The sequence below is a fragment of the Azospirillum sp. SYSU D00513 genome (genome assembly GCF_017356015.1).
GTDB lineage: Bacteria > Pseudomonadota > Alphaproteobacteria > Azospirillales > Azospirillaceae > Azospirillum.
Map to the genome: position 1 here is coordinate 56,918 of NZ_JAFIQV010000024.1, position 52,784 is coordinate 109,701.

Sequence of the window (52,784 nt, forward strand, 5' to 3'; positions counted from 1 at the left end):
CTGGGTTGCCGCCCGTCCTGGTGGGGAACCGGAATCGCCTCCGCCTTGCGGATGAGCCATTGGAAAAGCGCTAAACCGACGAACATGAGCACGTCCACGGCGAGCAGGACGGCGACGTCGATCAGGCTTCCCTTTCCTTCGGTCCGCACCTCGAAGACGAAGACCAGGCTCTCCAGGCTGAGGGCGATGATGATGGTCGTCAGGAACTTGTTCAGCGTGCGCCGCGCCTCGTCGGTCCGGTGGAGCTGCCGGTTCCGGATGACCGCCTCCTCGACCAGGTATTTCGCGATTTCGAGCGTCGCGATCCCAAGAACGATGAGGCCGATGGCCTTGAGCATTCCGCGTATGGCCGGCTGGCTCTCGAAGGACAGCAGGCCCGCCGCCGCGATATGGAGCGCCAGTCCCAGGAGGGTCACGGTCAGGACCATCAGGGCCAAGGCGGCGGCGACGTACAGAACCCTCGACAGCTTGGCAAAGAGATGGTCCATCGGGTCCTTTCCCGTCCGGGGCCGTGCCGGAGCCGTGAATGAAGCCTTCCGGCGCGTCAGGGACCGCGCCCGCGCCGCCGGCGTGCCCGGACATGCAGCGCGATGTCGATCACCCCGCCGACGAACAGCCCGGCGAGCGTGACCCACACCAGCGCGGCGACCGTTCTCCGGAGATCCGGCTCCACGGTGGCAAGCCCGATGACGGCAAGGACGCGCAGCAGACCCAGGGCGAAGCTGGCGATCCCGAGCGCCCGGGCGAAGTTCCATTTGATCGGTGCCGCGGAAGCCATGCGAGGGTCAGCCGCCCTCCGGCAGGGCGTAGGCGATGACGGCGTCTCCCGCCTTGGTGCCCAGCGAGCCGTGGCCGCCCGCCACGACCAGGAGGATCTGCCGCCCGCTCGGCGCGCGGTAGGTCATCGGGGTCGCCTGCCCGCCGGCGGGCAGGCGGCTCTCCCAGAGCTGCTCTCCGGTCGCCACGTCGTAGCCCCGCACGAAGTAATCCAGGGTGCCGCTGATGAAGGCCACGCCGCCGGCCGTCATGACGGGGCCGCCGAGATCCGGCACGCCCATCTTGAAGGGAAGGGGGACCGGCGCCTGGTCGCGCACGGTTCCGTTGCGGTGCTGCCAGACGACGTCCCCGGTCATCAGGTCCGCACCCGCCACATAGCCCCAGGGCGGCGCGGTGCAGGGCAGGCCGAGCGGCGACACGAAGGGGTGGAGGTCGACCGCGAAGGGCGCGCCGTAATTCTCGTTCAGGCCGGGCTCTCCGTTCGAGACGTAGTTCTTCGTCGCGTTCTCCCGGGGGATGAGCCTCGACACGAAGGGCAGGTAGGCCGGCGTCGCGAAGACCATCTGGCGGACCGGGTCGACGGCGACGCCGCCCCAGTTGAAGACGCCGAAATTGCCGGGATGCACGAGCGTCCCCTGTTCGGAAGGCGGGGTGTACATCCCCTCGTAGCGCAGAGACCGGAACCGGATCCGGCACACCAGCTGGTCGAACAGGGTCGCGCCCCACATGTCGCGCCCTTCCAGCGGACGCGGAGGCCGGAAGGTGAGGGAGGACACCGGCTGCGTCGGCGCGGCATGGTCGCCGGCCGCCGCCCCCTGCGGCGCCGGCTGTTCCCCGACGGGCAGGATGGGCTCTCCGGTGCGCCGGTCCAGCACATAGATGTCGCCCTGCTTGGTCGGCACCACGATGGCGGGCCTGGGGCCTTGCGGGGTGACGAGTTCCAGCAGGCTCGGCTGTGCCGGAACGTCCATGTCCCACAGGTCGTGGTGGACGGTCTGGAAGACCCAGCGGAGCTGTCCGGTGGCGAGGTCCAGCGCCACCACCGAGCTGGAGAAGCGTTCGGCCTGCGGCGAGCGGTTGCCGCCCCACTGGTCCGGCGGATGGTTGCCCATGGGCACATAGACCATTCCCAGCGCCTCGTCGACGCTGAGGATGGACCAGCTGTTCGGCGAGTTTTCCGTGTAGGTCCGGTTCGGCGCGATCGGCGCCGTTTCGTCCGGGTTGCCGGAATCCCAGTTCCAGACCAGGGCCCCGGTTTCCGCGTCGTAGGCGCGGATGACGCCGGAGGGTTCGTTGGTGGAGACGTTGTCGTTGACCGCGCCGCCGACGATGACGAGGCCGAGGCCGTCAGCGACCGCCGGCGGGGAGGTCGAATAGTAGAAGCCCTCCTTGTGGTGGGGCATGTTCCGCCACAGGTCGACGGTGCCCTCCTCCCCGAAGCCCGGGCAGGGCCGGCCGGTGCGGGCGTCGAGGGCGATCAGCCGCGCGTCGGCCGTCGGCATGAAGATCCGCCGCGGGCAGAGCGCGCCCTCGGCCGGGCTCGCGGACTCATGATAGGAGACACCGCGGCAGGTCAGATGCTGGCGGTTGGTTTCGTCCGGCACATGCGGGTCGAAGCGCCAGCGCTCCTCGCCGGTCTCGGCGTTCAGCGCGATCACGTGGTTGTGCGGCGTGCAGAGATACAGGGTGTCGTCGATCTTGAGCGGCGTGACCTCGTAGGTGGTCTCCAGCGGATCGTCCGGCCGTCTCACGTCGTCGGTGTGATAGGTCCAGATCGGTTCCAGCCGGTGGACGTTCTCCCTGTTGATCTGGTCGAGCGGCGAATAGCGGTCGCCGAAGGCGGAGCGCCCGTAGGCGCGCCAGTCGCCGGCCGGCTGGCCGCCGTAGCCGTCGGAAAGGGCCGCCGTGCGCTCGGGGATGCGGCCCTCGCGGTCGTGCGGGTCGGACATGACCGCCACCAGCGCCACCGCACCGGCGGCAAGGATCGCGACGGCCAGGGGCGCCGCTGCGGCCTTCCGGGACGCGGGCCAGGAGGCGGGCCTTCCTTGCGGACCGGCTTGTGTCAGCGGCCGCGTGACCCAGGGAAGTAGAAGCCACAGGCCGATTACGACGATCACGGCGCCGCGCGGGGCGAGCTGCCACCAGTCGAAGCCCACTTCCCACAGCGCCCAGACCATCGTGCCGAGAACGACGGCCGCATGGACCCAGAGCGACAGGCTGCGCCGTGCCGCCAGGAGCAGGCCTGTAGCCAGGAATCCCGCGGCGCAGAGCGCATAATACCAGCTTCCGCCAAGGACGATCAGCCAAACGCCGCCAACGCCGAGGGCAATTCCCAGAGCTGTGATGATGTATCCGGATATCACTGCCACCATCGCCGGCCTCCGCCTGTTCTTGTGCAAATGCGTGCTTTCCTCGGGCGCCGCCCGAAAGCCTTCCACCGCCCTCGTGAAGATCCTTCCTGAATCCCGGCCTGAATCCCGGCGACTCATCCAGGACTGCGCAGTTTCAGGGATATTCCCGCTGCGGCGGAATGGCCGCCGACATCTCCAAGGCACGGGCCCAACGGCACGGGCCCAATGCACGGGCTCAACGCACGGGAGACCGCTCCCGCCGCCGCACGCCCAACGCTCAGGCCCGGTGTTCACGGGGTCAGGGCTGTTCCTTCGCGGTGGCGCGGTCATGCTGGCGGACGGGACCGGCCACCCCGGCCGTCGCCTCATTGTCGGAGCTGGGCATGGACAGCCCCATGTTGGCGGGCTCGAGCGGGGTCACGCCGGACGCGATCCGCGTTCCGTCCTTCATATCGTAGCGCACCCTGACCTGCTTTCCCTTCAACAGGAGAAGCTGGTCGACCGCGACGCCTTTGCCGAGCGCGAAGCGGTCTCCCTTTTGGAAGGTCATGTAGCGCTCGGTGTGGTTCACATCCTCCACGACGCCCTCGGCCGTCTTGCCGTCCGGGGCTGTTTCCTGGGCGAAGGCAGGCGCGCTCGCGGCCCCGAGCAGCAGCACGGCCGCCGTGCCGAATCGTCTCAACATGGTCGTTTCCTTTCCAAATGCCGTCTATTGGCCGCCGCTTCCGGGATTGTCGGGCGTGCGGTCGTAGATTCCGCCGCCGACACCGCCGGGGCTGAGGGTCCGTCCCTCCACCCCGCCCTCGGTGCTTCCGACGGTGTCGGAGGCCTCCTCGCCGCAGCCGGCGAGGGCAAGGCAGAAGCCGAGAAAAAGGAAGGCGCGCATCGTCATGGATCGTCTCCCCGTTGCTGTTCAGTCTATCGCCGTTCGATTTGCCGCCGTTCGGTCGGGACGGGTCAACCGCCCGACTCATGGCCGGCGAGTTCCGAGGCGTTTTCGGAGCGTGTCGGCTCCGAAGGATTTTCGGGATTGCTCGCCCAGAGGTTCGGCCTCTCGACCGGATTGCCTTGCAGATCGGGCGGTGCCCGCCACACCCGCGTCAGGGCCTTCCACAGTTCGGACCGTGGGGCCGGCGCCCCGATCGGGTCCGGTGGACGGTTTCCCTGCGCCGTCGGAGCGCGCAGCTGGGAGGCGCGCACCTCCGGGCCGGTCAGGGCCTGTTCCGTCCCCTTCGACCCGCCGGGTGTTTCCCGGGGCTGGGCCGCCGCGGGCGTGGCGGCCAGAAGCAGGAGAGAGCATGCCAGGATGAGGGCGCGCCCCTTCATCGTCGTCTGCGCCATGGAACGTCTCCATCTGAAGGCCGGCCTTCGTGACCGGCTGCATCGCAGGCCATCATTGCGAAGGGCTGGGGTGCGAGGGCAGCGCGAGCGGCCGGCCCGCGGCCGTCTTCGGCGGGGCCGGGTTCCCGGCCGGGTCGAAGCCCGGAGGCGCGTCGGCGATGCCGCCCAGGAACGGCTGCTCCGGTTCGGGCGGGCGGCTTTCGCCGGCCTGTGCGGTGTCATCCGTCTCCGGCCGGCCCACTCCGGTTTTGGCGTTGGTCGCGCCGGTGCCCGTGTCGTTCAGTTGCCGCGTGCGCGGCTCGTCCACGACCCGATAATCCGGGGAGGCCGGCTGGCGTAGCCCGTCGGCGACGGCGCCGCCCCTGGTGCCGAGCATGCCGGGCTGCACATTCAGGCCGGCCCCGTCCGCGCCGTCCCGCCGGGCGACGGCGGCGGCGTTGTTGGGGGTGACGAGGGCATTGCCCGCCGGCGAACCGAACTGGCGGCCCTTGCCCATTTCACCGCGCTCCAGCTCCGCTCCCGGACCGCCGGTGGCCGTGGCGTCCGGCCGGTCTTGTCCGGCGGCTGGCGGGAGCGTCCGGGCGTCCTGCGCGGACGCCGATGTGACCGGCAGCGCCAGCAGCAGCGCCGCGGTCATGCTCATCATGACCTTCATCGATGTCTCCTTGAATTGATGCCGGCAGGGGCCGGATGGCGAAACAGCGGATCGGCGGCTCGCCCGCGCGACATCGGTTCCCTTCCCGGCCAACGACCGGCTCCGGCACCGGTTCCCTTCCCCGTGACGCCCGGCCCCGGTGCGGCGGGGCGGCCATTGGCATCCTCCAGGCATCGCCGCGACGGAGGGTGGGGCGCCTGAGTTGGATGCCCGGAGGACCACCGAAAAAAGGAGGAACACCGATGTGGAGCCCACTCAGACACGCCGGCCCCGGCCTGCTGCTCGGTCTCGCGCTGCTCAGTTTTCCGGCCCTGTCCCAGCAAATGCCAACCCAGCAAACGCCGCCCCAGCAAGCGAAGGGCACCGCCACGCAGAGCGTCGCGGTGCCCGCCCGGGAGGCGCCGGGCAAGGCGCCGAGCCGGGTTCTGCTGACGTCGGCGGCCGCCTTGTCCGGCTGTCCCGCGCTGAACCGTCTGGGCGAGGAGATGGGACAGCTGGAGTATGTGCTGATCGACGGGCGGAGCGGGGAGGTCCGTTACGCCCTCATCGGCTCCGGCGGGCTTCTCGATCTCGGCGAGGAGGTGACGCCCGTGGACTGGTCCAAGGTCACCGTCGTCCCGGGCGACTTGTATGGGGCGGTCATGCTCAACGCGCTCGCCGAGGAGCTGGAACAGGGACGGCGCGTCTCGCTGAAGGACATCCGGAGCATGGCGAGCCCGTCGTTGGTCACCCGCTTCCAGGAGTTCCTTGTGCCGGCCGGCGAAACGCAGGGTTCCGGCTCGTCCGGCAAGGAGGCCGCGAAGAGCGGAGCCGGCGGGCAGGATCGTCCGGAAAGCAAGGCGGCGGCATCCCCGGCCGTCCGGACCCAAACCGACGGCACCCGATCCGACGGCGCCCGATCCGATGGCGCTGGCGCACCGGAGTTCATCCTGGCCGGCCGCGAAACGGTGATGACCTTGGCCGCTCCGGAACTGATGACACCGGATGCCGTGCGGGGTGCGGCCGTCAGCACGAGCGACGGCGAGGACGTCGGCGACATCGAGCAGATCATGATCGACGTCGAACGCGGGCAGGTGCCTTACGTGCTGGTCGGACGGGGCGGTTTTCTCGGCGTCGGCGAGGAATGGATCCCGGTTCCGTTCCGCGCGCTCACCTGGTCCGCGACGCAGGCGGGCTTCGTCCTGAACGCCGACCGCGAAAAGCTCGGCAAGATGCCGGCGCTGGCGAAAGGCGACCTGCCGGACCGCGTGAAGGGCAGCGACCTGAAGACGCTGTATGACCGCTTCGGCGTGACGCCCTACTGGCAGGAGCGTCAGGGCTGAGGCGGAGCTCCCGACCCCAGGGGGTGCGGCGGGGAACCGCCGATGCGGGGTGAAGTTGGCCGGGAAGAGGGCGTCGCATCGCCCGCAATCTGAAAGGGAGACACGCAATGAAAAAGACATTCCTCCTGGCCGCGACCGCCGTGTCCGTGGCCCTCGCCGCACCGTCGGGGGCATACGCCCAGACCGAGACCCAGAACCAGCAGGGCCAGCAGAGTCAGAAGGCCCAAAACCAGCAGAGCCAGGGCCAGAAGGCGCAGGGCCAGAACGCGCAGGGACAGAACGCGTCGGGCGGCGGGCCGCTCGGCTCGGCCAGGACCGTGTCCCTGGAGCATTGGAACTACGATGATCTCTACCGCAACGGATGGGGCGCCGAGCAGCTGATCGACACGGAGGTGGTCGGCCAGAACGGAGAGGAGATCGGCGAGGTCGAGAACATCCTCGTCGGCCCGGACGGGAACATCCGCAGCGTCATCGTCGCGGCCGGCGGCTTCTTCGGCCTCGGCGACGCCCATTTCGCGGTCCCCTGGAACAAGGTTCAGGTCGGTTCGCGGATGGAACGGGTAACGGTCCCCATCACCCAGGCCAATCACGGCGACTACGACCTGTTCGGCGCGTCCGGTTTCGACGTCGAGGCGAAGTCCGGAAGCGGAGTCCGCCGTGTCGAGGAGGGGCAGGCCGGTGCCGGTCAACCGCGCGTCTGGCGGGCGACCGAACTGATCGGCGACATGGCCCGGCTGAAGGACCGGGCGGGATACGGCTATGTCGAGGATCTGGTTTTCGACCGCCAGGGCAAGCTGATGGCCGTGCTGGTCGAGCCGCGCGTCACGGGCGACCGCGATGCCCGGGGCTCCCGCGCCTTCCCCTTCTACGGGTTCGGCTATGGGTTCGATCCCGGCCAGGACAGCTACAGCCTGCCATACGGCACGGCCGATGTCGGCGGGCTTGACCGGTTCGACGATGGCCGCATGAACACTGCGGCCGAGGGGAGAGAGGAGAGCACGGCCGGGTCGAGCGGCAACGGCGGTCGTGCGGCCGGCACCGGAACCGGCAACGGAAACTGATGCGCGGGGAGGGGCATGGGGAAAGCCTCATGCCCCTCCGGCGATCATCCAAACACTGGCACCCGTGACAATGGCCCCCATGGCGATGGCGTCCGCGCCGCCGTCATGGGGGCCATTGTCACGGGTGCCATCGTCACGGGTGCCGTCCTCATCCCGCCGTTCCCAGCCCGTCCAGCCATCCATGCGCCGCGCCGTAGCGCACGATGTCGGCCCTGGTGCGCAGCCCCAGCTTTTCCGACGCGCGCGCCTTGTAGGTCTCGACCGTTTTCACGCTGACGTCGAGCCGCGCCGCGATCTCCTTGTTGCTGAAACCCTGCGACGTCAGGCGGAGCACCTCGCCCTCGCGCTGGCTCAGGGCTTCCTGGCCCTCGGGGGAGCCCGTCTGCACGGCGTCCGGCAGGGCCTTGTCGGCGATTTCGGGGTCGAGATAGACGCCACCCGACGCGATCGCCCGTATGGCGCGGACCATGTCCTCCGCGGCCGAGCGCTTCAGCAGATAGCCTTTGACGCCGATCTGCATGAGCTGCTGCACATAGGCCCTGTCCTCATGGAAGGTCAGGGCGAGCATCCGGACGCCGGGACAGGTTTCCGCCACGGTGCGGGCCAGCTCGATCCCGCTGATGTCCGGGAGGGAGATGTCCAGGACGGCCACGTCCGGCGCCGCCCGCCGGATCAGTTCCAGGGCGGCGCTGCCCGTCGTCGCTTCTCCGACGAGGGCGATCTCGGGCGCCGCCAGGAGAAGCGTCTTGATTCCCGCGAGAACGACGGGGTGGTCGTCCGCAAGCGCAACGCGGATCGTCGTCATGTCGCCGCTCTCCCTTCGCTTGGCCTGATGGGAACGCTGATGTAGAGGGTGGTGCCCGCACCCGGCGAGGATTCGATCATCAGCCTCCCGCCGACGAGCGAAAGCCGCTCCCGGATGCCGGAGAGCCCGAGGCGGGGCCGGCCCCCGTCCTCCCCACCCTCTTCCGCGTCCGCCCGTCCGTCCCGGGGGGATTCGCTGAAGCCCCGCCCATCGTCCTCGACGATCACCCGCAGGGCCTCGTCCTTCTGCTCCACCAGCACGCTGACGAAACCGGCCGAGGCATGCTTGAGCACGTTGGTCAGGGCTTCCTGCACGATCCGGTAGACGATGGTCTCGATCTCCACCGACAGCCTTTCCCTGTAACCCAGGAACTGGACATCGATGCTGATCCCGTACCGGGCGCTCCAGTCCTTGGCGTAGGTCTGCAAGGCCTTGGTCAGGCCGAGATCGTCGAGCGCGGTCGGCCGCAGGTCGGAGGCGGCCCGGTGCAGGTCCCGCCCGATGTCCTCCGTCAGGTCGCGCAGCCACCGGATGCGCTCGAGGATGGGGTCGCCGCCGCCGCTGCGGGCACGAACCGCATCCTCGAGGCCTTTCAGCCCCAATCCCAGCCCCGTCACCGTCTGCCCGACCTGGTCGTGGAGGTCGCGGGCGATGTGGCGGCGCTCGTCCTCCTGGGCCTGGGCCAGCCGCCGGAGCAGGAAGGTGTGCTCCGCCTCCGACCTCTTGCGGGGATCGATGTCGGCGATGACGCCGTGCAGGACTTTCGGCGGCTCCCGGCCCGGCTGCTCCTGCTCTCCATGCTGGAGGCGGCCGGTCACACGGACCCAGCGCAGCTTGCCGTCCGCCAGGACGGCCCGGAATTCCGTGTCGAGCAACCGCCCTTCCGTCAGGGACGCGCGGATGTTTGCGTCGAGCGATGCCCGGTCGTCCGGGTGAACCGCGCCGATAAGGTCGGAGTAGCGCCACGTGAACGCTCCGCCAGACGCTCCACTCGCCCCTCCATCTGCTGGAAAGGAGGATCGTCCGAACAGTTCGGCGGCGCGCCGGTCTCCCTCGATCACGTCCATGTCGATCATCCAGCGCCAGGTGCCCAGCTCCGCGGCATCCACGGCGATGGCCCGGTATTCCTCGCTGGCCCGCAGCATCATCTGCGCGCGTGCCTCCTCCTCCTGCCGGCGGCGCGCGACGTCCTTCGCCACCAGCGCCGCGAGGATCGAGGACAGGATGAGGCTCGCCGCCGCGCCGCCGATGGCGAAATACCGGGACCGGCGGATGGGCGTGTCCAGCTTCTCGGTCGCGATGCCGAAATGAACCGTCCAGCCTTCCGTGTGCGGAAGGGTCTGGAAGGCGAGGGTCGTCGGCACGCCTTCCAGCGTGACGCCTTCGTAGGCCCCTTCCCGTGCGCGGGTGATGGCCTCGCGCGCCGAAGCGGGGGCGGGGCGCCCCAATTCCATGGGCTCCGCCATGGTGCGCGCGACGTAGTTGCCGTTGGCGTCGAGAATGGCGCCGACCCAGCCTTCGGGCACGCCGGCATCCCTCAGGATCGAGCTGACGCCCTGCGGCGCCAGCGCCACCGAAAGCACATAGCGGAGGTCGTCGTCGCGGATGACGGGAACGCGCAACGACACCAGCTGGAGGCCGGAAATCGGTCCGATCGGTCCGATGTCGCTGACGACCGGCTTCAGGGTCCGGACCACCTTGTCGAAGCTCTTCCGGTCCGCCGTCGGTCCCAGGAATTCACCGAGCGGGCGCAGGAGATTGAGGATCTGGCGGCCGCTCGGGTCCGTAAGCTCGATCGTGTGCCAGAGGGGGTGCCGGGAGCGCAGGCGTAGCGCCTCCTTGTAGAAGGCTTCCAGATCCGGCCGGTCCAGGGCCGTGGAAACCGAAAGGCTCGCGATGGCCTCCAGATTCGCCTGCAGCTCCCCCGAAACCCGGTCCGTGACGTTCCGCACCCTTTCGGCGACCGTGCCCTGGGTTTCCGCGCGCTCCTTCTCGGCCGAAATGTAAGCGATCCAGATGCCGAACAGCAGCATCGGGATGCCCGCGGCCAAGACGAGCGGCGCCAGCAGGTTGAAGGTTCCGCCGACGTCGGGGGACGGCAGGCCTTTCCAGCGGAGCGTGGGCAAGTGCTGCATGGGGGTCGGACCTTCGACGATGCCTTCCATCCGGGGTTTCTTGGAAAACGTTCCAGGAAGCGGTTCGGGGCAAAATCCCCTTCTCAATCGCGGCGCGGTCCTGCCGGATGCCGGGGACGATCGGCCGGCGTCCGGATCGGTCCATACTGCCCCAACGGGGAAAGCTTTGAACGTAGGGAGATGCCCCAGCCCCCTGTCAGGCTTTTCCTGACAGATGCTTTCCATCCGCCTGACTGTTAACCAAGCCGGTCCAAGCACAGATTGCACGGAGCATTCGGTGATCAGCAATTCAGTTAAGGGTTTTGCGTTGTAAGACCATCGACGCGCCTCAAGGCGATTGGCAAGACAGTGATGCGTTCTCTTCTCGGGGGCTGCCACCTGGCTCGCCTTTCCTGATCAACGTGCTTCGTCTCTTTGTGCAGCAAGGAAGATCCACTGGCTCGGAATGATCAGGAGCCAACGCTCTCCTTTCATCGAGGGAGCGCTTTTTCGCAAACGACGAAGTCCTTCGGAGCCTGTCGGCTTCGGCCGAAACCACCGGAGCGTGCCATGACCTTCAATTTCGATCGTGAACTCGTCGCCTGCATGCCGGAGCTGGAGCGCTATGCCCGCCGGCTCGCGCGCAACGTCGCGCAGGCCGAGGATCTCGTGCAGAGCTGCGTCGAGAGGGCGCTGAGGAACCGCGACCGTTTCGAGCCAGGCAGCAACATGCCGGCCTGGCTTTGCACGATCCTCAAGAACCTGCATTTCACGAACTGCAAACGCGCACGGCGCATCAGCGAGACCGAGGTGACGGAAGGCATGATCGTGGCGGGGCCTGCCCAGGAGTGGCAGATCATGCTGCGCGAGACCGGCGAGGCGCTGGAACGGCTGAAGCCCTCGCAACGCCGGCTGATCCGGGCCGTGGCCGTCGACGGCGAATGCTACCAGGATGCGGCGGACGCGCTGAACGTGTCCATCGGAACCGTCCGCTCGAGGCTTTCGCGGGCAAGGGCCGAACTCCGGCTGGCCGGGGCCGGCGGAGCGCCGCGCGGGCGGGTTCGGGCATCGGCATCGGCCGGTGAAACCGCTTGCGCGGCCAGTTCTCCCACACCGCGGCGGTCTGCCGCGTCCCGCGCCGCCGCATCGACGGAAAGCTCCGGGACTGCCCACACGCGCCGCTCTTCCGCGCGTCCCGCGCCGCGCCGGCCGGGAAGCCGGAGGCCGGCCGATGCGCCGTCCGTTCCGCTCCTGCCGAAGCGGACGATGATCGGCCGCGTCGGTACGCGCGGTCTCGCCGGCCTGCTCGCGGCCACCGTCTCACTTTGCGTTGCCTGGAGCCCACCGCCCGCGGCGGCGTTGGATGAGAACCCGCCGGCGCGGTTCGGGATGGCCATGCATGGCTCCCCGAAATACCAGCCCGGCTTCGACCATTTCAGCTATGTGAATCCGCGGGCACCCGCCGGGGGGACGGTGACGCTCGCCGGGGTCGGCGGCTTCGACACCCTCAACCCCTTCACCATCCGGGGCGTGGCGGCATCGGGCCTGAGCAGTCTTTACGACACGCTCATGGCGCCGTCGCTCGACGAGCCCTTCAGCCAGTATCCCCTGGTGGCGGAGAGCGTGCGGGTCGCCGAGGATCTGTCCTGGGTGGAATACAGCCTGAATCCGGCCGCCCGCTTCCATGACGGCCATCCGGTCACGCCCGAGGATGTGATCTTCACCTTCCGCACCTTGCGCGACACCCACCCCTTCCACGCGGCCTATTACGCAGGGGTTTCGGAGGTCCGGAGCACCGGCGGGCGATCCGTGCGGTTCGACCTCAAGCCCGGAGACAACCGGGAGCTGCCGATGATCCTCGGCCAGCTTCCCGTCCTCCCGGCCCATTATTGGAAGAGCCGCGATTTCACGGCGACGACCCTGGAACCACCGCTCGGCGGCGGCCCCTACCGCATCCTGTCCGTCGATCCCGGCCGGTCGATCACCTATGGGCGCGTCGAGGACTACTGGGCGCGCGACCTGCCGGTGAACAGGGGCCGGCACAATTTCAGCGCCATCACCTACGACTATTATCTCGACCCCACCGTGGCGCTCACCGCCTTCAAGGGCGGGCTGATCGATTTCCGGATCGAATCCACGGCCAAGGACTGGGCGACCGCCTACAACACGGCGGACGCCAGATCGGGCCGGCTCCTGCGCGAGGAAATCCCCATCAGCCTGCCGGCCGGCATGCAAGGCTATGTTTTCAACACCCGGCGCGCCGTTTTCACGGACCCGCGGGTGCGTTACGCCATCGCCCACGCCTTCGATTTCCAATGGGCGAACCGGGTGCTCTTTCATGGCGCCTACAAGCGGACGGACAGCTATTTCGAGAATTCCGACCTCGCCGCCGAGGGACTGCCGGACAAGAGGGAACTGGCACTCCTGGCTCCGCTGAAGGGGCAAGTCCCGGAGGAGGTTTTCACCGACCCCTATCGGCCCCCTTCGGCCTCGACATCCCTGGAACTGAGGGAGAATCTGCTGAAGGCCGACCGCCTGCTGGAGCAGGCCGGCTGGGTGACGCGGAACGGCCGGCGGGTGGAGGCCGCGACCGGATTGCCGCTGACCTTCGAGATCCTGCTGAACAACCCGAGCTTCGAGCGCGTCACCCTGCCGCTGGTGGACAATCTGCGCCGTCTCGGAATCGAGGCGCGGGTCCGCACCGTCGACACCGCGCAGTACCAGAACCGCATCCAGAGCTTCGACTTCGACATGGCCGTCCATCAATGGGCGCAGTCGCTTTCCCCGGGGAACGAGCAGCGGAATTACTGGACCTCATCCGCGGCGGCCTCGCCCGGAAGCGAGAACCTGGCGGGCATCCGCGATCCGGCGGTCGACAGGCTGGTCGAACTGCTCATCCAGGCCAGGACGCGGGAGGAGTTGGAAGCCCGTGCGGCCGCTTTGGACCGCGTGCTGCTGTGGGGCCATTACGTGATCCCCCATTGGCATTCCGGCGTGGTGCGCGTGGCCTATTGGGACAAGCTCGAACATCCGGCGAATCTGCCTCCCTTCGGCATCGCCTTCGATGCCTGGTGGGTGGAACCGGCCGCAGAGGCGGTCGGCGAGGCCCGGTGATGTCCCCGTGCTCCAGGGAACCGGAAGGCCGAAAACAACAGCATCGGCGGACAGGCGGCTCATCCGCTTGGATCGAGCCTGTCCCCGCCATCACACCGAAGGAGAGTGCAATGAAACATGCAGCGATGATCGTGCTTGCGAGCGGACTGCTGGCGAGCTGCGCCGATATCTCCACCGGTGCCTACCAGACCGGTGAGGCAGGGCAGGAGGGATCGAGCTCCGGCATCCGGGACGAAGGCGGGATCTACCAGCCGGGCCTCTTCGACGGCGGTCTCGATGACCGGCGCGGCCCTCCGGCCGGCGGCGACAGCCGGATCGATGACGGTTTCCTATGATCCCCGTCGGTTTCGCCGCGGCACGGGCATGGGAGGCCGCGCGCTCCTGGCGATGCTCCCCGCGAAGGCAGGAGGACGGAATGGAAGGAGGGAACGAGGATGGGCGTGCCCGTCAAGAAGAGGCCCCGTCCAGGACCGCATCCGCCCCGTCGGTCGACCCCTTGCGCTTCGGTCATGGAACGTCGAGCCGCTTCCCAAGCGGCGGGCAAGGTCAATGTTGCCAGCTTCCCTACAGGTCCGAAGTCCAGGACTGGCATGGGCACACCGCCGATTATTCCTGGTGAGGATGATGTGAAATTGTATTCATGCCGCTTCAGGTGTGGTGATCAAACATTCTAAAAGCGTAAAAAACTCTACATTTCAAAACGCATGCAAAAAGAATTCTATATTCGATTTTCGATCCGTGCTGGATTTTCTTGAGAGAGATTGCTTTTTGTGAAGTTCTCTTCATGACAGGCCGCCGCGTCAATGGACGGTCTGCGCCACAAGCCAAATGGAGTTAGCAATGCGTGCACTACTCGTTTCGACGGTTGCGTTGGCAATGTCGCTTTCGGGCGCGGCTTTCGCCCAGAACCAGCAGGGCAGCAACCAGCAGGCTCAGCAGGATTCGACCCGCAGCTACAAGGACGTGGAGAACGCCTTGAAGCAGGCGGGCATTCAGGACGTCCGCACGCTCAACGCCGCTTATCTCGTGAGCGCGGTGACCAAGAGCGGAGAGCAGGTGACCCTCGTGGTCGACCCGCCGGCGTCCAGCGGTTCGTCCTCTTCGGCCAGCGGCAACCAGCAGAGCGGCAATCAGCAGAGCAGCGGCCAGCAGAGCAGCGGCCAGCAGAGCGGCTCCTCCGGGCAGCAGATGGCTCTCCAGAGCCAGCAGCAGGTCCGTGACAGCCTGACGAAGGCGGGCTTCTCGAACGTCCAGATCCTGGACGCGACCTATCTGGCGTCGGGTAAGACCAAGAACGGCGACCAGATCACCATGATGATCGATCCGACCGCGGCCACGGGATCGAGCGGTTCGACCAGCGGTTCGGCGAGCGGCTCGAAGGGGATGAGCGGCCAGTCCAAGAGCGGCCAGAGCGGCTCCTCCTCCCAGTAAGGAGACCGACATGACCATGGCGCGGCGGCAAGCCGCGCCATGGTTGGACCCACCGGATGGAGGAGGGAAATGCTGAAACCCGTGATCGCGGCCACGGCCGCCATGATGCTGGCTCTCGGCTCCACGGCCGCTCCGAGCCTGGCGGAAGGAATCATCGAGAACGGAAACGAGGGCCTGTTCGAAGAGGGCTCCGAACCGGGCTCGGGCCTGGGCGAACGGCGCGGTTTCGCCGGAAACGACTACGAGAACGAAGCCTTTCCGCAGGAAGACGGCGCTGGCCTTGAGGATGGCTCGATGGCCGCCGGCGAGGGCGAAGACCCTTTCGAGGACGATGAAGGCATCGCGTCCGGTGGACCGGGCGACGAGGAGTTCGGCGATACCGGCGGCTTCATCGAGGATGAAAACGAGGTGGAGGTCGATGAGTGACCCCGGCCGGCACGCCGTCGGCAAGCCCGGAGTTTTTTACCCTTTCCACAGGCGGGCGGCGGTGACCGGCCGAACGGCCCCGCCGCTTTGGCCCGGATGCTTTGGAGGAAGAACCATGAAATCGATGCATGTCGCAGCGCTCGCGCTGCTGTCCGCCGTCTCGTTCAGCGCGGTCTCTCTCGCCGACTCCTCGAAGGGCGGTGCCGAGAAATCCGGCAGCGCGCAAGGGGGCGTGGAAAGCCTCGCCGAGAAACGCGGCGGCGCCCTCGGAAAGAACCCGGAAGCCGTGACGCAGAAGGGCGGGCAGGGGCCGGAGGCCCAATCCGGTGATGCCGGGGTGGCCGCACTGCCGGAGGGCAGCCTGGCCGCGAAGCGCCAGGAGACGATCGGCACGCCGCCGGAACCGGTCTACCAGGGCGGCGGCGGGAATGCCGCGCAGAAGGAAAGGGCCGAGGAGCGGAAGCAGTCCGGCCAGAAATGACCGGCCGCGGCGTTCCGCAACACGTCCGGACGCCGCCGCACGCCATCGAGAATTCCAAATCCAACCCGCTTCAAGGAGGTTCCGCCATGAGCAACACATCGACAGTGTCGGTGCAGCGCCTGCTCGGCGGTGTCGCTGTGGTTGCCTGCCTCTTGGCCGGCCCGGTCACCACCGTGTCGGCCCAGACGAACGGACAGGGCAGCGCCGGGCAGAACAGCGCCAGTCAGGGCACCGGACCAGCCGCCAATCAGGCGCACCCTGCTCCCGCCAGCTTCGCCGATCTCGCGAAGGCCAAGCAGCCGGCCGTCGTGACGATCACCGCGACCAGCGCGCCGCCGGCCCGCCAGCAGACCGCGAACGAGGCGCCCGGACAATCGCCGTTCCCGTTCCCGCCCGGCACGCCGTTCCGTGATTTCCTGGAGGATCTCCTGCGTCGGCAAATGCCGGGCGGCGGCCAGTCGCCCCAGTCGCCCCAGTCGCCCATGCAGCCCATGCCGGAACGGCCCACCTCGGCGCTGGGCTCCGGCTTCGTGATCGATCCCTCGGGTTACATCGTGACGAACAACCATGTCGTCCAGAAGGCCGACAAGGTGCAGGTCACCCTGCAGGACCGGCGCCAACTGGACGCCAAGATCATCGGCACCGACCCTCAGACGGACCTCGCCTTGCTGAAGGCGTCCTCCGACAAGCCTCTGCCGACGGTGCAGTGGGGCGACAGCGAGGCGTTGCAAGTCGGTGACTGGGTGCTGGCGATCGGCAACCCCTTCGGCCTTGGCGGCACCGTCACCGCCGGCATCCTGTCGGCCCGCGGGCGCGACATCGGCGCCGGTCCCTACGACGACTTCCTCCAGACCGATGCCGCCATCAACAGCGGCAATTCCGGAGGACCGATGTTCGACATGGCCGGAAACGTCATCGGCGTGAACACGGCCATCTTCAGCCGAAGCGGCGGCAACATCGGGATCGGCTTCGCCATCCCCTCGGCGCTCGCAAAGCCGATCATCGCCGAACTGCGCGACAAGGGCCGCGTCACGCGCGGTTACCTGGGCGTTTCCATTCAGCCGCTCACCCCGGACATCGCCCAGGCGCTCGGCCTCCCGGACCGGTCCGGCGCGCTGGTGGCCGAGGTCGTCCCCGACAGCCCGGCATCGAAGGCCGGGATCGAGAGCGGGGACGTCGTCACCAAGTTCGGAGGCGAGACGATCGAGGACGCGCATGAGCTGAGCCGGGCCGCGGCCATGACGGCACCGGGCAGCACGGTTCCCGTGACGGTCTGGCGCAACGGGAAGAGCATCCCGCTGGAGGCGCGCGTCGCCGAGCTGCAGCCCCCGGCCCAGCAGGCCGAGGCCGAGCAGGTCAAACCGGCGGAGGGGCAGCTCGGCATGACGCTCGCCCCCATGACGCCGGAACTGCGGCAGCAGTTCGATCTGCCTCAGACCAGCCAGGGCGCCGTGGTGGTCCAGGTGGCTCCGGACAGCCCGGCCGCCCGGAACGGCTTCCAGCCGGGCGATGTCATCGCGAGGGCCGGCCAGCAGCCCGTGGACGAGCCGTCCGACGTGGCCGATGCCGTGAAGCAGGCGCGCGACGCCAAGAAGGACAGCGTGCTGCTGTTGCGCAAGCGCGGAGAGGGAAGTCTGTTCGTACCGCTTCCACTCGGTTGAGGCCGTGCCGGAATTCGTTGCGGCGAAGTGATTTTGGCCGTGGTGTCGGACCCGTCTTCCCACCTTGCCGGTTCAGCCGACGCTCGATCACTTCAACCCGCTGGCCTGCACCGCTTCCTATGCGGACCTGCCGGCGGCCGCCGGCAACGGCTGACAGAAGCGGCCGTCGGGGACAGGGAGGAGCCGGGATCGTCCTGCCCCATTCCAAAAAGCCCGGTCAAAAGTGCGGTATAAACTCCTGGCGCGGCGGGCATGGCTATGTTCGCCGCATTTCCTTTTGCGGCTCTGGGCTAGATCCGGCAGGGTCTGGCATGGCGATGCCCGCCGTTCTGCTGCAACGTTTCAGGCAGGACGGAGATCGCGTGGAACCTCGGCCGGTGCGGTGGCTGGGGGTGACTGCATCCATTTCGCCACCTTCATCGGCGGCGGTGTCGTGGTCGATGCCGGCTGTATCGCGGCGAGCAGGGCAATGCAGGCGCCATCGGCTCCATGCTAACAGGCGTGCCTGCCTTCGAACTTTGAAGCGGAGCCCCCGCGATAAGCGCTTGATCCGCGCGGCTGGCGTGCGTATGAAAATCACTCTCATTTGCTTCGTCCGCGCCCATCCCGCGCCGGAGAGAGGAACAAGAGTCATGGATTTCCGCCCCGTTCGACCGCGCCTCAATGGCCTCGTGAAGAGCGCCGCCCTGGCGCTGCTGCTGGCGCTGCCGGCCCAGGCCCTGCCGGCGGCAGCGCAGGAGACGCTGCCGGTGCAGCACGCGCAGGGCACCACGCCGGTGCCGCGCAACCCGCAGCGGGTCGTGGTGTACGACATGGCGGCGCTGGACACGCTGGACGCGCTGGGCGTCAAGGTGGCGGGCGTTCCGGGCGGGGTGCTGCCGGGCTACCTGTCCAAGTACGCCTCGGGCGACACCCCGAAGGTCGGCACGCTGTTCGAGCCGGACTTCGAGGCGGTGGCCGCGCTGGAGCCGGACCTGATCATCGTCGGCGGTCGGTCGGCGGCGAAGTACCGCGACCTGGCGAAGCTCGCCCCGACCATCGACCTGACGACCGACACGGCCGACTTCATGGCAAGCGTGACCCGCAACGTCGAGACGGTCGGCCGCATCTTCGGCAAGGAGGCGGAGGCCGCCCAGCGGCTCGCCACGCTGCGCCAGTCCATCGAGGCGGTGCGCGCCACCGCCGCCGGCGCCGGCAAGGGGCTGCTGGTGCTCACCACCGGCGGCAAGATGAGCGCCTATGGACCCGGCTCGCGCTTCGGCGTCCTGCACACGCTGTTCGGCGTCACGCCGGCCGTGCCGGACCTCCAGGTCTCCCTGCACGGCCAGTCGATCTCGCCGGAGTTCATCCTGAAGACCGATCCCGACTGGCTGTTCGTGATCGACCGCGACGCCGCCATCGGCCAGGGCGCGGCAGCGCCCGCCGTGCTGAACAACGAGCTGGTGGCCCGGACCAAGGCCTGGAAGGCCAAGCAGGTCGTCACGCTCGACTCCACGAGCTGGTACCTCTCCGGCGGCGGCCTCACCGCGACGAAGGCGATGATCGACCAGCTCGCCGCCGTCCTGAAGAGCGCCGGCTGACCGGGCTTCTTCCGAACCAGGGACAGTGCCGCACGACGGGGGCGCAGGCGATGCGCCCCCGGCCTTCTTTCCAGGAACGGGCCACGGCCCGGCCGACCGCCACCCCAGAGCACCGTGAAGACACTCGCCCTCGCTCTCGCCGCCGCCGCCGTCCTCCTGCTGGCGGGGGTCAGCCTGTTCGTGGGGGCGACCGACCTGTCGCCCGCCGCGCTGTTCGCGTCCGGGCCGGACGGCACCGCCCTCCAGCTCCTGCTCATCAGCCGCATCCCGCGCACGGTGGCGCTGATCCTGTCCGGCATGGCCATGGGGGTCTGCGGCATGATCATGCAGATGCTCGTGCGCAACCGCTTCGTGGAGCCCAGCACCGCCGGCACGGTGGAATCGGCGGGGCTCGGCATCCTCACGGTCACGCTGCTGGCACCAACCATGCCGCTGCTCGGCAAGATGACGGTGGCGGCACTCTTCGCGCTGGCGGGCACGGCGCTGTTCCTCGGCATCCTCAGCCGCATTCCCCTGCGCTCGGCGCTGATGGTGCCGCTGGTCGGGCTGATGCTGGGCGGGGTGATCGATTCCGTCACGACCTTCTTCGCCTACCGCTACGACCTGCTGCAGTCCCTGAACGCCTGGACCACCGGCGACTTCTCCGGCGTGCTGCGCGGGCGGTACGAGCTGCTGTGGATCGCCTTCGCCCTGACCATCCTGGCCTACGCGGCGGCCGACCGCTTCACGGTGGCCGGCATGGGGCGGGACTTCACCACGAATCTCGGGCTGAACTACCGGCGCATCATGGCGCTGGGGCTGGGCATCGTCGCGATGGTCACGGCGGCGGTCGTGGTCACGGTGGGGATCATCCCCTTCCTCGGGCTGATCGTGCCCAACCTCGTCAGCATGATGGTCGGCGACAACGTCCGGCGTGCCGTGCCCTGGGTCGCGGTCACGGGGGCCGGAGCCGTGCTGGCCTGCGACCTGATCGGGCGCGTCGTGCGCTACCCCTACGAGATCCCGGTCGGCACGGTCGTCGGGGTGCTGGGCAGCGCCGTCTTCCTCTACCTCCTGCTGCGCCGGGATTCCTCCCTTGCCTGACGCCCGGATCCTCACGCCCGGCCGGGTCCTGCTTCTGCTGGCCCTGGGGGCCGCCCTGGCGGTGGCGCTGTTCATGACGCTGGGCGCCCGGGGGCCGTGGAGCTTCGTGCTGCCCTTCCGGGGCACGAAGGTCGCGGTGATGCTGCTGGTCGCCTACGCCATCGGCGTTTCCACGGTGCTGTTCCAGACGGTGACGAACAACCGCATCCTGACGCCCGGCATCATGGGCTTCGACTGGCTCTACATGCTGATCCAGACCTGGACGGTCTTCGTGTTCGGCTCCGCCGCCGTCGCCGCCTTCGACCCGCGCCTACGCTTCGCGGGGGAGGTCGCGGTGATGGTGGCCTTCTCGGTCCTGCTGTTCCGGGCGCTCTTCTCCAGCGGGCGGCGCAGCCTGCACCAGCTGGTGCTGGCCGGGGTGGTGTTCGGCGTCTTCTTCCGCAGCCTGTCGGGCTTCCTCCAGCGGGTCATCGACCCCAGCGAGTTCGCCATCCTCCAGGACCGGCTGTTCGCCAGCTTCAACCGGATGGACACGGGCCTGCTGGCGGCCGCGGCGGTGGCGGTGGCGGGCGCCTCCCTGGTCGCCTGGCGCGTCGGCCACACATTCGACGTGCTGGCGCTGGGGCGGGAGCGGGCAATCAATCTGGGCGTCGACCACCGCCGCGCCGTCTCCCTCATCCTCGTGCTCGTGGCGGTGCTGGTCTCCGTCTCCACCGCGCTGGTCGGTCCGGTCACCTTCTTCGGGCTGATGGTGGCGAGCCTCGCCCATCTCCTGACCGGGTCGAGCCGCCACCGCGTCCTGCTGCCCGCCGCCGTCCTGCTCGGCGTCATCGGGCTGGTCGGCGGCCAGATGATCCTGGAACGGGTCTTCGCCTTCGACGGCAACCTGCGGGTCGTCATCGAGTTCCTGGGCGGCATCCTCTTCATCATCCTTCTTCTGCGCGGGAGTGCGCGATGATCCAGGCCGAGAATCTCACCCGCCGCTACGGCGACACGCTGGTGGTGAGGGACGTGTCCCTGCAGCTGCCGGCCGGGGGGCTCACCTCCATCATCGGGCCGAACGGAGCGGGCAAGTCCACGCTGCTCTCCATGATCAGCCGCCTGCTGCCGGCCAGCGCCGGCACGGTCTCGGTGGACGGGCTGGACGTGACGAAAACCCCCGGCGACGTGCTGGCGCGGCGGCTGTCGATCCTGCGCCAGGACAACCACATGACGGCGCGGCTGACCGTGCGCGAGCTGGTGGAGTTCGGCCGCTACCCCCATTCCAGGGGGCGGCTGACGGCGGACGACCGCGCCCATGTGGACCGGGCGCTCGATCATCTGGGGCTGGCGCCGCTGGCCGGCCGCTTTCTGGACGAGCTGTCGGGCGGCCAGCGGCAGCGCGCCTTCGTGGCGATGGTCCTGTGCCAGGACACCGACTACGTCCTGCTGGACGAGCCGCTGAACAACCTCGACATGCAGCATTCCGTGGCGATGATGCGCCAGCTCCGCCGCTTCGCCGCCGAGCTGAACAAGACCATCGTCGTCGTGCTGCACGACATCAACTTCGCCTCCTGCTATTCCGACCGCATCGTGGCGATGCGCGACGGGGAGGTCGCGGTGCAGGGCACGCCCGACGAGGTGATCCGCGAGGAGGTGCTGTCCGGCCTCTACGGCATACCGATGAACGTCCAGCTCATCGGCGGGAGGCGGATCTGCGTCTATTATTAGGAAGCCGCGAAGGCGCCGGAGCCGGTCCGGCGCGCATCGTCATCGTGCCGTGACGGCGTCCTTCTGCCGCTGGACCAGATCGTGGAGCGCCTGACGGCAGCGTCTCGCGGTTCCGGTGCCCGCCCGCCGCAGTCCGGCCTCGAACCGGTGGGCGACGCCGTAAGGGCCGAACACGAGCCAGTTCATGGGTCTCTGGGCGTTCGCCAGCAGCGGTTTGTGGCCCGATGGCGTGGACATGAAGTCATAGCAACGCTCTCCCCGCTCCAGGCTGTCCTCGATGGCCAGCACATGGCTCAGCACGCCCGGCTTCAGCCTGTTGTCCGGCTCATAGGCGAAGCCTCCCTGGTAATTCAGCACCTGGCCGCGGTAGGCGAAGTTGTAGAGGATGCCGATGGTTTCACCGCCTGCCCCGACCCGGCACAGGCGGACGGCGCCGGCCGGAACGCCGCGGCGGATCAGCGTCCGGTGAAAGGGACGGAAAGCGGGATTCGCGAAGGCTCCCGGCTTTCCGCGCGCGGTCCAGTGCGCCTGGTGCAGCGTCTCCAGCCGTTCGAAATCGGCAAGCGCCTCCTCCACCGTTCCGGCGACGCGGAAGGCCAGCGGTCCGCGTCCGGCATAGAGACGTTCGGTCCGGCGGACGGCCGCCCGCGTGTTGCGGCCGAGCGAGGCGCGGTAATCGCCGCCCGCCCGCCGCACCGGCTCCAGATCCACATAACGGCACAGATCTCCGGTGCGGAGTTCCAGCCGGCCGCCGAGCCGTTCCGCGACGTGGCGCGCCGCCCCGTCCGTCAGCGCGTCGAGGCCGCTCAGAACCAGCTCGTCCCGGCGGGGCAGGCTCCGGTGCAGCCAGAAAAGGCAGGCTTCGGTCACCGCGGCGGCCCAGCGGCGGTCCACGAGCAGGCCGTTGTATTCCATGAAGATCCGGTCGAACAGGGCATCCCCGGTCTCGTGCAGGAACCAGCGGCGCGCCGGCAGCAGGCCGAACCGACGCACCGTGCGGGGGCAGAGAACCGCGAGACCGACCATCTCGCCGTCATGCCGGGCCGTCAGCAGATGGGGGCGCACGCCGTCCGGCAGGCACTCGAGCCAGCTGCCGATCCAGTGCCAGGACAGGAAGAAGGAGGGGTCGGCGCGATCCTCCAGAGAGCGCCAGACCGGCTCCAGATCCCGGGCCGCGTCCAGTGGCCGCAGGTCGATGTCGAAAGAGGGAATGCCGGAAGGGAGGTGGTCCGTTCCGGTGAACATCCTGTGATCCATGTCGAGCGTCTCCGGAACCGGGCGGCCTGGATGCGGTGGGCGCGGCTTTTCCGCGGCCCTGCAGGTCCACCCCATACACGGCGGATCACCGGTTGGATGCGCATGCCGGAAAATTTCGGACGAGCGGCAGCGCGTTGCATTGAGACGAGGAGGGCAACAGATCGCCCCATCCCCACCTTTGATCAGGCGGCACGGACGGACTCCGGGCGTCCGAGGTCGAGCGTGCGATTGAGGACCTCGGCAGCGATGGCAACCTCGGTGGCCCGCGCCTTGTCGGTATGGAAACGCGGTCCATCACCGATGACCTGCTTCCAGCGCCCGGTCTGGCCCTCGACGCGGGCTCCTCGGTTATATTCGCTGGCCCGCTGCCAAGCCATGCGACCGGTCGCGGCGATCGCCTGGGTGTGGCGGTCGCGCTGAGCAGGCGCCCTGGCGGCCGTGTCGCTGAGAACGGCATCCGCCCGAGGCGGCGTCACGACCGCGGCCTCTGGATGATGCATGCTTCTCGATCAACCATTCGCCCGGCCCACACAGCGTCAGCCCGGTGTTGTCCACCAGCAGGTGAAGCGGCCCGCCCCACTGCCTCAGGCCCGGCCGGCGCCCGCCACCCCGAGGCTCAGCGCGTAGACGGTGGAGGTCGCGGTGATGAAGAGCGTGTTGCGGCGGGCACCACCGAAGGTCAGGTTCGACACCATCTGCGGGATGCGGACCTTGCCCAGCGGCGTGCCGTCGGGGGCGTAGCAGACCACCCCGTCGCGCGCACTGGTCCAGACGTTGCCCTCCACGTCCACCCGCATGCCGTCCGGCACGCCGGGGGAGATGGTGGCGAAGACGCGGCCTTCCGACAGGCGGCCGTCCTCGCCGACGGAGAAGGCGCGGATGTGGTGGGGCTGGTCGTCGCCGTGGCTGGCGCCGGAATCGGCGATGTAGAGCGTGCGCTCGTCGGGGGAGAAGGCGAGGCCGTTCGGCTTGACGAAATCGTCCGCCGCGACGCGCAGCTCGCCCGTGGCGGGGTCGAGCCGGTAGACGTAGCAGCCCGCCTGCTCCTGCGGGGCCTTGTAGCCCTCATAGTCGGACAGGATGCCGTAGGGCGGGTCGGTGAACCAGACCGTGCCGTCGGACCGCACCACCACGTCATTGGGGGAGTTCAGGCGCTTGCCGTCGTGGCGGTCGGCCAGCACGGTCAGGCTGCCGTCCGGCTCGGTCCGCGTCACGCGGCGGCCGCCATGCTCGCAGGTCACCAGCCGGCCCTCGCGGTCGCGCGTGTTGCCGTTGGAGTAGTTGGCGTTGGCCCGGAAGACGCCGACGCCCAGGTCCGGGACCCAGCGCAGCATGCGGTTGTTCGGGATGTCGCTCCAGACCAGACAGTTGCCGTCGGCGAACCAGACCGGGCCCTCCGCCCAGCGGCAGCCGGTGTACAGCGTCTCCAGGGGGGCGATCGGCACCGTCAGCTCGTAGAAGCGGCGGTCGAAATATTCCAGGTGATCCCCGACCATCGACATGGTGTCGTTTCCTTCCCGAATGATTTTTTGCTTTGGCGCTCAGCGCTGCGCGGGCTCACCGCCGGCCAGCGTGATGACGGCGATGATGATGAGGCCGGTCAGGACCAGCCGGAATCCGGCGCCGAGCCCCATGCTGTTGAGCATGCTGACCAGCAGGAACAGGAACAGCGAGGCGCCCCAGATCCCCGGCACGTTGGCCCGGCCACCGGCGACCGAGCAGCCGCCGATGACCACCACGGCGATGGAGGCCAGCAGATATTCCTGCCCCATGTCGAGCGAGGCACCGCCCGAGAATCCCGCCAGCAGCACGCCGCACAGCGCCGCGAAGACCGCGCACAGCACATAGGTGGCGGAGCGCACCAGCCCCACCCGCACCCCGGCCAGCCAGGCCGCCCGCGGGTTCTGTCCCACCGCCAGCACCGACCGGCCGTACACCGTGCGCGCCAGCACCACGCCCACCACGGCGGCCAGCAGCACCGCGCAGACCGCGTTGACCGGCACGCCGTAGAGCCGCGCCGTGGCGAAGTCCTGCAAGGCCTGCGGCGGGCGGACCTGAAGCCCACGCCCGTAGCTGATGGCGGCGGACTGGATCAGGAAGCTCGCCGACAGGGTCGCGATGATTGGCGGCATGCGCAGCAGGTGGATCAGCACGTTGTTGAACAGCCCCACCGCGACGCCGCAGCCCAAGGCCGCCAGGACGCCGAGCGGGATGTTCGCGTCCTCGCCCCCCATCACCCGCATGGCGACAACGGCGGCCAGCGTGATGGTGGCGGGGATGGACAGGTCGATGTTGCCCGGCCCCAGCGTGATGACCATCATCTGGCCCAGCCCGACGATGACGAAGAAGGCCGCGAAGGCGAGCGATGCGGTGACCGCCTCGTCGGCGCCGCGCCCCTGAAGGAAGAGGACGAGCATTCCCCAGGCGGCGAAGGCCGCCGCGAAGGACCAGAACCAGGGCTTGCGGGTCGGGAGCAGGGCGGAGAGGGTCATTCAGTCCTCCTTGCGGACCACGAAGGCGCGCAGCGCCAGCACGGCGATCAGGATCGCGCCCTGCGCCCCCACCTGCCAGTCGGGCGAGATGCGCAGGAAGGTCAGCGCCGAGCCGGCCAGCGCCAGGGTCAGCGCGCCGAGCACGGCGCCGACGGGGGAGACGCGCCCGCCCGTGAACTCGCAGCCGCCGAGGATCGCCCCGGCGATGGACAGCAGCGTGTAGCGTAGCGCGATGTTGGCGTCCGCCGAGGTGGAGATGCCCAGCAGCGCCAGCCCCGACAGCACACCGAACAGACCGGCCAGCGCGTACATCGTCATGGTCGCCCGCAGGCTCGACCAGCCGGAGCGCCGCATCGCCTGCGGGTTGCCGCCGAAGCCGCGCAGGATGGCGCCGTAGGAGGTGCGCATCAGCCCGACATGCACCAACAGCGCTATGACGATGGAGGCGAGGATGGGGAAGGGCAGGTAGGGCGGCTTGAAGGCCATCAGCGACTTCAGCCAGCCCGGTGCGGCACCGCCCGGCGTCGGCAGCAGGATCACCGCCAGCCCCAGCCAGACGAAGGACATGCCGAGCGTGACCACGATCGAGGGCAGGCGGCGCAGATGGATCAGCGCGCCCAGCCCCGCATAGGCCAGGATGCAGGCGGCCAGCGCCGCCACCCCCAGCAGCGGCGTCTGGTTCAGCCAGGTGGCGCCGATGCAGGCGCTCAGCCCGACGAAGCCGCCGATGGACAGATCCAGGTCGTTGACCGTCATGACGAAGAGCTGCGCCATGGTGGCCAGCACGATGGGCACGGCAAGGTTCAGCATCAGGTTGATGCCGAAGGGCGTCATCGCGCGCGGCTGGATCCAGAAAATGGTGCCGAGCAGCAGGAGGAGCGTCACGGCCGGCAGGGCCGCGCGCAATGCATTGCGCGACAGGAGGGCGTTGCGCGAGAAGAGGGCGTTGCGCGAGGGGAGGGCGTTAGCGGTCATGCTTGCGCTCCGTCAGAAGGAGGCCTGCAGGATCCGCTCCTCGGTGAGCTGGCCCTGGCCCAGGTCGGCGGAGATGGCGCCGTTGCGGAACACGTACACGCGGTCGCATTCGTAGAGTTCTTCCATTTCGGTCGTGTACCAGAGAAAGGTGCGGCCCCGGTCCGCCTCGTCGCGGATCAACCGGTAGACCTCGCGCTTGGTCTGCACGTCCACTCCGCGCATCGGATCGTCCATCAGAATGATCTGCGCGTCGGAGCCGAGCGCCCGGGCGAACAGCGCCTTCTGCTGGTTGCCGCCGGACAGGGACAGGATGCCGAGGTCGAGGTCGGGCGCGCGGATCCCGATGCGGGTGCGCCACTCCTCGGCCAGCCGGTTCTCCCGGTCGGGGTCGATCAGCAGCCCGCGGCGGGCGGCCTTCAGCGAGCGGACGCCGATGTTCTGCTTGATGGACCAGAGCGGGAAGACGCCGTCGCGCTGGCGATCCCCTGCGACCATCGCCACCGTGCCCGACACGCTGACCCCGGCGGTGCGGCGCTGTGCCGCCCGGAAGACGGACAGCAGCAGGTCGGTCTGGCCGTGCGCGGCGAGGCCGCCCAGCCCGACGATCTCGCCGGCCCGCGCGGTGAAGGCGGAACCCCGCTCCGCCCGCACCCGGATCTCCGCGCCGTTGGCGGCGCGGGCCTCGCGCGCTTGGGCCTGGTGATGGGCGAGGCCGCCCATGGCGACCACCAGCCCCTCGCGGTCGTAGGCCGAGGCGGCGTCCACCGCCACGACCCGCCCGTCGCGCATGATGACGACGCGGTCGGCCGTCTCCAGGATCTCGTGCAGCATGTGGGAGATGAGGATCACCCCGATCCCCGCCGCCACCTGCCGGCGGACGAAGGACAGGAGCTGGCCGGCGCGCGAGGCGTCGAGCGAGGAGGTCGGCTCGTCCAGGATCACGAAGCGCAACGGCGTGTCGGTGACGGTGAAGGCGCGGGCGATCTCCACCATCTGGCGCTGGGCGATCGACAGCTCCGACACGGGCGTGCCGGGGGCGATGCCGTGGCCGGGAAAGATGTCGTCCAGCATGGCGCCGATCAGCGCGGCCGAGCGCTTCTTCCAGCCGAAGCCGCGCAGGTGCGGGTGGAAGACCCGCGTGTTCTCCGCGACCGTCAGGTTGCCGCAGAGCGACAGCTCCTGGAAGACGCAGCGCACCCCCAGCGCGTGGGCGCGGAAGACGGAATAGGAGCGGTCCAGCAGGGTGCCGTCGATCATCAGCCGCCCGCCGTCGGGCGCCAGCGTGCCGGCCAGCACGTTCATCAGCGTGGACTTGCCGGCGCCGTTGTGGCCGACGAGGCCAAGGCATTCCCCGCTCTGCAGGGCGAGGTCGACGCCCGTCAGCGCCTTCACGGCGCCGAAACTCTTCGCCACGCCCGACAGGGTGATGACGGTCCGGCTGGTCATCGGCGGCTTCCTTTTTTCGGCACGTCATGCCGGGCGGCGGCGCGTCGGAGCGCCGCCGCCTGGTGTCCTCGAGGCCGGCGGCTTACTTGGCGGCCTGGATCTTCTGGGCGTCGGCCTGGCTGTATTCGACGTTGGCGACGCCGCCCGGCTGGGTGGCGGCCAGCACCGTGTCCAGATCGGCCTTGGAGACGGTCAGGTAGGGGGCGACGATGTCCTTCGGGAACTCCTTGCCGTCCAGCACCTGCTGCGCGACCCAGAAGGCCAGCGTGGCGATGCCCGGCGCGATGGTGGCGGAGAAGGTTTCGTAGCCGTTGGCGGCGTTCTGCTGCTTCCACCAGGCCAGCTCGTCCTGGCGGTTGCCGAGGATGATGATCGGCGTCGGCCGGCCGGCGATGCGGAAGGCCTCGGCCGCACCCGTGCCGTCGCCGCCCTGCGTCACGATGGCGTCGATGGCCGGCAGGCTCGGCAGGACGCCGGCCACGGCGCGCTGCGCCACCGTCTGGGTCCAGTCGCCGTTGACCGCCGCGACGATCTTGAACTGCGGGTGCTTCTCGATGCCCTGGAGGATGCCGGCGTGGATGTCCTCGTCGATGGAGCTGCCGGCGAGGCCGCGGATCTCCAGCAGGTTGCCGCCCTTGGGCAGGCGCGTCGCGAGATACTCGACCTGCTTGCGGCCCAGCTCCTTGAAGTCCACCTGGACGCGGTAGGCGCAGGGCTCCGTCACGATGCCGTCGAAGGAGACGACGACGATGCCCGCGTCGCAGGCCGCCTTGACCGAGCCGTTCAGCGCCGTCGGCGAGGCCGCGTCCACCACGATGGCGTCGTAGCCCTGGAGGATCATGTTCTGGATCTGCGCCGCCTGCTCCGTCACCTGGTTCTCGGCGGTGGTGAAGGCGGTGGCCTCGGCGACGATGCCCTTGGCCACGGCGTCCTTGGCGACCTTCTCCCAGCTCTGCAGCATGGTCTGGCGCCAGGTGTTTCCGGCGTAGTTGTTGGACAGGGCGATGCGCTTGTCCGCGGTGTCGGCGAGCGCCGGGCCGGCGGCGATCATGAGGGCCACGGCCGAGGTGGCGAGGGCTTTGAGCATCATGGGGTTTCCTCCGGGGGCGCGGCCTTGCGGCGCGTCTTCTTGGCTTTGCGGGTGGAGCGGACAGTCAGCTTACAGAAGGCGGGGATAGCTGACCAATATGATTTCCCGGGGGTACCGATATCGCTTCTGATATCTGTAAGTGCGGGCGGGGTGCGGCCAGAAAAAAGGCCCGCGGCGGAGCCGCGGGCCTTGGCAGGGTCGGGCGGTTCCGCCGTTCGCCGCCTACTTGCCGAGCCCGAGCGTGCGGGGCAGCCAGAGGGTCAGCTCGGGGATGTAGGTGATGGCGATGAGGGCGGCGAAGAGCGGGATGAGCCAGGGCAGGATCGCCATGGTGGTCCGCTCCACCGACAGCTTGGCGACGCGCGCCAGCACGAACAGCACCATGCCCAGCGGCGGGTGCAGCAGGCCGATCATCAGGTTCAGCACCATGACCAGCCCGAAATGCAGCGGGTCGATGCCGAGCTTCAGCACGATGGGCAGCAGGATCGGCACGAGGATGGTGATCGCCGCGATGGTGTCGATGAAGCAGCCGACGAACAGGATCAGCAGGTTCGCCAGGAACAGGAACACCCACTTGTTCTGCGTCAGGCCGAGGATCGCGTCCGACAGCAGCTGGGCCGCCTGGCTGGCGGTCAGCAGCCAGGCGAAGATCGAGGCGGCGGTGACGATGAACAGGACGGACGCCGTCGTCTCCACCGTGTCGAAGGTGGCCTTGGCGAGCGAGCGGAAGGTCATGGAGCGGTAGCGCACCAGCCCCAGGAACAGCGACCAGATGACGGCGGCCACCGCGGCCTCCGTCGGGGTGAACCAGCCGAGCGTCATGCCGCCGATCAGGATGACCGGCGCCATCAGCGCCATCACGGCGGAGAAGTCGAAGTACCAGTCGGCGGCCAGCAGGACGGCGAGCCCGATGCCGATGGCCCAGTTGGGGGAGACGCCGGCCAGGGTCATCAGCCACACGCCCATCGGGAAGGCCAGCACCACCAGGATCTCGATGGAGGCGGCGCCCAGCCGCTTCCACTCGAACTCCATGTCGCCGCCCCAGTTGTTGCGCCGCGCGATGAAGGCGACCGTGCCCATCATGAACAGCGTCATCAGCACGCCCGGGATCAGCCCGGCCAGGAAGAGCGCGCCGATGGAGACGTTGGCCATCATGCCGTAGATCACGAAAGGCAGGGACGGCGGGATGATCGGCCCCAGCGTGGCCGAGGCCGCCGTCACGCCGACCGCGAATTCCGTGTTGTAGCCATGGTCCTTCATGGCCTTGATCTCGATGGTGCCGAGGCCGGCCGCGTCGGCGATGGCGGTGCCCGACATGCCGGAGAAGATCACCGAGCCGACGATGTTCACCTGGCCCAGCCCGCCGCGCATCCAGCCGACCAGCGCCACCGCGAAGTTGTAGATGCGGCCGGTGACGCCGGCGATGTTCATCAGGTTGCCGGCCAGGATGAAGAAGGGCACGGCCAGCAGCGGGAAGCTCTCGACGCCCGCGAACATGCGCTGCGCCAGCACCACGTCGGGCACGGAGCCGGTCACGACGATGTAGACCAGCGAGGAGCCGGCGAGCGCCACGGCGACGGGAAGCCCCAGCAGCATGAGGCCGAGGAAGGTGCCGATCAGAATCCACATGATGCCTTACACTCCCGTCCCGTCGAAGGCCTCGGGCCGTTCCAGGATCGAATAGCCGCGCCGCCAGTTCACGACCGTCACCTGGAGCGAACGCAGGAACATAAGCGCGCAGCCGGCGACCACCGTGTAGTAGACAAGCCCCTTGGGCAGGTCGATGGTGACCATGGCCTCCTCGCCGACGATCTCCGTGAAGCGCCACATCAGGTGCGTCAGGTAGGCGAAGAAGGCCGTGCGGATCAGGTCCACCGCCGTGGACAGCACCCGCGCGGCACCGGCCGGCAGGAAGCGGAAGAGGATGTCCACCTGGATGTGGCGCGATAGCCGCACGCACATGGCGGAGCCCACGAAGACCAGCGCCACCAGGCAGTAGGAGGCGATCTCCTCCGTCCAGTAGAGCGAATCGTTCAGCGCGTAGCGCGTGAAGAACTGGAGGAAGACCACGACCGCCATGAACCAGAACAGGGCGGCCGTGGCCCAGTCTTCCACGGCGTAGGGGGAGAGGTCGGCCGGCGGGGCCTCCTCCTCGAAGCTGTGGGCGAGTTCCTGGGCGTCGAGGGGCTTGTGGACCTCGCCCGCGCCGCCCCCTGCGCCACCCGGCGCGCCGCCCTTGGCGTAGCTTGTCATGCGTTCCTCTGCAAGCAGCGCGGCCACCCGGTCCAGCGGCACCGCGCGAATGCCGCGCGGTGCCGGAGGAGGGGTGGCCGCTTGGATCGAAGGGCCCCCGGCGGGAGGCTCCTTTACGACGGGACCCTTACTTCAGGGCCTGGATCGCGTCCCAGTCGGCCTTGCGGTAGCCGGCGCTCTCCGGCGTCACGGCTTTCAGCACCGCGTCGCGGAACTCCGCCGTGTTCACCTCGGTGACGGTCAGGCCACGCTGGCGGAAGCCTTCCACCAGCTCCTTCTCCTTCACCTGGATCTCCTGGGTGGTGCGGGAGGCCGCCTCCTGCGTCACCTCGGTGAAGATCTTCTTGTCCTCCGGCGACAGCTTCGACCAGACCGACTTGGAGACGATGGTGTTGAGGCTGTCCACGATGTGGCCGGTCAGCACGATGTGCTTCTGCACCTCGAAGAACTTCTTGGCCTCGATGGTCGTCAGCGGGTTCTCCTGCGCGTCCACCGTGCCGTTCTGCAGCGCCAGATAGACCTCCGCGAAGGCGATCGGCGTCGGGTTGGCGCCGCAGGCGCGCGGCATGGCGAGGTAGGCCGGCGCGTCGGGCACGCGGATCTTGAGCCCCTTCATGTCGGCGCAGGTCTTGACCGGCTTGTTCGAGCTGGTGTGGCGCGTGCCGTAGTAGCTCAGCGAGACGATGTGGTGGCCGGTCTTCTCCTCGTAGCCCTTGGCGAGGTTCTCGAACACGTCGCTCTTCGAGAAGGTCAGGAGATGCTGCGGGTCGCGGAAGATGTAGGGGTAGTAGGTGACGCCGATGGGCGGGTAGGCGCGCGCGGCGAAGCTGGAGCCGGAGATGATCATGTCCACGGTGCCGAGCGACAGGCCCTGGTTGATGTCCGCTTCCTTGCCGAGCTGCGAGGCCGGGAAGACGTCGATCTGGTAGCGGTTGTTGGTGCGCTTGGCGATTTCCTGCGCGGCCCAGACCGACTGGGTGTGGAAGGGCTCCGACGTCTCGTAGACGTGGGCCCATTTCAGCTTCGTCTGGGCGCTGGCGTCCGTCGCGGCGGCGAGCGGGGCCGCCAGTACGAGGGCGAGGCCGATGGCGGCACGGCGTGTGATCGGGAACATGGTCATTCTCCCCCCTAGAGAACCGACATCGCCGGTTGGTTCGCTGCGGTTCAGCCCCGGCCCATGTCGTGCTGGCAATCGGGCCAGCGCTTCGTTATATCTAAGATATGAGCAGCGAATTGTTGGGGATGCAAGCGTTTTTAAGCCCGGCGGCGCGCCCCTGAAAGACAGGCGCCGCCCTTCGCCGGAACGCTTGCGCATGCCGGAACGCTGCCGCAGGGGGGAATGCAGGATGAGCCCAAAGCTGCAGAGACCGGCCTCGCTGACCCAGCAGGCGGTGGACATCATCCGCACGCGCATCATCCGCGGCGACTTCCAGCTCGGCGAGGCCCTGTCGGAAAGCACGCTCGCCGGCGAGATGGGGGTCAGCAAGACGCCCGTGCGCGAGGCGCTCCTTCAGCTCAAGATGGAGGGGCTGGTGGACATCCAGCCGCAGCGCGGCAGCTTCGTCTTCCAGATGACGCCGGAGGAGATCGCGGAGATCAGCGAGTACCGCGAGATCCTGGAGACCAACGCCATCGGCCTCGCCATCGCGCGCCACGCCGACGCGCTGGCCGGGGACATGGCCGCGGTGATCGGGGCCATGGCGCGGGCGAACGAGGCCGGCGACGGGGCCGGCTACCGCATCCAGGACGCCCAGTTCCATCAGCTCATCTTCGACCATTGCGGCAACAGCTACCTCGCCAACGCCTTCGCCGGCATGTCCTTCCGCGTCCAGGCGCTGCGGTCGCGCCTGTCGGCGAACCAGGCGCTGAACGAGTCCTCGCTCGCCGAGCACCGGGAGATCCTGGCGCTCGTCGCCGCGAAGGACGGCCCCGGCGCCCGCGCCCGCCTGTCGCGCCACATCCGCGACACCACGCACAATTACATGGCGCTGCTGTCCGAGCCGGAGGCCCAGCACGCCTGACGGGCGGGAGCCCCGTTCCGGTCCCCGCCCGCCCCGGTCACATGGTCCAGCCGCCGTCGATGACGTGGATCTGGCCGGTGGTGTAGGTCGCGGTCGCCAGATGCAGCGCCAGCTCGGCGATCTCCCCCGGCTGGCCGATGCGGCCGATCGGCTGGCGGGCGATGAAGGCGGCGCGCGCCGCCTCGTAGTCGCCCTGCGCGGCCAGACGCTCCTGGAGCGAGGGGGATTCGACCGTGCCGGGGCAGATCGCGTTGCAGCGGATGCCCTTCGCCACGAAGTCGGTCGCGACCGACTTGGTCAGCCCGACCACGGCCGCCTTGGTCGCCTGGTAGGCGAAGCGGTTGGGTACGCCCTTCACGCTGGAGGCGACCGAGGACATGTTGATGATGGCGCCGTCGCCGCGCTCCAGCATGCCGGGCAGCACCGCCTTGATCGTGCGCACCATCGCCTTGACGTTGAGGTCGAAGGCGAAGTCCAGCTCCTCGTCCTTGACGTCGAGGATGGTCCCGCCATGGACGACGCCCGCGCAGTTGAACAGCACGTCCACGCGCCCGATCCCGCCGAACACGGTCCGCACGGCCTCGCCGTCGAGCACGTTCAGAAGCCGCGTCTCGATCCCGGCACCCGCCAGCTCGCCCTGCGTCAGCTCGGCCAGCTTCGCCTCGTTGATGTCGGTGGCGACGACGCGCGCGCCCTCGCGCGCGAACAACTCCGCCGTGGCCCGGCCGATGCCCTGCGCCGCGGCCGTGATCACCGCAACCTTGCCGGCCAGTCTTCCCGTCATGTCTCGTCTCCGTCCTTTTTCTTGATGCGCTTTGATGCGTTGGCGCGTCCGGCCTTTCAGGCCTCGACGACGCCCTTCTTCAGGATGAGGTTGCCGTACAGGCGCCGCTCGCCCGTCGCGACGATGGCGAAGGCCTTGCGCGCCCGCTCATAGAAGGCGAAGCGCTCGATCCCGGCAAGCCCGAAGCGCCCGTCCGACGACCGGCGCACCATCGCCTCGAACTCCAGGCAGACCGGCGCCAGCTCGTCCGGCGCGTGCACCTGGCGCATGCAGAAGGCCGCCTCCGGCTCGAACTGGTCGAGCGGCAGGACGCTCAGGACGGCCCCGGCGGCGTCGGTCGCGCTGACGCCGTCCAGCCGGACCAGCGGGCGGCCCATGGCCTCCGCCGGGAAGTTGGCGTCGGCGATGACGATCTCGTCGCCATGCCCCATGGCGCGCAGGATGCGCAGCAGCTCCGGCCCGAGCAGCGGATCGATACCCTTCAGCATGCCTCTCTCCTTGCTTAAGCCGTCACCGGAACATCGAGCAGACCCGATTCCATGAGGTCGGCCCAGAGTGCCGCGGGCACCTCGGCCCGCAGCCCGGCGGTGTTGCGGTGGAGCAGCTCCGGATCCGCGACGCCGATCAGCAGGGAGGCGACGGCGGGGTGCGACAGCGGGAAATGCAGCGCCGCCGTCGGCAGCGGCACGCCGTGGCGGGCGCAGACCTCCTGGAGCCGGCGGGCGCGCTCCATGACGGCGGGCGGCGCCTCCTCGTAGTTGAAGCGGGCGCCCGGCACCGGGCCGGTGGCGAGGATGCCGGAATTGAACACCCCGCCGGCGAGGATCGACACGCCGCGCCGGGTGCAGGTCTCCAGCAGCGGGAGTGCCCCCTTGTGATCGAGCAGGGAGAAGCGCCCGGCGAGCAGGATGCAGTCCAGGTCGGCGTCGCGCAGCACCGCCTCGCAGACCTCCGTCTCGTTGACGCCGAGCCCGTAGGCGCGGATGGCGCCGGACGCCTTCAGTTCGGCCAGCGCGCGCAGGCCGCCGGACATGAAGGTCCGGAAATGCGCCTCGTGCGCGTCGCCGTGCGTCATGCGGCCGATGTCGTGGCCCAGCAGTATGTCGATGCGGTCGAGCCCCAGCCGCTGGAGGCTGTCCTCGAAGGAGCGCATCACGGCGTCGTAGCCGTAATCATACTCCGGCACGAAGGGCAGCGGGTCGGCGAAGCCGCAGTCGGGCATCGGACGGCCGCGCAGGGGCGTCAGCAGGCGCCCGACCTTGCTGCACAGGACGTAGCCGTCCCGGTCCTGGCCGCGCAGGAAGTCGCCGATGCGCCGCTCGCTGCGGCCATGGCCGTAATAGGGGGCCGTGTCGAACAGGCGGATGCCCGCGTCCCAGGCCGCCTGGAGCGTGGCGCGGGCCGCCTCGTCGGAGACCGGCTGGAACAGGTTGCCGAGCGGCGCGCTGCCGAGCGAGACGCTGGTGACCGCGAGCCCGGTGCGCCCGACCGTGCGGCGGGCCGTGATGTCGACCGTCATGAGGGTGTCTTCTCCCAAACGGGCGCGGGAGTGGGCTCCCGCGCCTGGGTATGTTCCAAACGGGCGCGGGGGCTCCCCCGCGCCCGGGCATGGCCTCAGTAGAGGACGTTCTTCGCCTCGGCGCTGTCGATGTTGCCCTTGGTCACCAGCACGGCGCCGGTGTCGATGGTCTTCTGGACCTTCTCGCCCTTGATGACCTTGGCGACCGTCTCGATGCCCGCGTTGCCCATCTGGTAGGAGCTCTGCACGATGATGCCGCCCAGCGTGCCGTCCTTGACGAAGCCCTGGAGGTCGGCGTTGCCGTCGAAGCCGACGGCGGCGACCTTGCCCGACTTGCCGGCCTGGGCGATGGCGCGGCCCATGCCGATGGCGGTCGGCTCGTTGGCGCCGAAGATGCCCGTCAGGTCGGGGTTGGCGGCCAGTATGTCGGTGGTCTGGTTCAGCGCGGTCGCCATCTGCGACTGCGAGTAATAGGTGCCGACGACCTCGACCTTGCTGTTCTCGGCGAGGTACTTCTTGAAGCCGCCGACCCGCCCGATCTCCGAGCCGACGCCCGCGACGTAGGACATGATGGCGACCTTGCCGGTCTTGCCCATCGTGTCCACAAGATGCTTGGCGGCCATGGCGCCGGCCGCCGCGTTGTCGGTGGCGAGGAAGGACTGGTAATACTTGGCGCCGGACTCCGAAACCATGGAGTCGATCAGCACGACCGGGATGCGGCTCTCCCAGGCGCGCTTCATCACGGGGATCAGCGCATCGGGGTCGGACGGGGCGAGCACGATGCCGGCGACCTTCCGGTTCACCGCGTTCTCGACCATGTTGACCTGCTCGGCGACCGAGGATTCGGCGGCCGGGCCCTGGAAGGTCATGGTGTAGCCGGACTGCTTCTTGATGGCGTCCTCCGCGCCGGTGCGGACGTTCTGCCAGAAGTTCGAGTTGACCGACTTGACGATCACGGCGATCTCCGCCGCCATCGCCTGCGGCGCCGCCGCCATCAGGGCCGAGGCGGCGATCAATCCCAGGACATGCTTCTTCATGATGTTTCCTCCCTTTCGCGTTTCTTCGGATTCTTGATGTCAGCGCTGGCGGTTGCGCATCTGGTCGATCCAGACCGCGCCGATGATGACCAGCCCGATGATGATCTGCTGAACGAAGCTCGACACGCCGTTCATGTTCAGCCCGTTGCGCAGGATGCCGATCACGAAGGCACCGATGGCCGTGCCGGTGATCGAGCCCACCCCGCCGAGCAGCGACGAGCCGCCGATGACCGCGCTGGCGATGGCGTCCAGCTCGTACATGACGCCCTCGTTCGGCTGGGCGGTGACAAGCCGCGACATCAGCACGCAGCCGGTCAGCCCGGCCAGGAAGCCCGACAGGGTGTAGGCGCCGACCTTCACCCGCGTGACGTCCACGCCGGACAGCCGCGCCGCCTCCTCGTTTGAGCCCACCGCGTAGATGTGCCGGCCGAAGCCCATGCGCGACAGCAGGATCGCCACCGCGATGCCGACCAGCGCCATGATGACGACGGGGTAGGGGATGCCCGGGAAGATCACGTCGGGGAAGCCGCCGTCGGTCTCCTGCACGATGCGGAAGAGGGCGCCGTTGCCCAGCTCCCCGAAATCCTCGCCGAGGCCCGAGACCGGCCGCGCGCCGGTGAGCTGCAGAGCGACGCCGCGCGCCACCAGCATCATGCCGAGCGTCGCGATGAAGGGCGGCAGCTTCATCCGCGTGATGACGACGCCGTTGATCCAGCCGCAGACCCCGCCGACGAGCATGCCCGCGAGCATCGACAGCCAGACCGGCAGCCCGGCCTGGACCAGCAGCCCGGCCGCCGTGCCGGCGAGCGCCAGCACCGAGCCGACGCTGAGGTCGATGCCGCCGGTGATGATGACGCAGGTCAGCCCGAAGCCGAGCAGCGCGATGGAGGTCGTCTGGAGCGCCACGGTCATCGAGTTGCCGACCGTCAGGAAGGACTCGCTGGTGATGGCGAAGACGGCCGACAGCACGATCAGCGTGGCGAGTGCCGCGAATTTCTGGAGAAGGTCTTTTTGCGTTTCGGTCATAGCGTCACCGCCAAGGTCTGGGTGGGGCGCGAACCGGCGCCGGGCAGGCCGGAGGCGTATTCCATGATTTCTTCCTGGCTGGTCGCGCGCGTCTCCAGCAGGCCGGTCACCCGGCCCTCGCGGAACACCACGACCCGGTCCGTCACGCCGAGGATCTCCGGCAGCTCGGAGCTGATCAGCACGACCCCGATGCCCTCCGCGGCCAGCCGGTCCAGCAGCTCGTAGATCGCGAACTTGGCGCCGACGTCGATGCCGCGCGTCGGCTCGTCGAAGAACAGGACCTTCGACTTGCGGAACAGCCACTTGCCGATGACGATCTTCTGCTGGTTGCCGCCCGACAGGTTCTTGACCGTCTTGTGGATGGACGGCGTGCGGATGTTCAGGAGCCGGACATACTCCTCGGCCACCGCGCGCTCGCGGCCCGGCCTCAGGAAGCCGAAGCGGTCCGTTACCGCGGGGATGTCGGTGATGGTCAGGTTCTCCATCACCGACATGGTCACGGCGAGCCCGTCGTGCTTGCGGTCCTCGGACAGGTAGGCGATGCCCTGGGCGATGGCGTCGATGGGGGAGGAGACGCGGATCTCCCGCCCGTGCAGGGTGATGGTGCCGGCGCTCCGCGCGTCGGCGCCGAAGACGGCGCGCGCCACCTCCGTCCGCCCCGCCCCCATGAGGCCGGCGAAGCCCAGGATCTCGCCGCGCCGCAGCTCGAAGCCGACATCCTCGAACACGCCCCGGCGCGACAGCCCCTCGACCTTGAGGATCACCTCGGCCGTGGGGCGGGAGCTGCGCTGCGGGAAGACGCTGGACAGCGACCGGCCGACCATCGCGTTGACGATCTCGGCCACGCTGGTCTGCTGGAAATCCTTGGTCCAGACATGGGCGCCGTCGCGCAGCACGGTGACGCGGTCCACGATGTGCTTCAGCTCGTCCAGCCGGTGCGACACGTAGACGATGCCGACGCCGTCGCGCTTCAGTTCACGGATGATTTGGAAGAGCTGGTCGGTCTCGCTCTCCGTCAGGGAGGAGGTCGGCTCGTCCATGATCAGCACTTCGGCGTTCAGCGACAGCGCCTTGGCGATCTCCACCATCTGCTGGCGCGCGACCGGCAGCGACTTCACGAGGCAGCCCGGCGCGATGTCCACGGCCAGCCGCTTCAGCAGCGCCGCCGCCTCGCGCGTCATGCGCTTGCGGTCCACGAAGGGGCCGCGCTTGGGCTCGCGCCCCAGGAAGATGTTCTCGGCCACCGTCAGGTGCGGCACGAGGTTCAGTTCCTGGTGGATGATGGCGATGCCCATGCGCGGCGCGTCCAGCACCGTGCGGAAGCGCTGCTCCTCGCCCTTGTAGAGGATGCGCCCCTCATCCGGCTGGTAGACGCCGGTGAGGATCTTCATCAGCGTGGACTTGCCGGCGCCGTTCTCCCCGCACAGCGCGTGCACCTCGCCCGCACGCAGGTCGAAGCTGACCCGGTCCAGCGCCTTGACGCCGGGGAACTGCTTGCTCAGCCCCTCGGCGACGAGGACCGGGGCGGCTGGGCGGCGCGGGGCGCCGCGCGGCGCCGGGACGATGTCGGGCTCCATGATCGCACTTTTCCTCCCCAGGATCTTCTTTTCTTCGTCGCGCCCCCGGGCTTCTGTGGCCCGGTCTTCGGCGCTTCTCAAAGGCGTGCTTTATTCAGGCGTGCTCTGAAGGCTTTTCCGGTCAGACCTCGATCATGGCCTTGATCACGCCGCTCTCCGGCTTGATCCAGTCGGCGAAGCGGCCGGGGACCTCGGCCAGCGGGCTGCGGTGGGTGATCAGCAGGTCGGCCGGCACGCGGCCCTCGCGCATCGCCGCCAGCACCGCCTCGAAATCCTCGGCCAGCGCGTTGCGGCTGCCGATCAGACGCATCTCGCGCTTGTGGAACTCCGGGTCGGAGAAGGAGATGCGGTCCTTCACCACGCTCACCAGAACGTAGCTGCCGCCATGGGCGACGTAATCGAAGCCGCGCTCGATCGAGCCGGTGTTGCCGGTCGCGTCGATCACCACGTCGAAGAAGTCGCCGTCCGTGAGTGCGGAGAGTTCGTCCCTGGCCGTGTCCCCGGCCACCACCGTGGCGGCGACGCCGAGCGCGCGCCTGGCGAAGTCCAGCCGCCGCTGCTGCAGGTCGAGCGCCGTCACCTCGACGCCCTTCAGCCCGGCGAACAGGGTGGCGCCGATGCCGATGGGGCCGGCGCCGATCACCAGCACGCGGTCGCCCGAGCGGATCTTCGCCCGGCGGACCGCGTGGGCGCCGATGGCCAGGAACTCGATCATCGCGGCCTGATCCAGCCCGACGCCTTCAGCCGAGAAGACGTTCCCCTCCGGCAGGGCCAGATACTCGCACAGCCCGCCGTCGCGGTGGACGCCGAGCACCCCGATCCGCATGCAGCAGTTCGGCTTGCCGCGCTTGCAGGCGTGGCAGGTGCCGCAGGCGATGTAGGGGTTGATGTAGACCTCCTCGCCCGCGCGCAGCCGCCCGCTGGGGGAGTCCGCCGCGACCACGCCCGACAGCTCGTGGCCCATCACGCGCGGGTATTCCAGGAAGGGGTGCTTGCCCTGGAAGATGTGCATGTCGGTGCCGCAGACGCCGACGCGCCGGATGCGGACCAGCACCTCGCCGGGGCCGGCCTTGGGCTCCTCGCGGTCGATGACGGCGAGTTCGCCAGGCTTGTTGCAGATGACCGACTTCATGATGGCGCTCCGGCCTTTCGGTTCATGCGGTTGGCGTGCGGCGGTTGGCGGATCAGCCCTGCGCGCGGGCGCGGGCCAGCACGCCGTCGAGCAGCGGCATGGACGGGGCGGAACCGGCTCCGGCGACCCAGTCCTGGAAGGCGGCGATGCGTCGCTCCGCCTTGGCCGCGTGGTTCTGCGCGATGTCGGCGATCCGGTGGTCGAGGAAGGGGTTCAGGAAGCGCTGCATCGTCGTCGCGACGTAATCCGTGGCCGGCGCCTCCATGCCGCGCAGGGCGAAGCCGGGAATGACCTCCGTGCGGTAGAGCTGGTCGATCCGCCCGGCGACGGCCGGGTCGGCGAGGCATTCGCGCACGGTCTCGCCCGCCGGGCGCCCCTCGTTCTTCCAGAGGTCGGCCAGCACCGTGTGGCCAAGGTTCAGGATGTGCAGCTTCAGCCGCTCGAAGGGCTCCAGGTCGTCGGTCATGACGACCGACGGGTGGAGGCAGGGGGCCTCCAGGCCGGGCTGGTTGCGGATCGCCCAGAGCGCATAGGGCTCGGCGACGGCGCCGACCGGCTCGATCGGTTCGGACACGATGCGGTCCACCAGCGTGTCGGCCCAGATCACCCGGTCCTTCAGCCAGGCGGCGAACTCCGCCGGCGCCCCGGCGTCGGCGGCGAGGCCCAGCACCGTGTCGCGCAGCACCCGGCCGTTGCCGGTGATCAGTTCGCAGGGCAGCACGGTGAGCGGCTTCGCCCCCCGGCGCCAGCGCTGGAAGAGCAGGGCGGCGAGCTTGCCGGGGAAGGAGGCGGGGGCCGAGGCGGCCTCCAGCAGGGCGGGGGTGCGGTCCTCCCCGGCCACGGCGTAGCCGGTGTCGCCCATGTTGGAGACGACGGTGGCGGCCTCGGTCACGAACAGCTCGACCAGCTCCGGCCAGTGGGCGGCGGCGGACAGGCCGCGGTCCACGCTGCGCACGGTGACGGTGCGCTCGACCGGCTTGCCATCCTCCATGCCGCGGACGATCACCGGGTAGCCTTCCGGACGGCCGAAGGCGGCCACGCGGCCGGCGCGGTCGGACGAGCCCGAGGCCTGGACCACCGCGATGGGGCCGACCGGCTGGCTGGCCTCGCGCGCCTCGTGGATGAAGAGATCGACGTGGGCCTGGAGGAATCGGCTGGTGCCGAACTGGATGATCCGGCTCATGCCCGGCGCTCCGGCCCCAGGTTCCGCGTGATGTCCGTCATTCGGCGCTCCCAAAAAACAGGTCTGTTTGTTATGTTCAAAAAACGCAGGCTTCCATTCCAAGTCAAATTGTTTTTTAACGGAACAATCCGTAGACCAGAAACAGCCACGGCCCAAGCCGCCGCCGCCGCCCAACTCCCGTCAGACCCTCTCCAGACCCGGCGAGTCCGACCATGAAGACCAACACCGTCTACAAGCGCGCCTACAACCGCTGCCTGGAACACATGGGTGGGCTGCAGGTCGGCGGCGACCTGGGATCGGAGACGGAGCTGGCCCAGGCGCTGGGGGTCAGCCGGACCACGGTGCGCTCGGTGCTGGCGGCGCTCGCCGAGGCGGGGCTGGCGTCGGTGGACGGGCGGGGCAAGCGGATTCTGCGCCATCCCGCGGAGAGCGACTTCTACCCGGAGTTCGAGACCGAGTCGGTCGGCGCCACGGTCGAGAAGAAGTTCATGGAGTGGATCCTCCAGGGCGACTGCAAGCCGGGCCAGCACATCAACAGCCTCGACCTTGCCCGGCAGTTCGGCGTCTCGACCTCGGCCATCCGGGAATATCTGAACCATTTCAACCATTTCGGCCTGCTGAAGAAATGGCCGAGCGGCGGCTGGGTGTTCCGCGGCTTTACCGAGGACTTCGCGCTGGAGCTGTCGGAGGTGCGGGAGCTGTTCGAGACGCGGTCGGTCCAGCGCTTCGTGGAGCTGCCGGCGGATTCCCCGGCATGGCGGAAGCTGGACCAGATCGAGCGCCAGCATCTCGTGCTGCTGGACGAGATCGACCGGCGCTTCACCGACTTCTCCGACCTTGACGAGCGCTTTCACCGGCTGATCAACGACGCCTCGGCCAACCGCTTCATCGGCAACTTCCACAACATCATCTCGATGATCTTCCACTACCACTACCAGTGGAACAAGGCGGAGGAGAAGGCGCGCAACACTGTGGCGATCCAGGAGCATCTGGCCTACATCGCGGCGCTGAAGAGCCGCGACCTGGAGGCGGCCATGATCACCTGCCGGGCGCATCTGAAGACCGCGCGCACGACGCTGCTGCGCTCCATCTCGCAGATCGACACGCACCAGATGGCCGATGCCCGCTGAGCGCCGAAAAGCGCTTTTGTCCATAAAAAGCAGGTTGACGCCCGGCTGCGAAGGCCGTTTTTTATAGCTAAGGAACGACGGCTTTCCCAACTATAAAGCCCCCAAGCAAACGGGGTATCGAGAAGCGTCGCCGGAAGAGCCGTCGCTGCATGACCGGGGAGGAAATTTCCGATGACGTGCCTGCATCCCGCCACCAATCCCGTCACCAATCCCATGACCGCCCCTGGCGGAAAGAGCGCCCGATGACCGACACCGCCACGCTGCCGCGCACCCTTCGCCTGCACCCCCGGGACAACGTCCTCATCGCCATCGACGCGCTGGCCGAAGGCGCGCCTCTGGACGGCGGCCTGACCGCGCGCGCGCGCATCCCCAAGGGGCACAAGGTGGCGGCGCAGCCGATCGCCGAGGGCGCGCCCATCCTGAAGTTCGGCCAGATCATCGGCGCCGCGACCAGGGCCATCGCGCCGGGCGAGTGGGTGCACGAGCACAATTCCGGCATGCTGGAGTTCGCGCGCGACCATGACAGCCGCGACGCCGTCCGTCCTGTGGAGCTCGTGCCGGAGCAGGAGCGCCGGACCTTCCAGGGCTACCGCCGCGCCAACGGCCGCGCCGGGACGCGCAACTACATCGGCATCGCCACCAGCGTGAACTGTTCGGCCACCGTCGCGCGCTTCATCGCGGAGGAGGTCAACCGCTCCGGCATCCTCGACGCCTACCCGAACGTCGACGGGGTGGTGGCGCTGGTGCATGGCACCGGCTGCGGCATGACCAGCAAGGGCGAAGCCTACGACATGGTCCAGCGCACCTTGTGGGGCTACGCCTCGCACGCCAATTTCGGCGGCATGCTGCTGGTCGGGCTCGGCTGCGAGGTGCTGCAGGTCAGCCGGCTGAAGACGCATTACGGCCTGAGCGAGGGACCGCTGTTCCGCAGCATGACGATCCAGGACAGCGGCGGCACCCGCAAGACGGTCGCGGCCGGCGTGGAGCAGATTAAGGAGATGCTGCCCCAGGTCAACGCCTGCCGCCGCGAGCCGATTCCCGTGTCGGAGCTGATCGTCGGGCTGCAGTGCGGCGGCTCGGACGGCTATTCCGGCATCACCGCCAACCCGGCGCTGGGTGCGGCGGCCGACCTGCTCGTGCGGCACGGCGGCACGGCCATCCTGTCGGAGACGCCGGAGATCTACGGGGCGGAGCATCTGCTGACCCGCCGCGCGGTCTCGCCGGAGGTCGCCGACCGCCTGGTCGAGCGGCTGCACTGGTGGGAGGGCTACACCAGCCAGAGCGGCGGCGAGATGAACAACAACCCCTCGCCGGGCAACAAGGCGGGCGGCCTGACCACCATCCTGGAGAAGTCGCTGGGCGCGGTCGCCAAGGGCGGCACCAGCCCGCTCGCCGCCGTGTATGAGTACGCCGAGCCCGTCACCGAGCGGGGCTTCGTTTTCATGGACACGCCGGGCTACGATCCGGTCTCGGCCACCGGCCAGGTGGCGGGAGGCGCCAACCTGCTGTGCTTCACCACCGGCCGCGGATCCGCCTTCGGCTGCAAGCCGAGCCCGTCGATCAAGCTGGCGACCAACTCCGACGTCTACGCCCGCATGACCGACGATATGGACATCAACTGCGGCGACATCCTCGACGGCGTCTCCATCGAGGAGAAGGGGCGCGAGATCTTCGAACGGATCATCGCCGTCGCCTCCGGCGAGAAGACCAAGTCCGAGGAATTGGGCTACGGCGGCAACGAGTTCGTGCCCTGGCAGATCGGCGCGACGATGTGAGCGGCAGGGCACCATGGTGAAATCTCCGGTCATCGACGCCCACCAGCATTTCTGGGACCCCGAGGACGGGGATTACGGCTGGATGGCCGGGGAGGCCATGGCGCCCATCCGCCGGGTCTTCGCGCCCGGCGACCTGCGGCCGGCGCTGGAGGCGGCCGGGGTGTCCGCCACCGTCCTGGTGCAGACCTGGTCGAGCGTGGCGGAAACCCGGCGGTTCCTTCAACTCGCCGCCGGCACGCCCTTCATCGCGGGGGTGGTCGGCTGGGTGGACCTGACCGACCCCGCCGCCGGCGAGACCATCGCCGGGCTGAAGGCCGGCCCCGGTGGCGACCGGCTGGTCGGCATCCGCCACCAGGTCCATGACGAGCCGGATCCCGACTGGCTGCTCCGCCCCGAGGTGCGGCGCGGGCTGATGGCGGTGCGGGACCACGGGCTGGTCTACGACCTGCTGATCCGCCCGCGCGAGGCGCCGGCGGCGCTCGCCACCGTGCGCGACATGCCGGGGCTGCGCTTCGTGGTCGATCACTGCGCGAAGCCGGACATCCGGGGCGGCGGCTTCGAGGAATGGGCCGGAGCGATGGCGGGCTTTTCCGCCGAACGCGGCCATGTCTGGTGCAAGCTGTCCGGCCTCGTGACCGAGGCCGACTGGGGCGGCTGGACCCCGGCGGACCTCCGCCCCTACGTCCGCCACGCGCTGGACCTGTTCGGCCCCGACCGCTGCCTCTACGGATCCGACTGGCCCGTCTGCCTGCTCGCCGCCGACTACGCCCGCGTGATCGGCGCCCTGCGGGAGTGCCTGGCCGATCTGCCTCCCGCCGACCAGGACCGCATCTTCGGCGGTTCGGCGATGGAGCTGTATGGGCTGCGCGTGGCGGGGTGAGGCGACCTGCGTGGCACCACTCAGGGCAGGCCGCGCTGGTCAGCCCCTTCTGAGGCGCCGGGCCTTTTCCCGCAGCAGCAGCACCTGCTCCTGGAAGAGTTCACGCAGATGCTGTCCGTCGGTTTCGTGCAGGTCCAGGAGGATGAACTGGCGGTTCGTCCGCAGGCGGCGGTCCAGCTCATCCGTCCCGAGTTGGGACAACGGGACGCCTGAGCGCGGATCGCGAACGTGCGCCTGCGCCGTCTGCCGTCCGTTCTGGTCGTCGCTTTTCATCGTCGAGGTCTCCCCAGGGGGCCGCTTCGGCCCCTGCCCAGCAATGACTCCCGAAGAGGTTTCGAGTCAATCCATCTTTCGCGTCGGTCTTCCCCCTCCGCGCGTGCTAGGACGTGTGTGCATCGCTGTCCGGTCCTCGCCCGGCACGGCGGCGTTCCAAGGACCCTCCTACCAGCCCAGGAACAGCCCCACCTCGCCGGGCATGCCGTTGGGGTAGTTCAGGACCTGTGCGCGGAGCCGGTAGCCGAGCGGGCGCAGCCGCGCCTCGTAGGCCTGGTGCAGTTCGCGGGCGAAGCCGGACAGGGAGGCTGGCCAGTCCTCCGAAAGGCTGTTGATGGCGCGGCCCCGGTCGGTGCACCAGTCGCTGGGGAAGCGCAGCACCATGACCTCGTGCTCGCCCCGCGCAGCGGCCTCGCGGAGCTGGAGGTTGAAGCGCTCCTCCGCGTCCGGCTGGAGGTGCCGGGTCATGAAGGCGGCGTGCAGTTCCTCTTCCTGCGCCTTGCGCTTGCGGTCCTCTTCCCGCGACTGCGTGCTGCGTTCCGCTGCCTGCGCCCGGGCGATCTCGCGGAGCGCGCCGGGGCGCAGCAGGACCGTGTCCATGATCGCCGTTGCCGCGCCGGCGTCCGTGCGCGCCTCGGCAACGGGCGGCGCCCCGGCCTGCGCCTCGATGACGCAGCCGGACAGGGGCTCCACCCAGACCAGCTCGTCCAGGACGCCGCGGACACCGGGGACGTTGCGGGCGGCCACGGCCAGCGCGGCGCGCTGGCGGTCGTCGGACAGGCTGCCCTTCAGCCGCACGATGCCGTCCTGCACGGTGATGGCGAGCAGGTCCAGTGGCGCCCAGGGCTGGCGTGCCAGTTCCGCCGTGAGACGCTCGTGGATGACCGCGTCGGGCACGGGCTCCACTGGCCCCGCCTCTGCCGGCCCGCCCATCAGCCCGCCCATCAGCCCGGACGCGGCGCGCAGCAGGTCCGACCGGCTGATGATGCCGGCGAGCGTCCGGCCGCGCAGCACGGGCAGGCGCTTCACGCGGTGCTTCGTCATCAGGTCGGCGGCCTCGCGTAACGGCGCGTCCTCGGCGACGGTCACGACATCCTGCGTCATCACGTCGCGCACCGTGCGGGCGTTGGCCCGGACATACTGGTCCGCCAGCACCCCCGGCCCGACCAGGAACTCCAGCCAGCGCGGCCGGTGCCGCTCGGTCCCGATCTCGGCGCGGCGCAGGAAGTCGCCCTCCGACAGGATGCCGACGAGGCCGCCGTCCCCGTCCAGCACAGGAAGGCCGCTGACGGCGTGCTCCAGCATCAGCCGGCCCGCCTCGGCCAGCAAGCTGTCCGGCCGCACGCTGATCACCTCGCGCTTCATCTCATCCGCGATCTTCATGGCCGCGATCCTCATGGCTGCTCTCCCGTTGGATGGCGCCATCCTTCCGCTCCTGGCGGCGGACCGCCTTGACCCAGGTCAATGCCGGTTCCGTGCCCTGGCGTCACGCTGGCCAGGCTGACTGACACCCCAAGGGAGGAGGGCACCATGGCCTGCAAGGACATTCTGGTTCATTTCGACGGCACCGCGTCTGGTGTGAAGCGGGTCGAGGCGGCCGCGCGGCTGGCGGAGCGGCACGGGGCGCATCTCGCGGCACTGGTGCTGGACTTCGGGGCGCAGGTGCCGGTCTTCCTGGACGGGCAGGTGCCCGCGGGCATCGTCGCGCAGCTGGCGCGCGCCGCCGCCGAGGAGACCGCGCGGCAGGCCGCCGAACTCGACGCGCTGCTCGCCCGCCAGTCCTGCCAGACGGAGCGCCGCGTCGCGCGCTGCCGGCCCGACACCATCGCCGACACGCTGGCCCTGCACGCCCGCTACGCCGACCTGCTCGTGCTCGGCCAGCCGCCGGTCGACGAGATGGTGGCCGTCAGCCAGTCCGTGGTCGAGGAGGTCCTGCTGTCCTCGGGCCGTCCGGTGTTGATCGTGCCCTACATCGGTGCCGGCGCCACCATCGGCGATCGGGTGCTGGTGGCCTGGGACGGCGGGCGGGAGGCGGCGCGCGCCGTTGCGGACGCCATGCCGATCATCGAGAAGGCGCGCTCGGTGCATGTGCTGACCGTCAACGCCGACCGGACGGGCAATCATGGGGAGGAGCCCGGCGCCGACATCGCCCTGCATCTCGCCCGCCACGGCGTGCCGGTGGAGGTCGCGTCCACGCGGGCCGACACGATCGCCGCGTCCGACCTCACGCTCAACTGGATGTTCGAATACGGCACCGACCTGCTGGTCATGGGGGCCTACGGCCATTCGCGGGTGCGCGAGCTGGTGCTCGGCGGCATGACGCGCGGCATGCTCCGCAACATGACCGTGCCGGTGCTGATGTCGCACTGAGCCGAAAGGCGCAGCCGGAAAAAAACGGGCGGGAAAGTCAAAAAGGCGAACAGCACGCGGCACGAACAATAAAAAAGAGCGGGAGATTGATCCAGGTCAAGCTCCCGCTCGTCGAAGGGGAGTAACCCTTCGTCACCGGCCGGACGTCTGGCCGCCCTGCTCCGGTTCCATCTGGTCCGGACAGGGCGGCGGGCGCCGGTTTTCAAGAAAAAGAGGGACATCATGGTGCGTTGCTGGCATCTGGCCGTCGTGGCGGCGGCTCTTCTCGCGGCTCCGGCGGGCGCGCAGGACTTCACCGGCAAGAAGGCCGGCGACATCGTGCTGCGGGCCCGCGCCCTGGCGGTCGTGCCCGACGAGAAGGCGGACATCCACAGCGGCGGTGCCGACACCGGGCTGGACGCGCGGGTGTCCAACGACGTCATTCCCGAGCTGGACCTGTCCTATTTCGTGACCGACAACATCGCCTTCGAACTCATCGCCGGGACCACCAAGCACGACGTCAAGGTGAAGCAGCTCGGCGCCGATCTCGGCAGCGTCCGGCTCCTGCCGCCGACCCTCACCGTGCAGTACCATTTCCTGCCCAAGGAGCGTTTCAGCCCCTATGTGGGCGCCGGCGTGAACTGGACGCTCTTCTATGACGAAAAGTCCAGCGCCTTGGGCAGCGTGGATTACAGCAATTCCCTGGGCCTCGCCGCCCAGGCGGGCTTCGACTACTTCATCACCGACAATTGGCTCCTGAACGTGGACGTGAAGAAGATCTGGCTCGACACCAACGTGAAGGTGAGCGGTGGCCTGCGCGCTGACGCGAACCTGAACCCGTGGCTGTTCGGCGTCGGGGTCGGCTACAAGTTCTGAGCCCGGCCGGACGTTTTTTAGAAGAAAAGGGAACGGGACGGACATGAGCGCTCCGCCGGTTGAGGACGACCTGCGCATCGTCGAGGGCGTGCTGGACTACGCCATCCTCCGTCTCGCGCCCGACGGGCGCGTCGTGACCTGGAACGCGGGCGCGGAGCGCATCCTGGGCTGGCCGGCGGAGGAAATCCTCGACCGGCCCTTCACCCTGTTCTTCCCCGCCCCCCTCATCGAGGCCGGCCAGCCGGAGCGCGAATTGCGCATCGCGCGCGAGCAGGGCCGCTATGAGGAGGAAACCCGCCGCCTGCGCCGCGACGGCACGGACTTCATCGCGAACGTCTCGACCACCGCGCTGCGCGGAATGGACGGACGGCTGCGCGGTTTCCTGAAGATCGTCCGCGACATCACCGAGCAGCGGCGCGCCGAGGCGGCGCTGCGCGCGCGCGAGGCGCATCTGCGCTCGATCCTCGACACCATTCCCGACGGCATGGTGGTGATCGACGAGCGCGGCGCCATCCTGTCCTTCAGCGCCGCCGCCGAGCGGATGTTCCAGTACGCGGCAGCGGAGGTCGTCGGGCGCAACGTCTCGCTGCTGATGCCGGGGCCGCACGCGGAACGGCACGACGGCTATCTCGCGCGCTACATGGCGACGGGCGAGCGGCGCATCATCGGCATCGGCCGCGTCGTCAGCGGCCTGCGCAAGGACGGATCGACCTTCCCCATGGAGCTGGCGGTCGGCGAGGTCGCCCAGGAGGGGCGGCGCCTCTTCACCGCCTTCATCCGCGACCTTACCGAGCGGCAGAAGACCGAGCGGCGCGTGCAGGAGCTTCAGGCCGAGCTGCTGCACCTCTCGCGCGTCGGCGAGCTGGGCCAGATGGTCTCGGCGCTGGCGCACGAGATCAACCAGCCGCTCGCCGCCGCCGGCAACTACCTGAACGCCGGGCTGCGGCTGCTCGGCGCCGCGGCGCCGGCCAACGCCCTGTCGGCCATCGGCAAGGCGCTCGACCAGACCACGCGGGCCAGCCAGATCATCCGCCGCCTGCGCGAGCTGGTGAAGCGCGGGGAGCCCGGCCGCCAGCCGGAGGACCTCGCCAAGACGATCGAGGAGGCCTGCGCCCTGGCGCTGGTCGGCGCCAAGGAGCATGGCGTGCGCGTCGTCTTCGAACTGGCGACGGAGGTCCCGCCGGCCTCCATCGACCGCATCCAGATCCAGCAGGTGCTGCTGAACCTGATCCGCAACGCGGTCGAGGCGATGGCCGGCGCCCCCCGGCGGGAACTCACCATCCGCATGGAGCCGGCGGAGGAGGGCATGATCGGGATCGCCGTCATCGACAGCGGCCCCGGCCTGCCGGAGGAGATCCGGGCCAAGCTGTTCCAGCCCTTCTCCACGACGAAGGAGAGCGGCCTCGGCGTCGGCCTGTCGGTCTGCCGCTCCATCGTCGAGGCGCATGGCGGCCACATCCGCGCCGAGGACAATCCCGGCGGCGGCACCGTCTTCCGCTTCACCGTGCCGGCGGTGGAGCAGGGCGGCTGAAGCCAAGCCGGTCCCCCGGCAATAGTTCCCCTTTCAGGAACAAACAGGTTCAATCTGGCGGTATTATCGCAGACAAGGGAACGCATTATCTTCGGTGCAGATCAGAACCCGGTCATCCAGACGGAGGGCAAGACCATGCACCGGAACGGCATCCATCACGTCACCACCATCGCGGGACCCGCGCGCCGCAACCTCGACTTCCACACCCGCGTGCTCGGGCTGCGGCTGGTCAAGAAGACCGTCAACTTCGACGATCCCACGACCTACCACTTCTATTTCGGCGACGGGGAGGGGCGGCCCGGCACCATCCTGACCTTCTTCCCCTGGGACAATGTGGCGCCGGGCCGGCTCGGCATCGGCGAGACGCAGGAGACCGTGTTCCGCGTGCCGGAGGGCTCCATCGGCTATTGGACGCACCGGTTTCTCGAGAAGGGGGTTGCCCATGACAGCCCGGTGAAGCGCTTCGGCGAAACCGTGCTGCCCTTCCGGGATCCGGACGGCATGCGGCTGGCGCTCGCCGCCGTTCCCGGCATCGGGGACGAGCCCGCCTGGGACAACGGCGAGATTCCGGCCGAGCATGCCGTCCGGGGCTTCCACAGCGTCAGCCTCCTGCTGGAGAAGGCGGCGCCGACGGGAGCGATCCTGACGGACGTGTTCGGCTTCACCGAACTGGCCCGCGAGGGCACGGTCACCCGCTACAAGGCCGAGGGCACGGACGTCGGCGGCATCCTCGACCTGCGGGAGGCCGGCGGCTTCCTGCCGGGCCGTCCGGGGGCCGGCACGGTCCACCATGTCGCCTTCCGGGCCGCGGACGACGCGGCGCAGGCGGCGATGGTGGAGCGGCTCGCCCAAAACCACGGCATCCGGACCACGGAACAGAAGGACCGCGACTACTTCCGGTCCGTCTATTTCCGCGAGCCCGGCGGCGTCCTGTTCGAGATCGCCACGGACGAGCCGGGCTTCGCCGTCGACGAGCCGGCCGGCTCGCTCGGCCAAGCCTTGAAGCTGCCGCGCTTTCTGGAGCGCAGCCGCCCGGAGATCGAGGCGGTCCTGCCCGAGGTCGCCTGATCCACGAACCCTCCCGCCTTCCGGCCCCGTCCGGAGGGCGGGAACCCTTTGCCGAGGCGGAGCCATGGGGCTACGCCGGGAGGTCTGTCATGACCGGCACGCCGGAACTGTCCTTCATCCACCGCTACGATCCCGCCACCGAACCCGGCCGCCCGCCGCTCCTGCTGCTGCACGGCACCGGGGGCGACGAGGAGGACCTGATCCCCCTGGGTCACGCCGTCTCGCCCGGCTCCGCGCGGCTGTCCCCGCGCGGGAAGGTGCTGGAGCAAGGCATGCCGCGCTTCTTCCGCCGTCTGCGCGAGGGCGTGTTCGACGAGGAGGACGTGCGGCGGCGCGCCCATGAGCTGGCCGATTTCGTCGCCGAGGCACGGCAGGCCCATGGCCTTGCCGCCCCGGTCGCCGTCGGCTTCTCCAACGGCGCCAACATCGCCGCGGCGGTCCTGCAACTCCGGCCCGAGGCGCTGGCCGGCGCCGTCCTCCTGCGGGCGATGGTCCCCCTGCGGAACCCGCCCCCGGCGGATCTCGGCGGCAAGCCCGTGCTGATCCTCTCCGGATCCGCGGACCCCATCGTGCCCGCCGACAACGCGAAGCGCCTCGCCTCCCTGCTGGAGACGGCCGGGGCCGCCGTGGAGCACCGCGTCCTGCCGGTGGGGCATGGCCTGTCCCAGGCGGACCTGACGCTTGCGAAGGGGTGGCTCGACCGGCTTTGAGGTTGGTGAGGGTGCCCTGGCGCGGCTTGGACGGAGTCCATGTCGGGCAGGGCGCCCGTTCCCGCCGCTGCCGTCCCTGCCACCCCATGCCCCCGCCGATGTCTCAGCCTTGCCGAGCCAAAACCCTTCTCAGATGTTCAAGGCGGAGCTACGGTACAGCTGCAAATGGGTTAAGACATCCGGATAGTCTCGGTGCAATAGGTGGCCGCGGGCAGGGCGGCCCTTTTCCTAGGGCGCCGAGGCGACCGGACGGCAAGATGGGCGAGAAGATGAACGACAAGCGGCGGGCGCTCCAGAATCCGGTGATGCCATGACGGCGCGGAACGCGGTGACGGCGCAGAACCCGCTGAGGCCGGGGCCGACCGGCCTGAAGGGCTGGGTGTCGCGGGAGGTCATAGCCTTGTATCACGGGCACAGACGTTCAGGCTCGGTGTTGAAAGAGCTTGAACGGACACGGGAGAGGGGCGCCGCGTCCGCCTTGAGGTTTG

The 52,784-nt window shown here is 69.1% G+C and carries 50 protein-coding genes and 1 pseudogene (1 of these 51 cut by a window edge); 21 read left to right on the forward strand and 30 right to left on the reverse strand.

The window, feature by feature from the left end:
- The 7 genes from JUB11_RS18180 to JUB11_RS18210 form a co-directional block, all read right to left on the reverse strand.
- On the reverse strand, positions 1–488 hold the 5' portion of the coding sequence (locus JUB11_RS18180; protein ID WP_207459995.1) for a hypothetical protein. The gene continues 10 nt to the left of window position 1, outside the view; only the first 488 of its 498 coding nucleotides appear in the window; it begins with the start codon at positions 486–488; the stop codon falls past the left edge of the window.
- A 56-nt stretch (positions 489–544) separates the two neighbouring features.
- Positions 545–778: a hypothetical protein gene (locus tag JUB11_RS18185; protein ID WP_207459996.1), complete on the reverse strand. Its 234-nt coding sequence runs from the start codon at positions 776–778 to the stop codon at positions 545–547.
- 7 nt (positions 779–785) lie between these two features.
- Positions 786–3,149 carry a glucose/quinate/shikimate family membrane-bound PQQ-dependent dehydrogenase gene (locus JUB11_RS18190; RefSeq protein WP_207459997.1) on the reverse strand — a complete coding sequence of 788 codons (2,364 nt, stop codon included), beginning with the start codon at positions 3,147–3,149 and terminating at the stop codon, positions 786–788.
- 277 nt (positions 3,150–3,426) lie between these two features.
- A complete protein-coding gene (locus tag JUB11_RS18195) occupies positions 3,427–3,813 on the reverse strand; it encodes a DUF1344 domain-containing protein (protein ID WP_207459998.1) in 387 nt (128 codons plus the stop codon).
- Positions 3,814–3,837: 24 nt separating this feature from the next.
- A complete protein-coding gene (locus tag JUB11_RS18200) occupies positions 3,838–4,020 on the reverse strand; it encodes a hypothetical protein (RefSeq protein WP_207459999.1) in 183 nt (60 codons plus the stop codon).
- Between the two features lie 65 nt (positions 4,021–4,085).
- A complete protein-coding gene (locus JUB11_RS18205; RefSeq protein WP_207460000.1) occupies positions 4,086–4,469 on the reverse strand; it encodes a hypothetical protein in 384 nt (127 codons plus the stop codon).
- A gap of 52 nt (positions 4,470–4,521) precedes the next feature.
- Positions 4,522–5,124 (reverse strand): hypothetical protein, encoded by a 603-nt coding sequence (locus JUB11_RS18210; protein ID WP_207460001.1) that lies wholly within the window; start codon positions 5,122–5,124, stop codon positions 4,522–4,524.
- Between the two features lie 242 nt (positions 5,125–5,366).
- On the opposite strand from JUB11_RS18210, the gene JUB11_RS18215 reads away from it, so the two are divergent.
- Both JUB11_RS18215 and JUB11_RS18220 read left to right on the forward strand, forming a co-directional pair.
- Positions 5,367–6,446, forward strand: a complete 1,080-nt coding sequence (locus tag JUB11_RS18215; RefSeq protein ID WP_207460002.1) for a PRC-barrel domain-containing protein — start codon at positions 5,367–5,369, stop codon at positions 6,444–6,446.
- A gap of 107 nt (positions 6,447–6,553) precedes the next feature.
- A complete protein-coding gene (locus JUB11_RS18220; RefSeq protein WP_207460003.1) occupies positions 6,554–7,507 on the forward strand; it encodes a PRC-barrel domain-containing protein in 954 nt (317 codons plus the stop codon).
- A 148-nt stretch (positions 7,508–7,655) separates the two neighbouring features.
- Here JUB11_RS18220 and JUB11_RS18225 read toward each other — a convergent pair whose 3' ends face one another.
- Positions 7,656–8,312 carry a response regulator transcription factor gene (locus JUB11_RS18225; RefSeq protein WP_207460004.1) on the reverse strand — a complete coding sequence of 219 codons (657 nt, stop codon included), beginning with the start codon at positions 8,310–8,312 and terminating at the stop codon, positions 7,656–7,658.
- Positions 8,309–10,447 carry an ATP-binding protein gene (locus JUB11_RS18230; protein WP_207460005.1) on the reverse strand — a complete coding sequence of 713 codons (2,139 nt, stop codon included), beginning with the start codon at positions 10,445–10,447 and terminating at the stop codon, positions 8,309–8,311. Before JUB11_RS18230 ends, JUB11_RS18225 begins: the two co-directional genes overlap by 4 nt.
- 549 nt (positions 10,448–10,996) lie before the next feature.
- On the opposite strand from JUB11_RS18230, the gene JUB11_RS18240 reads away from it, so the two are divergent.
- The 10 genes from JUB11_RS18240 (at position 10,997) to JUB11_RS18285 (ending at position 21,912) form a co-directional block, all read left to right on the forward strand.
- A complete protein-coding gene (locus JUB11_RS18240; protein ID WP_247887149.1) occupies positions 10,997–13,540 on the forward strand; it encodes a sigma-70 family RNA polymerase sigma factor in 2,544 nt (847 codons plus the stop codon).
- A 110-nt stretch (positions 13,541–13,650) separates the two neighbouring features.
- A complete protein-coding gene (locus tag JUB11_RS18245; RefSeq protein ID WP_207460006.1) occupies positions 13,651–13,875 on the forward strand; it encodes a hypothetical protein in 225 nt (74 codons plus the stop codon).
- Positions 13,876–14,380: 505 nt separating this feature from the next.
- Positions 14,381–14,971, forward strand: coding sequence for a PepSY domain-containing protein (locus JUB11_RS18250; protein ID WP_207460007.1), 591 nt, complete (start codon positions 14,381–14,383; stop codon positions 14,969–14,971).
- Positions 14,972–15,040: 69 nt separating this feature from the next.
- Positions 15,041–15,397 (forward strand): hypothetical protein, encoded by a 357-nt coding sequence (locus tag JUB11_RS18255; protein ID WP_207460008.1) that lies wholly within the window; start codon positions 15,041–15,043, stop codon positions 15,395–15,397.
- A gap of 115 nt (positions 15,398–15,512) precedes the next feature.
- Positions 15,513–15,878 (forward strand): hypothetical protein, encoded by a 366-nt coding sequence (locus tag JUB11_RS18260; protein ID WP_207460009.1) that lies wholly within the window; start codon positions 15,513–15,515, stop codon positions 15,876–15,878.
- Between the two features lie 86 nt (positions 15,879–15,964).
- Positions 15,965–17,539 carry a DegQ family serine endoprotease gene (locus tag JUB11_RS18265; protein ID WP_207460010.1) on the forward strand — a complete coding sequence of 525 codons (1,575 nt, stop codon included), beginning with the start codon at positions 15,965–15,967 and terminating at the stop codon, positions 17,537–17,539.
- A 632-nt stretch (positions 17,540–18,171) separates the two neighbouring features.
- The gene (locus JUB11_RS18270) at positions 18,172–19,119 is read left to right on the forward strand and encodes a siderophore ABC transporter substrate-binding protein (protein WP_207460011.1); all 948 of its coding nucleotides are present in this window, start codon (positions 18,172–18,174) and stop codon (positions 19,117–19,119) included.
- Between the two features lie 114 nt (positions 19,120–19,233).
- Positions 19,234–20,202, forward strand: coding sequence for an iron chelate uptake ABC transporter family permease subunit (locus tag JUB11_RS18275; protein WP_207460012.1), 969 nt, complete (start codon positions 19,234–19,236; stop codon positions 20,200–20,202).
- Entirely contained in the window at positions 20,195–21,160 is a 966-nt protein-coding gene (locus tag JUB11_RS18280) for an iron chelate uptake ABC transporter family permease subunit (protein ID WP_247887150.1), read from the forward strand. Before JUB11_RS18275 ends, JUB11_RS18280 begins: the two co-directional genes overlap by 8 nt.
- Complete coding sequence (locus tag JUB11_RS18285) at positions 21,157–21,912, forward strand: ABC transporter ATP-binding protein (protein ID WP_207460013.1); 756 nt, start codon at positions 21,157–21,159, stop codon at positions 21,910–21,912. Before JUB11_RS18280 ends, JUB11_RS18285 begins: the two co-directional genes overlap by 4 nt.
- 39 nt (positions 21,913–21,951) lie before the next feature.
- Here the strand turns inward: JUB11_RS18285 and JUB11_RS18290 are convergent, their stop codons facing one another.
- From JUB11_RS18290 to JUB11_RS18335, 11 genes and pseudogenes are all read right to left on the reverse strand, one after another.
- Positions 21,952–23,169, reverse strand: coding sequence for a GNAT family N-acetyltransferase (locus JUB11_RS18290; protein ID WP_207460014.1), 1,218 nt, complete (start codon positions 23,167–23,169; stop codon positions 21,952–21,954).
- 182 nt (positions 23,170–23,351) lie between these two features.
- On the reverse strand, positions 23,352–23,669 hold the full coding sequence (locus tag JUB11_RS18295; protein WP_207460015.1) for a hypothetical protein: 318 nt from the start codon (positions 23,667–23,669) through the stop codon (positions 23,352–23,354).
- Positions 23,650–23,742 (reverse strand): annotated as a pseudogene (locus tag JUB11_RS32830) (IS5/IS1182 family transposase); the annotation flags it as partial. The pseudogene JUB11_RS32830 and the gene JUB11_RS18295, both read right to left, overlap by 20 nt.
- An 11-nt stretch (positions 23,743–23,753) precedes the next feature.
- Entirely contained in the window at positions 23,754–24,671 is a 918-nt protein-coding gene (locus tag JUB11_RS18300; protein ID WP_247887151.1) for an SMP-30/gluconolactonase/LRE family protein, read from the reverse strand.
- A gap of 39 nt (positions 24,672–24,710) precedes the next feature.
- Positions 24,711–25,661: an ABC transporter permease gene (locus JUB11_RS18305; protein ID WP_207460016.1), complete on the reverse strand. Its 951-nt coding sequence runs from the start codon at positions 25,659–25,661 to the stop codon at positions 24,711–24,713.
- Positions 25,662–26,636, reverse strand: a complete 975-nt coding sequence (locus JUB11_RS18310) for an ABC transporter permease (RefSeq protein ID WP_207460017.1) — start codon at positions 26,634–26,636, stop codon at positions 25,662–25,664. It abuts the gene before it with no gap.
- A gap of 12 nt (positions 26,637–26,648) precedes the next feature.
- Positions 26,649–28,082, reverse strand: a complete 1,434-nt coding sequence (locus JUB11_RS18315) for a sugar ABC transporter ATP-binding protein (protein WP_207460018.1) — start codon at positions 28,080–28,082, stop codon at positions 26,649–26,651.
- An 82-nt stretch (positions 28,083–28,164) separates the two neighbouring features.
- Positions 28,165–29,172 carry an ABC transporter substrate-binding protein gene (locus tag JUB11_RS18320; RefSeq protein WP_207460019.1) on the reverse strand — a complete coding sequence of 336 codons (1,008 nt, stop codon included), beginning with the start codon at positions 29,170–29,172 and terminating at the stop codon, positions 28,165–28,167.
- A 222-nt stretch (positions 29,173–29,394) separates the two neighbouring features.
- Positions 29,395–30,801: a TRAP transporter large permease gene (locus JUB11_RS18325; protein ID WP_207460020.1), complete on the reverse strand. Its 1,407-nt coding sequence runs from the start codon at positions 30,799–30,801 to the stop codon at positions 29,395–29,397.
- Between the two features lie 6 nt (positions 30,802–30,807).
- Positions 30,808–31,425 (reverse strand): TRAP transporter small permease, encoded by a 618-nt coding sequence (locus JUB11_RS18330; RefSeq protein ID WP_207460021.1) that lies wholly within the window; start codon positions 31,423–31,425, stop codon positions 30,808–30,810.
- Positions 31,426–31,552: 127 nt separating this feature from the next.
- Positions 31,553–32,539: a sialic acid TRAP transporter substrate-binding protein SiaP gene (locus tag JUB11_RS18335; protein WP_207460022.1), complete on the reverse strand. Its 987-nt coding sequence runs from the start codon at positions 32,537–32,539 to the stop codon at positions 31,553–31,555.
- A gap of 232 nt (positions 32,540–32,771) precedes the next feature.
- On the opposite strand from JUB11_RS18335, the gene JUB11_RS18340 reads away from it, so the two are divergent.
- Positions 32,772–33,446 carry a GntR family transcriptional regulator gene (locus JUB11_RS18340; protein WP_207460023.1) on the forward strand — a complete coding sequence of 225 codons (675 nt, stop codon included), beginning with the start codon at positions 32,772–32,774 and terminating at the stop codon, positions 33,444–33,446.
- Between the two features lie 37 nt (positions 33,447–33,483).
- Here JUB11_RS18340 and JUB11_RS18345 read toward each other — a convergent pair whose 3' ends face one another.
- The 8 genes from JUB11_RS18345 to JUB11_RS18380 form a co-directional block, all read right to left on the reverse strand.
- On the reverse strand, positions 33,484–34,230 hold the full coding sequence (locus JUB11_RS18345; RefSeq protein ID WP_207460024.1) for an SDR family oxidoreductase: 747 nt from the start codon (positions 34,228–34,230) through the stop codon (positions 33,484–33,486).
- Between the two features lie 56 nt (positions 34,231–34,286).
- A complete protein-coding gene (locus tag JUB11_RS18350; protein WP_207460025.1) occupies positions 34,287–34,718 on the reverse strand; it encodes an RbsD/FucU domain-containing protein in 432 nt (143 codons plus the stop codon).
- 14 nt (positions 34,719–34,732) lie between these two features.
- Positions 34,733–35,749 carry an aldo/keto reductase gene (locus tag JUB11_RS18355; RefSeq protein WP_207460026.1) on the reverse strand — a complete coding sequence of 339 codons (1,017 nt, stop codon included), beginning with the start codon at positions 35,747–35,749 and terminating at the stop codon, positions 34,733–34,735.
- A 95-nt stretch (positions 35,750–35,844) separates the two neighbouring features.
- Complete coding sequence (locus tag JUB11_RS18360) at positions 35,845–36,786, reverse strand: ABC transporter substrate-binding protein (RefSeq protein WP_207460027.1); 942 nt, start codon at positions 36,784–36,786, stop codon at positions 35,845–35,847.
- 39 nt (positions 36,787–36,825) lie between these two features.
- The gene (locus tag JUB11_RS18365) at positions 36,826–37,812 is read right to left on the reverse strand and encodes an ABC transporter permease (protein WP_207460028.1); all 987 of its coding nucleotides are present in this window, start codon (positions 37,810–37,812) and stop codon (positions 36,826–36,828) included.
- On the reverse strand, positions 37,809–39,389 hold the full coding sequence (locus JUB11_RS18370) for a sugar ABC transporter ATP-binding protein (RefSeq protein WP_207460029.1): 1,581 nt from the start codon (positions 39,387–39,389) through the stop codon (positions 37,809–37,811). Before JUB11_RS18370 ends, JUB11_RS18365 begins: the two co-directional genes overlap by 4 nt.
- Positions 39,390–39,510: 121 nt before the next feature.
- Positions 39,511–40,521 (reverse strand): zinc-binding alcohol dehydrogenase family protein, encoded by a 1,011-nt coding sequence (locus JUB11_RS18375; protein ID WP_207460030.1) that lies wholly within the window; start codon positions 40,519–40,521, stop codon positions 39,511–39,513.
- 52 nt (positions 40,522–40,573) lie between these two features.
- Positions 40,574–41,704 (reverse strand): mannitol dehydrogenase family protein, encoded by a 1,131-nt coding sequence (locus JUB11_RS18380; protein WP_207460031.1) that lies wholly within the window; start codon positions 41,702–41,704, stop codon positions 40,574–40,576.
- Between the two features lie 212 nt (positions 41,705–41,916).
- On the opposite strand from JUB11_RS18380, the gene JUB11_RS18385 reads away from it, so the two are divergent.
- The 3 genes from JUB11_RS18385 (at position 41,917) to JUB11_RS18395 (ending at position 45,489) form a co-directional block, all read left to right on the forward strand.
- Positions 41,917–42,834, forward strand: coding sequence for a GntR family transcriptional regulator (locus tag JUB11_RS18385; protein WP_207460032.1), 918 nt, complete (start codon positions 41,917–41,919; stop codon positions 42,832–42,834).
- A 242-nt stretch (positions 42,835–43,076) separates the two neighbouring features.
- On the forward strand, positions 43,077–44,609 hold the full coding sequence (locus tag JUB11_RS18390) for an altronate dehydratase family protein (RefSeq protein WP_207460033.1): 1,533 nt from the start codon (positions 43,077–43,079) through the stop codon (positions 44,607–44,609).
- Positions 44,610–44,622: 13 nt separating this feature from the next.
- On the forward strand, positions 44,623–45,489 hold the full coding sequence (locus tag JUB11_RS18395; protein ID WP_207460034.1) for an amidohydrolase family protein: 867 nt from the start codon (positions 44,623–44,625) through the stop codon (positions 45,487–45,489).
- Between the two features lie 39 nt (positions 45,490–45,528).
- On the opposite strand, the gene JUB11_RS18400 is transcribed toward JUB11_RS18395, so the two are convergent.
- Positions 45,529–45,762: a hypothetical protein gene (locus tag JUB11_RS18400; protein WP_207460035.1), complete on the reverse strand. Its 234-nt coding sequence runs from the start codon at positions 45,760–45,762 to the stop codon at positions 45,529–45,531.
- Positions 45,763–45,930: 168 nt separating this feature from the next.
- Positions 45,931–47,160: a CBS domain-containing protein gene (locus JUB11_RS18405; protein WP_207460036.1), complete on the reverse strand. Its 1,230-nt coding sequence runs from the start codon at positions 47,158–47,160 to the stop codon at positions 45,931–45,933.
- Positions 47,161–47,292: 132 nt separating this feature from the next.
- On the opposite strand from JUB11_RS18405, the gene JUB11_RS18410 reads away from it, so the two are divergent.
- The 5 genes from JUB11_RS18410 (at position 47,293) to JUB11_RS18430 (ending at position 52,296) form a co-directional block, all read left to right on the forward strand.
- Complete coding sequence (locus JUB11_RS18410; protein ID WP_207460037.1) at positions 47,293–48,132, forward strand: universal stress protein; 840 nt, start codon at positions 47,293–47,295, stop codon at positions 48,130–48,132.
- 222 nt (positions 48,133–48,354) lie between these two features.
- Positions 48,355–48,987, forward strand: coding sequence for an OmpW family outer membrane protein (locus JUB11_RS18415; RefSeq protein ID WP_207460038.1), 633 nt, complete (start codon positions 48,355–48,357; stop codon positions 48,985–48,987).
- A 43-nt stretch (positions 48,988–49,030) separates the two neighbouring features.
- Positions 49,031–50,518, forward strand: a complete 1,488-nt coding sequence (locus JUB11_RS18420; RefSeq protein WP_247887152.1) for a PAS domain-containing sensor histidine kinase — start codon at positions 49,031–49,033, stop codon at positions 50,516–50,518.
- A gap of 135 nt (positions 50,519–50,653) precedes the next feature.
- On the forward strand, positions 50,654–51,586 hold the full coding sequence (locus tag JUB11_RS18425; RefSeq protein ID WP_207460039.1) for a ring-cleaving dioxygenase: 933 nt from the start codon (positions 50,654–50,656) through the stop codon (positions 51,584–51,586).
- A gap of 89 nt (positions 51,587–51,675) precedes the next feature.
- The gene (locus tag JUB11_RS18430; RefSeq protein WP_207460040.1) at positions 51,676–52,296 is read left to right on the forward strand and encodes an alpha/beta hydrolase; all 621 of its coding nucleotides are present in this window, start codon (positions 51,676–51,678) and stop codon (positions 52,294–52,296) included.
- The last annotated feature ends 488 nt before the right edge of the window (positions 52,297–52,784 follow it).

What these genes read in the sequence shown, in the direction of transcription:
- JUB11_RS18255 (WP_207460008.1), top strand. Translation starts at nt 15,041, where the DNA reads ATGCTGAAACCCGTGATCGCGGCCACGGCCGCCATGATGCTGGCTCTC.
- JUB11_RS18305 (WP_207460016.1), bottom strand. Translation starts at nt 25,661, where the DNA reads ATGACCCTCTCCGCCCTGCTCCCGACCCGCAAGCCCTGGTTCTGGTCC.
- JUB11_RS18365 (WP_207460028.1), bottom strand. Translation starts at nt 37,812, where the DNA reads ATGACCGAAACGCAAAAAGACCTTCTCCAGAAATTCGCGGCACTCGCC.
- JUB11_RS18385 (WP_207460032.1), top strand. Translation starts at nt 41,917, where the DNA reads ATGAAGACCAACACCGTCTACAAGCGCGCCTACAACCGCTGCCTGGAA.
- JUB11_RS18350 (WP_207460025.1), bottom strand. Translation starts at nt 34,718, where the DNA reads ATGCTGAAGGGTATCGATCCGCTGCTCGGGCCGGAGCTGCTGCGCATC.
- JUB11_RS18185 (WP_207459996.1), bottom strand. Translation starts at nt 778, where the DNA reads ATGGCTTCCGCGGCACCGATCAAATGGAACTTCGCCCGGGCGCTCGGG.
- JUB11_RS18400 (WP_207460035.1), bottom strand. Translation starts at nt 45,762, where the DNA reads ATGAAAAGCGACGACCAGAACGGACGGCAGACGGCGCAGGCGCACGTT.
- JUB11_RS18370 (WP_207460029.1), bottom strand. Translation starts at nt 39,389, where the DNA reads ATGGAGCCCGACATCGTCCCGGCGCCGCGCGGCGCCCCGCGCCGCCCA.
- JUB11_RS18430 (WP_207460040.1), top strand. Translation starts at nt 51,676, where the DNA reads ATGACCGGCACGCCGGAACTGTCCTTCATCCACCGCTACGATCCCGCC.
- JUB11_RS18315 (WP_207460018.1), bottom strand. Translation starts at nt 28,082, where the DNA reads ATGACCAGCCGGACCGTCATCACCCTGTCGGGCGTGGCGAAGAGTTTC.
- JUB11_RS18300 (WP_247887151.1), bottom strand. Translation starts at nt 24,671, where the DNA reads ATGTCGATGGTCGGGGATCACCTGGAATATTTCGACCGCCGCTTCTAC.
- JUB11_RS18220 (WP_207460003.1), top strand. Translation starts at nt 6,554, where the DNA reads ATGAAAAAGACATTCCTCCTGGCCGCGACCGCCGTGTCCGTGGCCCTC.
- JUB11_RS18330 (WP_207460021.1), bottom strand. Translation starts at nt 31,425, where the DNA reads ATGACAAGCTACGCCAAGGGCGGCGCGCCGGGTGGCGCAGGGGGCGGC.
- JUB11_RS18360 (WP_207460027.1), bottom strand. Translation starts at nt 36,786, where the DNA reads ATGAAGAAGCATGTCCTGGGATTGATCGCCGCCTCGGCCCTGATGGCG.
- JUB11_RS18340 (WP_207460023.1), top strand. Translation starts at nt 32,772, where the DNA reads ATGAGCCCAAAGCTGCAGAGACCGGCCTCGCTGACCCAGCAGGCGGTG.
- JUB11_RS18250 (WP_207460007.1), top strand. Translation starts at nt 14,381, where the DNA reads ATGCGTGCACTACTCGTTTCGACGGTTGCGTTGGCAATGTCGCTTTCG.
- JUB11_RS18420 (WP_247887152.1), top strand. Translation starts at nt 49,031, where the DNA reads ATGAGCGCTCCGCCGGTTGAGGACGACCTGCGCATCGTCGAGGGCGTG.
- JUB11_RS18285 (WP_207460013.1), top strand. Translation starts at nt 21,157, where the DNA reads ATGATCCAGGCCGAGAATCTCACCCGCCGCTACGGCGACACGCTGGTG.
- JUB11_RS18335 (WP_207460022.1), bottom strand. Translation starts at nt 32,539, where the DNA reads ATGTTCCCGATCACACGCCGTGCCGCCATCGGCCTCGCCCTCGTACTG.
- JUB11_RS18395 (WP_207460034.1), top strand. Translation starts at nt 44,623, where the DNA reads ATGGTGAAATCTCCGGTCATCGACGCCCACCAGCATTTCTGGGACCCC.
- JUB11_RS18325 (WP_207460020.1), bottom strand. Translation starts at nt 30,801, where the DNA reads ATGTGGATTCTGATCGGCACCTTCCTCGGCCTCATGCTGCTGGGGCTT.
- JUB11_RS18205 (WP_207460000.1), bottom strand. Translation starts at nt 4,469, where the DNA reads ATGGCGCAGACGACGATGAAGGGGCGCGCCCTCATCCTGGCATGCTCT.
- JUB11_RS18230 (WP_207460005.1), bottom strand. Translation starts at nt 10,447, where the DNA reads ATGCAGCACTTGCCCACGCTCCGCTGGAAAGGCCTGCCGTCCCCCGAC.
- JUB11_RS18215 (WP_207460002.1), top strand. Translation starts at nt 5,367, where the DNA reads ATGTGGAGCCCACTCAGACACGCCGGCCCCGGCCTGCTGCTCGGTCTC.
- JUB11_RS18415 (WP_207460038.1), top strand. Translation starts at nt 48,355, where the DNA reads ATGGTGCGTTGCTGGCATCTGGCCGTCGTGGCGGCGGCTCTTCTCGCG.
- JUB11_RS18345 (WP_207460024.1), bottom strand. Translation starts at nt 34,230, where the DNA reads ATGACGGGAAGACTGGCCGGCAAGGTTGCGGTGATCACGGCCGCGGCG.
- JUB11_RS18295 (WP_207460015.1), bottom strand. Translation starts at nt 23,669, where the DNA reads ATGCATCATCCAGAGGCCGCGGTCGTGACGCCGCCTCGGGCGGATGCC.
- JUB11_RS18375 (WP_207460030.1), bottom strand. Translation starts at nt 40,521, where the DNA reads ATGAAGTCGGTCATCTGCAACAAGCCTGGCGAACTCGCCGTCATCGAC.
- JUB11_RS18405 (WP_207460036.1), bottom strand. Translation starts at nt 47,160, where the DNA reads ATGAGGATCGCGGCCATGAAGATCGCGGATGAGATGAAGCGCGAGGTG.
- JUB11_RS18225 (WP_207460004.1), bottom strand. Translation starts at nt 8,312, where the DNA reads ATGACGACGATCCGCGTTGCGCTTGCGGACGACCACCCCGTCGTTCTC.
- JUB11_RS18270 (WP_207460011.1), top strand. Translation starts at nt 18,172, where the DNA reads ATGGATTTCCGCCCCGTTCGACCGCGCCTCAATGGCCTCGTGAAGAGC.
- JUB11_RS18290 (WP_207460014.1), bottom strand. Translation starts at nt 23,169, where the DNA reads ATGGATCACAGGATGTTCACCGGAACGGACCACCTCCCTTCCGGCATT.
- JUB11_RS18390 (WP_207460033.1), top strand. Translation starts at nt 43,077, where the DNA reads ATGACCGACACCGCCACGCTGCCGCGCACCCTTCGCCTGCACCCCCGG.
- JUB11_RS18260 (WP_207460009.1), top strand. Translation starts at nt 15,513, where the DNA reads ATGAAATCGATGCATGTCGCAGCGCTCGCGCTGCTGTCCGCCGTCTCG.
- JUB11_RS18320 (WP_207460019.1), bottom strand. Translation starts at nt 29,172, where the DNA reads ATGATGCTCAAAGCCCTCGCCACCTCGGCCGTGGCCCTCATGATCGCC.
- JUB11_RS18355 (WP_207460026.1), bottom strand. Translation starts at nt 35,749, where the DNA reads ATGACGGTCGACATCACGGCCCGCCGCACGGTCGGGCGCACCGGGCTC.
- JUB11_RS18380 (WP_207460031.1), bottom strand. Translation starts at nt 41,704, where the DNA reads ATGAGCCGGATCATCCAGTTCGGCACCAGCCGATTCCTCCAGGCCCAC.
- JUB11_RS18200 (WP_207459999.1), bottom strand. Translation starts at nt 4,020, where the DNA reads ATGACGATGCGCGCCTTCCTTTTTCTCGGCTTCTGCCTTGCCCTCGCC.
- JUB11_RS18210 (WP_207460001.1), bottom strand. Translation starts at nt 5,124, where the DNA reads ATGAAGGTCATGATGAGCATGACCGCGGCGCTGCTGCTGGCGCTGCCG.
- JUB11_RS18195 (WP_207459998.1), bottom strand. Translation starts at nt 3,813, where the DNA reads ATGTTGAGACGATTCGGCACGGCGGCCGTGCTGCTGCTCGGGGCCGCG.
- JUB11_RS18240 (WP_247887149.1), top strand. Translation starts at nt 10,997, where the DNA reads ATGACCTTCAATTTCGATCGTGAACTCGTCGCCTGCATGCCGGAGCTG.
- JUB11_RS18410 (WP_207460037.1), top strand. Translation starts at nt 47,293, where the DNA reads ATGGCCTGCAAGGACATTCTGGTTCATTTCGACGGCACCGCGTCTGGT.
- JUB11_RS18245 (WP_207460006.1), top strand. Translation starts at nt 13,651, where the DNA reads ATGAAACATGCAGCGATGATCGTGCTTGCGAGCGGACTGCTGGCGAGC.
- JUB11_RS18190 (WP_207459997.1), bottom strand. Translation starts at nt 3,149, where the DNA reads ATGGTGGCAGTGATATCCGGATACATCATCACAGCTCTGGGAATTGCC.
- JUB11_RS18310 (WP_207460017.1), bottom strand. Translation starts at nt 26,636, where the DNA reads ATGACCGCTAACGCCCTCCCCTCGCGCAACGCCCTCTTCTCGCGCAAC.
- JUB11_RS18425 (WP_207460039.1), top strand. Translation starts at nt 50,654, where the DNA reads ATGCACCGGAACGGCATCCATCACGTCACCACCATCGCGGGACCCGCG.
- JUB11_RS18265 (WP_207460010.1), top strand. Translation starts at nt 15,965, where the DNA reads ATGAGCAACACATCGACAGTGTCGGTGCAGCGCCTGCTCGGCGGTGTC.